Origin of the sequence: Thalassospira sp. MCCC 1A01428 (assembly GCF_002115825.1) — a bacterium.
Taxonomy (GTDB): domain Bacteria; phylum Pseudomonadota; class Alphaproteobacteria; order Rhodospirillales; family Thalassospiraceae; genus Thalassospira.
In genome coordinates this window covers 1-57,671 of sequence record NZ_JFJZ01000001.1, presented here as the reverse complement: position 1 = coordinate 57,671, position 57,671 = coordinate 1, and the positions used below count along the sequence as shown (strand labels likewise).

Annotated in this window: 51 protein-coding genes and 1 tRNA gene (1 of these 52 running past the window's edge); 24 read left to right on the top strand and 28 right to left on the bottom strand. The window is 53.2% G+C overall.

Going from position 1 to position 57,671, the window contains the following annotated elements; translation table 11 throughout:
* The 7 genes from THS27_RS00265 to THS27_RS00230 all read left to right on the top strand — a co-directional run.
* Window positions 1–25, top strand: partial view of a FadR/GntR family transcriptional regulator gene (locus THS27_RS00265; protein WP_085587011.1) — the final stretch only. 692 nt of this gene lie to the left of the window's left edge; 25 of the gene's 717 nt are visible here — the last part of the coding sequence; its start codon lies off the left edge, out of view; the stop codon is at window positions 23–25.
* A 71-nt stretch (window positions 26–96) separates the two neighbouring features.
* On the top strand, window positions 97–1,059 hold the full coding sequence (locus THS27_RS00260) for a tripartite tricarboxylate transporter substrate binding protein (protein WP_085587010.1): 963 nt from the start codon (window positions 97–99) through the stop codon (window positions 1,057–1,059).
* Between the two features lie 170 nt (window positions 1,060–1,229).
* Entirely contained in the window at window positions 1,230–1,703 is a 474-nt protein-coding gene (locus THS27_RS00250; RefSeq protein WP_085587008.1) for a tripartite tricarboxylate transporter TctB family protein, read from the top strand.
* Entirely contained in the window at window positions 1,703–3,208 is a 1,506-nt protein-coding gene (locus THS27_RS00245; protein ID WP_085587007.1) for a tripartite tricarboxylate transporter permease, read from the top strand. Before THS27_RS00250 ends, THS27_RS00245 begins: the two co-directional genes overlap by 1 nt.
* Window positions 3,209–3,284: 76 nt before the next feature.
* Entirely contained in the window at window positions 3,285–4,019 is a 735-nt protein-coding gene (locus tag THS27_RS00240; RefSeq protein WP_085587006.1) for an SDR family NAD(P)-dependent oxidoreductase, read from the top strand.
* A gap of 27 nt (window positions 4,020–4,046) precedes the next feature.
* The gene (locus THS27_RS00235) at window positions 4,047–4,739 is read left to right on the top strand and encodes an RraA family protein (protein WP_085587005.1); all 693 of its coding nucleotides are present in this window, start codon (window positions 4,047–4,049) and stop codon (window positions 4,737–4,739) included.
* Window positions 4,740–4,787: 48 nt separating this feature from the next.
* Complete coding sequence (locus tag THS27_RS00230; RefSeq protein WP_085587004.1) at window positions 4,788–5,312, top strand: 2,4'-dihydroxyacetophenone dioxygenase family protein; 525 nt, start codon at window positions 4,788–4,790, stop codon at window positions 5,310–5,312.
* A gap of 79 nt (window positions 5,313–5,391) precedes the next feature.
* On the opposite strand, the gene uvrC is transcribed toward THS27_RS00230, so the two are convergent.
* The 4 genes from uvrC to THS27_RS00210 all read right to left on the bottom strand — a co-directional run bounded on the left by uvrC (window position 5,392) and on the right by THS27_RS00210 (window position 9,983).
* The gene (gene uvrC / locus THS27_RS00225) at window positions 5,392–7,308 is read right to left on the bottom strand and encodes an excinuclease ABC subunit UvrC (protein ID WP_085587003.1); all 1,917 of its coding nucleotides are present in this window, start codon (window positions 7,306–7,308) and stop codon (window positions 5,392–5,394) included.
* Window positions 7,309–7,743: 435 nt separating this feature from the next.
* Entirely contained in the window at window positions 7,744–8,169 is a 426-nt protein-coding gene (gene folB, locus THS27_RS00220; RefSeq protein ID WP_085587002.1) for a dihydroneopterin aldolase, read from the bottom strand.
* A 72-nt stretch (window positions 8,170–8,241) separates the two neighbouring features.
* Window positions 8,242–9,012 (bottom strand): SDR family oxidoreductase, encoded by a 771-nt coding sequence (locus tag THS27_RS00215; RefSeq protein WP_085587001.1) that lies wholly within the window; start codon window positions 9,010–9,012, stop codon window positions 8,242–8,244.
* An 80-nt stretch (window positions 9,013–9,092) separates the two neighbouring features.
* Window positions 9,093–9,983, bottom strand: a complete 891-nt coding sequence (locus tag THS27_RS00210) for a calcium/sodium antiporter (protein ID WP_246832778.1) — start codon at window positions 9,981–9,983, stop codon at window positions 9,093–9,095.
* Between the two features lie 602 nt (window positions 9,984–10,585).
* On the opposite strand from THS27_RS00210, the gene THS27_RS00205 reads away from it, so the two are divergent.
* Entirely contained in the window at window positions 10,586–12,394 is a 1,809-nt protein-coding gene (locus THS27_RS00205) for a cation:proton antiporter (protein WP_085587000.1), read from the top strand.
* 117 nt (window positions 12,395–12,511) lie between these two features.
* Here the strand turns inward: THS27_RS00205 and phoB are convergent, their stop codons facing one another.
* From phoB to THS27_RS00170, 7 genes are all read right to left on the bottom strand, one after another.
* Window positions 12,512–13,210, bottom strand: a complete 699-nt coding sequence (gene phoB / locus THS27_RS00200) for a phosphate regulon transcriptional regulator PhoB (protein ID WP_073955491.1) — start codon at window positions 13,208–13,210, stop codon at window positions 12,512–12,514.
* 4 nt (window positions 13,211–13,214) lie between these two features.
* Window positions 13,215–13,946: a phosphate signaling complex protein PhoU gene (gene phoU / locus THS27_RS00195; RefSeq protein WP_085579331.1), complete on the bottom strand. Its 732-nt coding sequence runs from the start codon at window positions 13,944–13,946 to the stop codon at window positions 13,215–13,217.
* Between the two features lie 20 nt (window positions 13,947–13,966).
* Window positions 13,967–14,773 (bottom strand): phosphate ABC transporter ATP-binding protein PstB, encoded by an 807-nt coding sequence (gene pstB, locus THS27_RS00190; protein WP_085586999.1) that lies wholly within the window; start codon window positions 14,771–14,773, stop codon window positions 13,967–13,969.
* Window position 14,774: 1 nt separating this feature from the next.
* Complete coding sequence (pstA, locus tag THS27_RS00185) at window positions 14,775–16,121, bottom strand: phosphate ABC transporter permease PstA (protein ID WP_085586998.1); 1,347 nt, start codon at window positions 16,119–16,121, stop codon at window positions 14,775–14,777.
* The gene (gene pstC, locus THS27_RS00180; protein WP_085586997.1) at window positions 16,114–17,493 is read right to left on the bottom strand and encodes a phosphate ABC transporter permease subunit PstC; all 1,380 of its coding nucleotides are present in this window, start codon (window positions 17,491–17,493) and stop codon (window positions 16,114–16,116) included. The genes pstA and pstC overlap by 8 nt, the downstream gene beginning before the upstream one ends.
* Before the next feature lie 141 nt (window positions 17,494–17,634).
* On the bottom strand, window positions 17,635–18,666 hold the full coding sequence (locus THS27_RS00175) for a PstS family phosphate ABC transporter substrate-binding protein (RefSeq protein ID WP_085587244.1): 1,032 nt from the start codon (window positions 18,664–18,666) through the stop codon (window positions 17,635–17,637).
* 159 nt (window positions 18,667–18,825) lie between these two features.
* The gene (locus THS27_RS00170) at window positions 18,826–19,083 is read right to left on the bottom strand and encodes a hypothetical protein (RefSeq protein WP_085586996.1); all 258 of its coding nucleotides are present in this window, start codon (window positions 19,081–19,083) and stop codon (window positions 18,826–18,828) included.
* A gap of 115 nt (window positions 19,084–19,198) precedes the next feature.
* Here THS27_RS00170 and THS27_RS00165 point away from each other — a divergent pair, with 115 nt between their 5' ends.
* Window positions 19,199–19,501 (top strand): hypothetical protein, encoded by a 303-nt coding sequence (locus THS27_RS00165; RefSeq protein WP_085586995.1) that lies wholly within the window; start codon window positions 19,199–19,201, stop codon window positions 19,499–19,501.
* 124 nt (window positions 19,502–19,625) lie between these two features.
* On the opposite strand, the gene THS27_RS27290 is transcribed toward THS27_RS00165, so the two are convergent.
* The 4 genes from THS27_RS27290 to THS27_RS00145 form a co-directional block, all read right to left on the bottom strand.
* Complete coding sequence (locus tag THS27_RS27290) at window positions 19,626–21,104, bottom strand: heterodisulfide reductase-related iron-sulfur binding cluster (RefSeq protein ID WP_085586994.1); 1,479 nt, start codon at window positions 21,102–21,104, stop codon at window positions 19,626–19,628.
* Window positions 21,105–22,406, bottom strand: a complete 1,302-nt coding sequence (locus THS27_RS00155; protein WP_085586993.1) for an FAD-binding protein — start codon at window positions 22,404–22,406, stop codon at window positions 21,105–21,107.
* Window positions 22,407–22,499: 93 nt separating this feature from the next.
* Complete coding sequence (locus THS27_RS00150; RefSeq protein ID WP_085587243.1) at window positions 22,500–23,984, bottom strand: FAD-linked oxidase C-terminal domain-containing protein; 1,485 nt, start codon at window positions 23,982–23,984, stop codon at window positions 22,500–22,502.
* 12 nt (window positions 23,985–23,996) lie between these two features.
* Complete coding sequence (locus THS27_RS00145) at window positions 23,997–27,464, bottom strand: pyruvate carboxylase (RefSeq protein ID WP_085586992.1); 3,468 nt, start codon at window positions 27,462–27,464, stop codon at window positions 23,997–23,999.
* 457 nt (window positions 27,465–27,921) lie between these two features.
* Between THS27_RS00145 and THS27_RS00140 the strand changes: the two genes are divergently transcribed.
* The 3 genes from THS27_RS00140 to THS27_RS00130 all read left to right on the top strand — a co-directional run bounded on the left by THS27_RS00140 (window position 27,922) and on the right by THS27_RS00130 (window position 31,015).
* Window positions 27,922–29,325 carry a cache domain-containing protein gene (locus tag THS27_RS00140; protein ID WP_085586991.1) on the top strand — a complete coding sequence of 468 codons (1,404 nt, stop codon included), beginning with the start codon at window positions 27,922–27,924 and terminating at the stop codon, window positions 29,323–29,325.
* Between the two features lie 120 nt (window positions 29,326–29,445).
* The gene (locus THS27_RS00135; RefSeq protein WP_085586990.1) at window positions 29,446–30,120 is read left to right on the top strand and encodes a response regulator transcription factor; all 675 of its coding nucleotides are present in this window, start codon (window positions 29,446–29,448) and stop codon (window positions 30,118–30,120) included.
* Between the two features lie 172 nt (window positions 30,121–30,292).
* On the top strand, window positions 30,293–31,015 hold the full coding sequence (locus THS27_RS00130; RefSeq protein WP_246832777.1) for a Crp/Fnr family transcriptional regulator: 723 nt from the start codon (window positions 30,293–30,295) through the stop codon (window positions 31,013–31,015).
* Window positions 31,016–31,094: 79 nt separating this feature from the next.
* On the opposite strand, the gene THS27_RS00125 is transcribed toward THS27_RS00130, so the two are convergent.
* The 3 genes from THS27_RS00125 to THS27_RS00115 form a co-directional block, all read right to left on the bottom strand.
* Window positions 31,095–31,754, bottom strand: coding sequence for a hypothetical protein (locus THS27_RS00125; RefSeq protein ID WP_139835424.1), 660 nt, complete (start codon window positions 31,752–31,754; stop codon window positions 31,095–31,097).
* Window positions 31,755–32,046: 292 nt separating this feature from the next.
* Entirely contained in the window at window positions 32,047–32,232 is a 186-nt protein-coding gene (locus THS27_RS00120) for a hypothetical protein (protein WP_085586989.1), read from the bottom strand.
* A gap of 283 nt (window positions 32,233–32,515) precedes the next feature.
* The gene (locus THS27_RS00115) at window positions 32,516–33,619 is read right to left on the bottom strand and encodes a hypothetical protein (RefSeq protein WP_246832776.1); all 1,104 of its coding nucleotides are present in this window, start codon (window positions 33,617–33,619) and stop codon (window positions 32,516–32,518) included.
* A 363-nt stretch (window positions 33,620–33,982) separates the two neighbouring features.
* Here THS27_RS00115 and THS27_RS00110 point away from each other — a divergent pair, with 363 nt between their 5' ends.
* From THS27_RS00110 to THS27_RS00095, 4 genes are all read left to right on the top strand, one after another.
* A complete protein-coding gene (locus tag THS27_RS00110; protein ID WP_246832775.1) occupies window positions 33,983–35,896 on the top strand; it encodes an ABC transporter substrate-binding protein in 1,914 nt (637 codons plus the stop codon).
* Between the two features lie 45 nt (window positions 35,897–35,941).
* Window positions 35,942–38,296: an ATP-binding protein gene (locus THS27_RS00105; RefSeq protein WP_085586987.1), complete on the top strand. Its 2,355-nt coding sequence runs from the start codon at window positions 35,942–35,944 to the stop codon at window positions 38,294–38,296.
* 270 nt (window positions 38,297–38,566) lie between these two features.
* Window positions 38,567–38,782, top strand: coding sequence for a hypothetical protein (locus THS27_RS00100; RefSeq protein ID WP_085586986.1), 216 nt, complete (start codon window positions 38,567–38,569; stop codon window positions 38,780–38,782).
* A gap of 227 nt (window positions 38,783–39,009) precedes the next feature.
* Window positions 39,010–39,243 (top strand): hypothetical protein, encoded by a 234-nt coding sequence (locus THS27_RS00095; RefSeq protein WP_085586985.1) that lies wholly within the window; start codon window positions 39,010–39,012, stop codon window positions 39,241–39,243.
* A 324-nt stretch (window positions 39,244–39,567) separates the two neighbouring features.
* On the opposite strand, the gene gltB is transcribed toward THS27_RS00095, so the two are convergent.
* Both gltB and THS27_RS00085 read right to left on the bottom strand, forming a co-directional pair.
* Window positions 39,568–44,118 (bottom strand): glutamate synthase large subunit, encoded by a 4,551-nt coding sequence (gene gltB, locus THS27_RS00090; RefSeq protein ID WP_085586984.1) that lies wholly within the window; start codon window positions 44,116–44,118, stop codon window positions 39,568–39,570.
* A gap of 30 nt (window positions 44,119–44,148) precedes the next feature.
* A complete protein-coding gene (locus THS27_RS00085; RefSeq protein WP_085587239.1) occupies window positions 44,149–45,579 on the bottom strand; it encodes an NAD(P)-dependent oxidoreductase in 1,431 nt (476 codons plus the stop codon).
* Between the two features lie 265 nt (window positions 45,580–45,844).
* Between THS27_RS00085 and THS27_RS00080 the strand changes: the two genes are divergently transcribed.
* On the top strand, window positions 45,845–46,675 hold the full coding sequence (locus THS27_RS00080; RefSeq protein WP_085586983.1) for an undecaprenyl-diphosphate phosphatase: 831 nt from the start codon (window positions 45,845–45,847) through the stop codon (window positions 46,673–46,675).
* 135 nt (window positions 46,676–46,810) lie between these two features.
* On the opposite strand, the gene THS27_RS00075 is transcribed toward THS27_RS00080, so the two are convergent.
* Window positions 46,811–47,164, bottom strand: coding sequence for a VOC family protein (locus tag THS27_RS00075; protein ID WP_085586982.1), 354 nt, complete (start codon window positions 47,162–47,164; stop codon window positions 46,811–46,813).
* Between the two features lie 120 nt (window positions 47,165–47,284).
* Between THS27_RS00075 and THS27_RS00070 the strand changes: the two genes are divergently transcribed.
* Genes THS27_RS00070 through THS27_RS00060 form a run of 3 tightly spaced genes read left to right on the top strand, consistent with a single transcriptional unit; the run spans window position 47,285 to window position 48,620 of the window.
* The gene (locus THS27_RS00070) at window positions 47,285–47,602 is read left to right on the top strand and encodes a metalloregulator ArsR/SmtB family transcription factor (RefSeq protein WP_085586981.1); all 318 of its coding nucleotides are present in this window, start codon (window positions 47,285–47,287) and stop codon (window positions 47,600–47,602) included.
* Complete coding sequence (locus tag THS27_RS00065; RefSeq protein ID WP_085586980.1) at window positions 47,599–47,955, top strand: SRPBCC domain-containing protein; 357 nt, start codon at window positions 47,599–47,601, stop codon at window positions 47,953–47,955. The genes THS27_RS00070 and THS27_RS00065 overlap by 4 nt, the downstream gene beginning before the upstream one ends.
* Before the next feature lie 38 nt (window positions 47,956–47,993).
* Window positions 47,994–48,620 carry an ATP-dependent Clp protease proteolytic subunit gene (locus tag THS27_RS00060; protein WP_085586979.1) on the top strand — a complete coding sequence of 209 codons (627 nt, stop codon included), beginning with the start codon at window positions 47,994–47,996 and terminating at the stop codon, window positions 48,618–48,620.
* 122 nt (window positions 48,621–48,742) lie between these two features.
* Here the strand turns inward: THS27_RS00060 and THS27_RS00055 are convergent, their stop codons facing one another.
* The 3 genes from THS27_RS00055 to THS27_RS00045 form a co-directional block, all read right to left on the bottom strand.
* Window positions 48,743–49,018 carry a DUF3572 domain-containing protein gene (locus THS27_RS00055; protein WP_085586978.1) on the bottom strand — a complete coding sequence of 92 codons (276 nt, stop codon included), beginning with the start codon at window positions 49,016–49,018 and terminating at the stop codon, window positions 48,743–48,745.
* A gap of 9 nt (window positions 49,019–49,027) precedes the next feature.
* Window positions 49,028–49,420 carry a hypothetical protein gene (locus tag THS27_RS00050; protein ID WP_085586977.1) on the bottom strand — a complete coding sequence of 131 codons (393 nt, stop codon included), beginning with the start codon at window positions 49,418–49,420 and terminating at the stop codon, window positions 49,028–49,030.
* Between the two features lie 529 nt (window positions 49,421–49,949).
* Window positions 49,950–50,038: transfer RNA gene (locus THS27_RS00045), tRNA-Leu, on the bottom strand.
* Window positions 50,039–50,300: 262 nt separating this feature from the next.
* On the opposite strand from THS27_RS00045, the gene THS27_RS00040 reads away from it, so the two are divergent.
* The 3 genes from THS27_RS00040 to THS27_RS00030 all read left to right on the top strand — a co-directional run bounded on the left by THS27_RS00040 (window position 50,301) and on the right by THS27_RS00030 (window position 52,840).
* Window positions 50,301–51,692 (top strand): autotransporter domain-containing protein, encoded by a 1,392-nt coding sequence (locus THS27_RS00040; protein ID WP_085586976.1) that lies wholly within the window; start codon window positions 50,301–50,303, stop codon window positions 51,690–51,692.
* A gap of 150 nt (window positions 51,693–51,842) precedes the next feature.
* Window positions 51,843–52,553 carry a 5,6-dimethylbenzimidazole synthase gene (gene bluB, locus THS27_RS00035; RefSeq protein WP_085586975.1) on the top strand — a complete coding sequence of 237 codons (711 nt, stop codon included), beginning with the start codon at window positions 51,843–51,845 and terminating at the stop codon, window positions 52,551–52,553.
* Window positions 52,554–52,591: 38 nt separating this feature from the next.
* Window positions 52,592–52,840: a hypothetical protein gene (locus THS27_RS00030; RefSeq protein WP_085586974.1), complete on the top strand. Its 249-nt coding sequence runs from the start codon at window positions 52,592–52,594 to the stop codon at window positions 52,838–52,840.
* Window positions 52,841–52,895: 55 nt separating this feature from the next.
* Here THS27_RS00030 and THS27_RS26565 read toward each other — a convergent pair whose 3' ends face one another.
* The 3 genes from THS27_RS26565 to mutT all read right to left on the bottom strand — a co-directional run bounded on the left by THS27_RS26565 (window position 52,896) and on the right by mutT (window position 54,679).
* On the bottom strand, window positions 52,896–53,231 hold the full coding sequence (locus THS27_RS26565) for a hypothetical protein (RefSeq protein ID WP_139835423.1): 336 nt from the start codon (window positions 53,229–53,231) through the stop codon (window positions 52,896–52,898).
* 56 nt (window positions 53,232–53,287) lie between these two features.
* Entirely contained in the window at window positions 53,288–54,037 is a 750-nt protein-coding gene (locus THS27_RS00020; protein ID WP_085587238.1) for a molybdopterin-binding protein, read from the bottom strand.
* A 210-nt stretch (window positions 54,038–54,247) separates the two neighbouring features.
* Window positions 54,248–54,679: an 8-oxo-dGTP diphosphatase MutT gene (mutT, locus tag THS27_RS00015; protein ID WP_085587237.1), complete on the bottom strand. Its 432-nt coding sequence runs from the start codon at window positions 54,677–54,679 to the stop codon at window positions 54,248–54,250.
* Between the two features lie 134 nt (window positions 54,680–54,813).
* Between mutT and THS27_RS00010 the strand changes: the two genes are divergently transcribed.
* A complete protein-coding gene (locus tag THS27_RS00010; RefSeq protein WP_085586973.1) occupies window positions 54,814–55,680 on the top strand; it encodes an alpha/beta hydrolase in 867 nt (288 codons plus the stop codon).
* On the opposite strand, the gene THS27_RS00005 is transcribed toward THS27_RS00010, so the two are convergent.
* A partial coding sequence (locus THS27_RS00005) for an acyltransferase family protein (RefSeq protein ID WP_085586972.1) occupies window positions 55,677–57,671 on the bottom strand: 1,995 nt, incomplete at its 5' end. The genes THS27_RS00010 and THS27_RS00005 overlap by 4 nt on opposite strands.

The following is a 57,671-nucleotide window of genomic DNA, read 5'->3' as shown; positions in this document are numbered from 1 at the left end:
CGTCCAACGGAAAATGCTTCGATAACCAGCCTGCCCCGCAAACAGGCAACCACAAGAGTTGCCCTTGCAAAACAAACGATCCAGTGGAGGAAACACATGAAAAAGATAACAACCCTTGCCGTGCTTGCCGCATCTGTTTTTGCCGCCAGCCCGGCCTTTGCCGAATATCCCGAACGCCCGATTACCCTGATCGTGCCATGGTCTGCCGGGGGTGGCACCGATGCCGTAGGCCGAACCATTGCGCAAGGTTTGCAAGAACAGCTTGGCAAACCGGTTAATGTGGTAAACCGCACCGGGGCGGGCGGCGTTGTCGGCCATACCGCCATGGCCGATGCCGACCCCGATGGTTACACCATTGGTTTGGCCACCGCTGAAATCACCACTTATAAATCGATGGGTACATCGCAAATCACCTATCAGGATTTAACCCCGATCGGGCTGGTAAACTTTGATGCTTCGGCTTTTAACGTTTCCACCGACAGCGACTGGAACGATGTTAAATCCGCGCTGGATGACATCAAAGCCAACCCGGGCAAATACAAAATGTCAGGCTTCCCGGTGGGGGCGGCGTACCATCTGGCCTTTGCCGGTTTCCTTAATGACAATGGCATTGATCCACAATCGGTTCCGGTCGTGCCCAGCCAGGGGGCTGCACCGGGCTTTCAGGAACTCGCGGCGGGCGGCGTTGCCATTGTACCATCATCCCTGCCCGAAGCCGTGCCGATGCGTCAGGCAAAACGGGTAAAAACGCTGGCTGTTTTATCTGACAAACGTCTGGATGCCTTCCCCGATGTGCCAACCGTTGAAGAAGCTATTGGCAAAAAAGCCGTGGGGGGCACCTGGCGCGGCATTGTAACGCCCAAAGGCGTTTCTGATGACGTGGCACAAAAACTTGAAGCTGCCCTTAAAACCGTGGTGGCGTCATCCGAATATACCGATTTCATGAGCAAACGTGGCTTTGGTGTTAAATGGCTTCCGGCGGACGAGTTCGAGGAATTCATGAAAAACGCCGATGAAAGCAATGCTGCCGTGATCAAGAAACTTGGTCTTGGTCAGTAACGCCAGATCCCGTTGATCGAAACCGGTCAACGGCCCCTTCGTGGCGGGCGGGCAAAAACAAACCTTTGCCTGTTGCAGCATAAGCCGCACGGCACCGCCGCACATATCCCGGTTCCCATAAGCAGGCCTTAGAGGAACCGGGAACAACAATTGCGTTTTCGGATGCTGACATGAAAATCAACGATGCCCTTTTCGGGATTGTCTTTGTCCTTGTGGCAAGCGCGATTCTGATCACGGTGCAGTCGTTTCCGACCCTGCCGGACCAGCCCTATGGTCCGGCAACTTTCCCGACAATCATAGCCACCATCATGATGCTGGGCGGCATTGCATTGTGCATTTCGGGGTATCGGGAACGGGCACACCAACCCTTGATCCGGCTTGCCGCCGTGATGAAAACCCGCGACGGACTTGTGCGCATGGCCTGTGTGCCGGTTTTCATGATCCTTTATATTTTGCTCAGCAAACCCGTCGGCTTTCCCATTGTGGTGCCGATCCTGCTGGCAGCCTTTCTGGTCATCACCACCCGAAACTGGCTGAAATCGGTGATTATTGCCGCCGTGACAACCGCCCTTCTGTGGCTGTTCTTTGTCGATTTCCTAATGGTGTCCCTGCCTTTGGGCATCCTGACCAAGGTGATTTACTGATGGATGTATTTTATTCAGCGCTTGAGCAGGTCTTACGCCCGGATGTGTTGCTGATCATTTTAGGATCATCAATTTACGGCATTGTCATTGGTGCCATTCCCGGCCTGACCGCGACCATGGGCACCGCCCTTCTGGTTCCGTTAACCTTTTTCATGGACCCGGTCCCGGCCATTGGCGCCATTGTTTCGGCCACCACCATGGCGATTTTTGCCGGTGATATTCCCGGTGCGCTTTTGCGTATTCCCGGTACCCCGGCATCAGCGGCCTATACCGACGAAGCCTATAAAATGCGCGAAAAGGGGCTGGTGGAACTGGCCCTTGGCACCAACGTCATTTGTTCCATGATTGGCGGACTGGTCGGCGTGCTGGTGCTGGTGCTGGCCGCGCCGCAAATTGCCGAATTTTCGCTGATGTTTTCCAGCTATGAATATTTCTGGCTGGCCGTCCTGGGCCTTTCCTGCGCCATCATGGTGTCACGCGGATCGGCGATAAAAAGCACCCTGTCGCTGACCATCGGGCTGATGCTATCCATGATTGGCATTGATGTGGTGATGGGCATCAAACGTTTTACCTTTGGCGATACCGAACTGGTCGGGGGTATTTCGATTATCCCCACCCTGATCGGCATGTTTGCCATTACCGAAATTTTACGCAAAATTGGCGAATTGCGCGAATTACCCTCTGTGCCGCCGGTTCATATTTCGCGCATGATGTCGGGCGTTGGTTCGGCGATCTGGAAATATAAGGGGGGCGTGGCGCGGTCATCCATTCTGGGCACCATGATTGGCGCGCTGCCCGGTGCCGGGGCCGACATTGCGGCCTGGGTTTCCTATGCGGTGTCGAAAAAGTTTTCAAAAACACCGGAAAAATACGGCGAAGGCCATATCGAAGGCATTATTTCTGCCTCCAGCGCCAATAACGCCGCCCTTTCCGGGGCCTATGTGCCAACGCTGGTTTTTGGCATTCCCGGCGATACCATCACGGCCATTCTGATTGGCGTTTTGCTGATGAAGGGCATTACCCCCGGGCCGATGGTTTTTGTTATGGATGCCGGGTTGGTCAATGCCATTTTCATGGTCTTTGTGCTGGCCAATGTCATCATGGTGCCAATCGGAATTGGCGCGGTTCTGATGTCACGCCACGTGCTGGGCATTCCCCAGGCCATATTGTTTCCCATCATTTTGCTGTTTTGCGTCATCGGTGCCTATGCCGCCAACAACACCCTGTTTGATGTCTGGGTGATGCTGGTGGTGGGACTGGTCGCCTATGTGCTGGAGGAAAACGACTTCCCGCTGGCCCCGATGATATTGGCCCTGATCCTTGGCCCCTTGATTGAAGAAAACTTCATGAAATCCATGATCAAGGCCGACGGCCATTTGATAGAGTTTTTCTCGCGTCCGGTTAGCGGCACGCTGGGGGTTATCACGCTTGCCATCTGGGCCGTAATGACTGTCATGCATTTGCGCCATGCCAAACGCAAACACGCCGCAAGCCTGCCATCATGACCCATTCCTGCCCGCACCCTGCGCCCCATGTATCCATAGTGCCACCATCTGGCTATTTTGCTTATCAGAGGTTCCCATGACCAGAACGATTGTCGTTATCGGCGGCTCCAGCGGGATTGGCCATGCCATTGCCACCGGCTTTGCCCGGCAAGGGAATGACCAGCACGGCAATGGCAATGACAAGCCCCATGTTATTGCCACCGGCATCGAACCGGCCGCTCCACCTGCTTTTTCAGGTGATATTCTTGAATTTCAAACACTTGATGTTACCAATACAGAAGCGGTACAGGCCTTTTTTTCGACCCTGGACCGGCTTGATGTGCTGGTGAATTGTGCCGGGATCATTCGCCGCAACGGGGCCGAATTTACCGCCAGCGGCTTTGAACAGGTGATCGACGTTAACCTGACCGGCACGCTGCGCTGTTGCGAGGCGGCAAAACCGCTTTTGACGCAAAGCCGTGGTTGCATCATCAACACCGCATCAATGCTGACATTTTTTGGCAGTGCCTTTTCCCCTGCCTATTCGGCATCCAAGGGCGGCATTGGCCAACTGACCAAATCGCTGGCGAGTGCCTGGGCACCAGACGGCATTCGCGTAAATGCCCTGGCCCCGGGCTGGATTAAAACCGATTTAACAGCGGCACTGGAAAAAAACAGCGAACGCAACGCACAAATCATTGCCCGCACCCCCATGCAACGCTGGGGCACACCCGATGATCTGGTGGGACCAGCCCTGTTTTTGGCATCAGACCAGGCCGGATTTGTGACCGGATCAATCTTGCCGGTGGATGGCGGATTTTCGGCCAATTAACCCCGCCGGTGACGAAAGGATTTCACCATGACAAATTTTGACAGCGACGCCGCCCTTTTCAAAACCCTGAAAAGCAACCTGTTTACCGCCGTGATTGGCGATGTTCTGGACCAAATGGGCCTGACCCGTCAGTTTTTGCCGCCCGAAATTGCCCCGTTGCAACCGGGCACTAAAATTGCCGGGCGGGCAATGCCGGTATTAGAAGCCGATATTTTCGATTTGGGCCACCCGGCATCAAACGGGCCGCTGGCGAACAAGCCGTTTGGCCTGATGCTGGAGGCTTTGGATGACTTGCGCGAAAACGAGATTTACATCGCAACCGGCGCGTCGCTTCGTTATGCGCTGTGGGGCGAACTGATGTCGACCCGTGCGCTGCACCTCAAAGCAGCCGGGGCGATCCTTGATGGCTATGTCCGCGATGCTGCTGGTATTCGCAGCCTTGGCTTTCCTGCATTTTGCCGGGGCATTTATGCCCAGGATCAGGGACCGCGCGGCAAGGTGATCGATTATCGCTGCACCATCGAAATTGGCGGTGTCAAGATTGCTCCGGGAACACTGCTGTTTGGCGACGAAGAAGGGGTGCTTGCCATCCCCGCCGAGGCCGAACATGAAGCCATCGCCCGCGCGCTTGAAAAAGTCAAAAGCGAAAACATCGTTGCGGATGCCATCAAGGGCGGCATGAGTGCGACCGAAGCCTTTGCCACCTATGGCGTGATGTAAAATCACCTTTAATCCCCCAGACGGATCGTAAAGATCAAGGAGAGACAAATGACCAAGGACAGCCAGGATCAGGCCAAAATGCCCTATCAACTGGCGATGCCCGCCGAAGCCGGACGCGACATTGTGGTAGAACATGCCATCCCCAAGGATGACCGCATTTGGGTACCACAGGCCGAAAATGTGTGGTTTCGCCCGCTATGCCTGAATGCCAGCCAGGGGTACTGGGTGAATTTATTAAAAGTGCGAAAATCGGGCGTGCTTAGCCGCCACCGCCACCCCAACCCGGTGCATGGCATGGTCCTTAAGGGGCGCTGGCATTATCTGGAGCATGACTGGGTCGCCAATGAAGGCGGCTATGTTTACGAACCGCCCGGCGAAACCCATACCCTTGTTGTTCCCGATGATGTCGAGGAAATGATCACGATGTTTCAGGTTAACGGCGTGATGTATTATGTCGACCCATGGGGAAAACACATGGGCTATGAAGATGTTTTTACCAAAATCGACATGTGCCGCGCCCATTACACCAAAATCGGCCTTGGTGCCGATTATGTCGACCAGTTCATTCGCTAGGCGATTTGAAAAATGTATCAGGCAGACCGTTATTGACCCTGCCTGATACAAATTTATAGATACCAGGGCAAAGCTGCCCTTAATCGTCGCTATGGAAATGACCATAGATTTTGCGGGCAATGGCGGCACTAATGCCGTCCACCGCTTCAAGGTCCGCCAACCCGGCATCCGCCACACCGCGGGCAGACCCAAAATGATGCAGCAATGCCTTTTTGCGCGCCCCGCCAATGCCCGGCACATCATCAAGCACGCTTTTGCCAATCTGTTTGGACCGTTTGGCACGGTGCGTGCCAATCGCCCAACGGTGTGCTTCATCGCGCAAGCGCTGAATGAAATACAGGATCGGGTCTTTCTGGTCCAACCGCACCGGGGCCTTGCCGGGAATATGCAACACTTCCTTGCCCGCGTTACGGTCCACCCCCTTGGCAACGCCGACCAGCATCACATCTTCAATGCCCAGATCTTCCAGCACCTGTCGCGCCACACCTAGCTGGCCGAGGCCGCCGTCAATCAGACACAGGTCGGGCCAGGTACCATTTTCACGGTCCGGGTCTTCTTTTTGCGCACGGGCAAAGCGGCGGGTAAGCACTTCGCGCATCATCGCAAAGTCGTCGCCCGGTGCGATGTCGCCCTTGATGTTGAATTTGCGATAGGCATTTTTCATAAACCCTTCCGGCCCGGCAACAATCATGCCGCCAACCATGTTGGTTCCCTGAATATGGCTGTTATCGTAAACTTCAATACGTTCAGGCGGGCTATCAAGGTCCAGTTTGTCGGCCAGGCCATCGAGCAATTTGCGTTGCGACGCACTTTCCGCCATACGGCGCCCCAGGGCCTCGCGGGCATTGGTCAGGGCATGGTCCACCAGATTACGCTTGCCGCCACGCTTGGGCACATGCAGTTCAACCTTGTAGCCATTGTTAATGCACAGGGCTTCCTCGACCAGTTTCTGGCCTTCAATTTCATGGCTTAGCAGCACCTGGCGCGGGGCCGGTTTATTGGCATAAAACTGGCCAACAAAGGCCGAAAGAATTTCGGGAATTTCGGCGGACTGTTCATGGCGCGGAAAATAGGACCGGTTACCATAGTTGGAGCCGCTACGGAAAAAGAACACCTGCACACAGCTTTGCCCGCCTTCATGATGCAGGGCAATCACGTCGGCTTCTTCCAGCCCTTCCAGGTTGATATCCTGATGCGACTGAATTTGCGACAGCGCCCGAATGCGGTCGCGATACATGGCCGCCTTTTCAAATTCCATGTTTTCCGATGCCGCAAGCATGCTGGCCTCAAGCTGCTTGAGGATTACTTTGCTGCGCCCGGACAGAAAATCGCGGCAAATATCAACCAGCCCGTCATATTCAGGTTTTGAAATACGATCAACACAGGGGCCGGAACAGCGTTTGATTTGATAAAGCAAACACGGGCGCGAGCGGTTGGCAAAAACAGAATCGGTACAGGAGCGCAGCAAAAAGGCACGCTGCAAATGGTTAATGGTATTGTTCACCGCCCAGGCAGAGGCAAAAGGCCCAAAACAGCTGCCATCCTTGGCCCGTGCCCCGCGATGTTTAACAATACGCGGATAGCCGTGATCCTCGGTGATCAGGATATAGGGGAAACTTTTGTCGTCGCGCAGCAGAATGTTGTAACGCGGCTTGAGCTTTTTGATCAGGTTGGATTCAAGCAGCAGGGCTTCGGCTTCGGTATGGGTGGTAATAATTTCCATCCGCACCGTTTGCGCCACCATTCGCGCAATGCGCAGGGCCAGACGCGCAATATGGGTATAGCTGGTAACCCGTTTTTTCAGATTTTTAGCCTTACCGACATACAGGACCCGTTCCTTTTCGTCGATCATGCGATAAACGCCTGGTGACCCCGGCATTGTCTTTAACGCATGTTGAATTGCCGCCACCCCACGACCGGCTTTTCCGTCATGAAGATCATCCAGCGACAGTTCAATGTCACGCGGTGTGGAAGAAGAGGGTGCGGGGGAAGTCATCAGAAGGTCCTGGATTGTGCAATTAACGGGCTTTTGGTCGCCAATGGCCGGTTTTCTATACGATGGTCTAGCCGAATCAGCTTAGATAATTACGGATTGTTAAGGGAATCGTACCCCTGGAAAAGTTTCCACCAACCCTGTGGATAAGTATGTGGGTAATAGGGGGGCTGAACTCTACAGCCGTTGGGAGTCTTAACGTTCTATGAATTGCCCATATTTTAGGCATAAATACTAAGTATTTGATTTTATTAACTAAAAATACTGTCAACCTGAAAACATTCCGTAATCTTACCGTAAAATATCTTTTTACCCCTATGTTTTTGTCGCCAGGAATGCTTGTGCATAAACGACCAAAGCGATTCGCCCTTAGGGAATCACAGATTCGCCATGATAATGGCCCCGATATCGGCATTTATACATTTCAAAACGCTGATATCACCGCGCGAGATTGAACCGCTCAATTTCGACCCCGACCGCGGCGACATCGTCAAACACATCCAGTTTTTCGACCCGCACACAGACCTTGCGCACCCGGCGATCGGTCAAACACATCTCGGCAATTTTCTCGCTCAGGGTTTCCACAAGGTTCACATGGCCGGTTGCACAAATTGCGCGCACGCCGTTCACCAGTTCCTCGTAACACAGCACATTTTGCAATTCGTCATTCTTGGGGCCTTCACCCTCGACCACGGATAAATCCAGGTTGATGCGCACGCGCTGGGGGACATCCTTTTCAAAGTCGTAAACCCCGATCGAGGTATTGATCACCATGTCGCGCACAAAGACGCGCCGCAAGCTGCCTGCCTGATCGGCATAGGGCAAGGTGGTGATGTTATCGTCCTGTTTCAGACCTGCGGTCATGTTTGTTTTCCTTCGTGCTGCGCGGGTGGGGGCAACTGGCACAAACCGCCAGCATCGGCATGGCAGTGCGGGTTATTCGACAGGCTGTTCGTTACTGTCGCAAGGCGCCCAATTCATATGTTGCCCACCATCAAGGGCTAACATTTGCCCGGTGACAGCGGGTGCTGCAAGAAAAAATCGTATCGCGTCGCAAATCTGCTGCGGCGATGTCCCAATTCCCAACGGTGTTTTGCGGCACTGGGCATCGAAATCTTCCTGGCTTTGCCGCACGCTGGGCAATACCGGCCCCGGGCCAATACCATTTACCCGAATACGCGGTGCCAACCCCAGCGACAGGGTTTGGGTCAAGGTCCATAACCCGGCCTTGGACAGGCTATAGGTGGTAAAATGCGGCGTCAGATTCCACACCCGCTGGTCAATAATATTGACAATCAACCCGCCTGCGTCTTCGGGCAACTGGCGCGCGAAGGTCTGTGACAACACAAAAGGTGCACGCAAATTGACTTCCATGTGAAAGTCCCAGCTTTCACGGGTTGCCGTTTTCACATCATCATAATCAAAGGTCGATGCGTTATTAACCAATAGCCCGACCGGGCCAAGGGCATCATGCGCTGCCGCCATGATACCGGTGGTTTCTTCCTCGCGCGACAAATCGGCGCACACGACATGGCATTTGCGGCCCATATCGCGAATATCCGTTGCCAGTTCATTGGCGGCATCCCGCGAGCGGTTACAATGAAGAACAATATCATAGCCCTGCCCGGCCAGATCCAGCGCAATCACACGCCCGATCCGTTTGGCAGCCCCTGTGACAAGGGCGGTTTTTGGCAAATTGTCCGTCATCGCTTTTATCCGTTTCCTGCCATTTAATTATCGTCATCCGGGAGGATTGCCATGATCGGCATCCTGCCCCTTTTATTTGTTCAGGCAAACAACATGCCGATATAACCGGCATAGGCTGCCATAAAAACAGCCCCGGCAATACGCCCGATCCGTTTGGCGCAAAATGCCACCACCAGCACCGCCACCGTAACCGCCAGCATAATCCAGATATCGGACTGGGCGATTTGCGCGGGAACCGAAATGGGGGAAATTACCGAAACACCGCCAATAATCACCAGCAGGTTAAGCAGGTTCGAGCCAAAAACATTTCCCAGCGCCACATCCGAATGCCCACGAAATGCCGCAACCATTGAAGCGGCCAGTTCGGGCAAGGACGTACCAAACGCCACCAGCGTCAAGCCAATCACGGCTTCCGACACACCAAAATCGCGCGCGACGGTTACACCACCATCCACCAGCAAATCGGCACCAAATGTCAGGCCCACCACGCCAACGACTGTGGCAACAACCGGTTTAGTCCAGCCCGACGGGGCTTCGCCGACTTCGTCGGCCTCATCTTCGTGCAGCGAACTGGCATCACCGGGATTTTGCTTGTCATGTTTATAGGTGAAATACCACATGCCGATCAGCACTGCGAGCATCAGCAACCCCGCCCAGCGGTCGATCACACCAAACATGCAAAACCCGATAAACAGCAAAGTGCCTATTAACATGGCCCCGCCATCCCGAACGGTGGTGGTCCGGCTGGCAGCAATCGGTTTTAAAACAGCGACAGCCCCCAAAATCAGCAAAATATTGGCAATATTCGAGCCAACCACATTCCCCATCGCAATATCGCCCGACCCGGCAAGGGCCGCGTTCAGCGACACCACAAATTCAGGTGCCGATGTGCCCGCAGCAACAATGGTAAGCCCGACAATGACCTTGGAAATCCCCATCAACAGCGCCAGACCAACGGCCCCGCGAACCATAAATTCGCCTCCGACCGTCAAAAGCACCAATCCGGCTAATATCTGTAAATAGGGTATAAGCTGTTCCAAAACCGGTCCGCCGTTTTTTATTAAAAAAAATGTGCCCTGTTTCATCCGGGCACTGCCGCGCAAGATGGCACTGCCACCCTGCAAACGCAAGCTGTGTCCCCAAATAGCGGATCGCAGGCATAACTGACCAGCCCTGTATTATCGTGTTGTTACCTAAAACACAGCCGATCGCCGCCTGAATGTGACATTACATATGGCACATCTTTAAAAACACAATGCGTCAAACGGGATGTGACCTTTTTCTCCTGCCAGAAACCGGTTTTCCAGCCCCGCTCATTGAAATTGAAACATCGCCAAACAACACTTGAAAATGTCAAACCAGAACCTGGACAATATCGGGCACAATGCCCCGCCGACATCGTAAAATCATCTTGAAAACCTTTATAAACCGATGCCTAAAAGCAACTTTCCCGCGCAAACACACACCGTAAAAACCAGATTTACATCGTTTTTTCACCCCGTTTTGCTATGCTGCACGCAACCGGGACCGTTTGTTGACTGGCCGCGAATTTAACGACCCTGGAAGATCATTCATGCCTCATAGCAATGTGCTGTTCGAGCTGTTCCTGATTTTAAGCGCTGCCGTGATTGCAGTGCCCCTTGCCCAGCGTTTGCGGGCCAACTCGATTATCGGGTTTCTGGTGGGCGGGTTGGTGATCGGCCCTTTCGGGTTGGGGCTTATTCCCAGCAACAGGGATATTTCCACCGTTGCCGAACTGGGCGTGGTGTTCTTGTTGTTCATGATCGGGCTGGAGCTGTCGCGCGAACGGTTGCGCGTGATTGGCGGCAAATTTGCCGCCCTTGGCGTATTGCAAATTCTGGTGACGCTGGGCATCGGCTTTATCGCCCTGGTGGCAATTGATTTACCCCTGCCCGCTGCATTGGTCATTGCTGGCGCGCTGGCCCTGTCATCAACGGCAATCATTCTTAAGCAATTATCCGATGAACGTCAGTTACATACCCGTTTTGGCCGGGCTGCATTGGCGGTTTTGCTGTTGCAAGACGTGTCGGTCGGGCCGTTTTTGATCATGGTGCAGGCGGCGGGCAACACCACCAGCACCACCAGCCCGTGGGTCAGTATTCTGGCCGGGTTTGGTGCGGTTGCCCTTTTGTTGCTGGCCGGGCGGTATTTATTACGTCCGATGTTTCGCGCCATTGCCGCCCTGCACAACCCCGAACTGTTTGCCATTGGCACCCTGTTTGCGGTGCTGGCCGCCAGCACCCTGACCGAAATGGCAGGTCTTTCCATGGCGCTGGGCGCGTTTATTGCCGGCGTCATGTTGGCCGAAACCGAATTTCGCCATCAGATCGAAGCCGACATTGCCCCGTTTCGCGGGGTGTTTCTATCGCTGTTTTTCATGTCGGTTGGCATGTCGGTCGATATCGGGGTGGTTTACAATCACGCGATCACGGTGATTTTGGGCGTGGTGGCCCTGCTGTTGATCAAGGCCGCAATCCTGTTTGTACTGTCGCTGGCAACACGGTTTGACCGTGCCGTTTCGATCCGCATTGCAATGGGGCTTGCGGGCGGCGGCGAATTTGCCTTTGTGATGTTTACACTGGCCGCCCAAAACGGTGCCATCACCCCCGATCTTGCCGCCATTCTTGTGCCGATTGTTGCCATTTCCATGGCCGTAACACCCAGCCTGATCAGCCTGGGCAAAAAGCTGGAAGATATCCTGCACCCGCGCGAAACCGACCAGCTTGGTGAAATTGAAAGCCACACCGAAGGGGTTGAACATCATGTGCTGATTATTGGCTGTGGCCGCGTTGGCCGCGTTTTGGCGCGTTTGTTAAAAACCCGGAATATTCCCTTTATCGTGCTGGAATCCGACGCCCAGCAAGTGGCACGGGGCCGTGCCGAAGGATTACCGGTTTATTTTGCCGATGGCTCGCGCCCGGAAAGTTTTCGGGCGGCCCATACCGATCAGGCCCATGTGGCCGCCGTTGCCATGGGCACCCCGCATGAAACCGAAAAAACCGTGGCCTTGCTGCGCCAGCATTACCCGCATTTGAAAATTTTTGCCCGCGCCCAGGACATTTCCCATATCGGCGCATTGGCCCGCAGCGGAGCCAATGCCGCCATCCCCGAAGTGCTGGAAACCGGCCTGCGCCTGTCAGACCATGTATTATCAGCCTGCGATGTCCCCCAGGATGAAATTGATACCGAAATTGCCAAATTCCGCCGTGCCGACATGCTGCTGATGAACGAACTGGCCCCGCGCGCACCATCACATTCACCCGGCAGCGCCACAAAACCGGCCAGTGCGCCATCTACGGCACCCGCAACGGCGACGGCCAAAACCACCGCTTCCGCCCCCCCGTCCGGCGAAAAGCCATAACGAAGGGCGACAATATTTCAATATTGTATAAAACAAGGCCCTGTCATGTGACAGGGCCTTGTAATTTCAGTGTAAATTGCGAAATTCTGTCACAATTTACTTAAATAAAAATGCCGGTTACGCAGCGGCATCATCGTCAAGGGCATAGCCCGCCGCACGAACAGTCCGAATAACGTCCTTGGTGCCTTTAACATCGTTCAATGCTTTGCGCAGACGGCGAATATGCACATCTACCGTGCGGGTTTCGACATAGATATTCGGCCCCCAAACGGCGTTAAGTAACTGTTCGCGCGAGAAAACCCGCCCCGGATGTTCCAGAAAATACCGCAACAGGCGAAATTCTGTCGGCCCCAGATGGATCGGTTTGCCACTGCGGTTAACCCGGTGCGCGGCCAAATCCATTTCGATATCGGAATAGATCAACTGCCCCTGTGGTTGCGCCGGACCCGACCGGCGCAAAAGCGCACGGATACGGGCCAGCAATTCGCCAATGGCGAACGGCTTGGTCACGTAGTCATCGGCACCGGTATCAAGGCCCCGAATACGGTCGCCTTCTTCGCCGCGTGCGGTCACCATAATCACCGGCAAATCCCGGCTTTCCGGTTTCCTGCGGATCTGGCGGCACACCTCAATCCCCGACATGACCGGCAACATCCAGTCGAGCAAAACCAGATCAACATGGGTTTCAGCCATGATTTTCAAGGCTTCGTCGCCGTCACCGGCTTCGACAACATTCATGCCTTCGCGTTCAAGGTTATAGCGCAGCATCGTAACGATGGCGGCTTCATCCTCGACAATAAGAACCGTAGGATCCATCCTGTTATTCCCCTGCCTCGTTGGGTTCAATCACAGCAAAATTGGCAGCGTCATTTTTCGGACGGCCATCAACGGGCAAATCTTCACCCTTGATCCGGTAATAGATCGTTTCAGCGATGTTGGTGGCATGATCGCCAATACGTTCAATGTTTTTGGCAATGAACAACAAATGGGTCGATGCGGTAATGTTGCGCGGATCTTCCATCATATAGGTCAGCAATTCGCGGAACAGCGAATTGTACATATCGTCCACTTCCTGGTCCCGCGCCCAAACGCGCTGGGCCTTTTCGGCATCGTTTTCGATATAGGCGTCCAGAACGTCCTTGATGATTTCCTGGGCCAGGCGCGCCATGTTGGGAATAACCTGAACCGGGCGGATCGGCGCCATCTGGTTAAGAACCTGTGCGCGCTTGGCAATGTTCTTGGCCAGATCGCCAATGCGTTCGAGATCGTTCGACAGTTTCAATGCCGTAACGACCTGTCGCAAATCATCGGCCATCGGCTGACGCAGGGCCAGAACACGTACAGCAAAATCCTGCACTTCCTGTTCCAGCTTATCAATCCGCAGGTCCGAAACAATGACCTGTTCGGCCAGTTCGGAATCGCGTTTTGAAATGGCGCGAATGGCCGAAATCAGCTGGCTTTCGGCCAGACCGCCCATTTGCGAAATGATATTGTTCAACCGTGTCAGTTCATCGTCAAATGAACTGACGATATGGCTTTCTTCTTTTCTCATCGTATTACCTCCTGCCCGGCTTAGCCGAAGCGCCCAGTGATATAGCCTTTGGTGCGTTCGTCTCGCGGGTTGGTAAAAATTTGGTCCGTTTCGCCGACTTCCACCAGTTTACCCAGGTGGAAAAAAGCCGTGCGCTGCGACACACGCGCGGCCTGCTGCATGGAGTGAGTGACGATGACAATTGTGTAGTTCGAACGCAGCTCGTCGATCAGTTCCTCGACCTTGGCGGTCGCGATCGGGTCAAGCGCGGAACAGGGTTCATCCATCAAAATAACTTCGGGGCTGACCGCAACGGCACGGGCAATGCACAGGCGTTGCTGCTGCCCCCCGGAAAGACCGGTGGCAGGCGATGCCAAACGGTCTTTGACTTCTTTAAGCAAACCGGCCTTTTCCAGCGAAGTCATGACGATTTCGTCAAGTTCATCGCGGGAATTGACCAGACCATGAATACGCGGGCCATAGGCCACGTTATCGAAAATGGATTTTGGAAACGGGTTCGGTTTTTGAAACACCATGCCGATGCGGGCACGCAACTGCACCACATCAATAACCTTGTCGTAGATATCGCGGTCATCAAGAGTAACCTTGCCGTTGATGGACACGCCATCAATGGTGTCGTTCATACGGTTCAGGCACCGCAAAAACGTCGATTTACCACAGCCCGACGGGCCGATCAGCGCGGTGACTTCGCGTTCAACAACATCAAGGTCAACATTATAAAGTGCCTGCGCGTCGCCATAAAACAGGTTCAGGTCGCGGGCCGCCATTTTCGAATTACCCCGCGTTTGCGGTGCGTTCGTCATTGCATCAGTCGTTACAACAGCCATTTTACCACTTCCGTTCAAATTTCTTGCGCAATAACACAGCCAACCCGTTCATCAGGATCAGGAAGGCCAGCAACACCATAATCGCCGCCGAGGTTTTTTCGACAAAGGCGCGTTCCGGGCTGTCCGCCCACAGGTAAATCTGCACAGGCAACACCGTTGCCGCATCCATTGCACTACCGGGAATATCAACAATAAAGGCCACCATCCCGATCATCAAAAGCGGGGCGGTTTCGCCCAGTGCCTGGGCCATCCCGATGATGGTACCGGTCAGAATGCCCGGCATGGCAAGCGGCAAAACATGGTGGCTAACCGTTTGCACGGGTGACGCCCCAAGGCCAAGGGCCGCCTGGCGAATAGAGGGCGGCACAGCCTTGATCGCGGCACGCGCGGCAATGATGATGGTTGGCAATGTCATCAATGCCAGGGTCAAACCACCAACAACCGGGGCCGAACGCGGCAAATGCATCACGTTAAGATAAAGTTCCAGCCCCAGCAGACCAAACACGATGGAAGGAACAGCCGCGAGATTGTTGATATTGACTTCAATAATCTGGGTCAGGCGGTTTTTCGGGGCAAATTCTTCAAGGTAAATTGCCGCCGCCACCCCGATCGGGAAAGATAAAAGCAAGGTTACGATCAGCGTATAGAACGAGCCAACAGCAGCGCCCCAGATCCCGGCCAATTCAGGTTCACGGGAATCGCCATTGGTGAAAAACCGGGTGTGAAACCGCTTTTCAATGGCGTCGCCGTTTTGAAGGGCCTGGAACCAGCCGATCTGGTCATCATCAAGGCGTCGGCTGGCTTCGTTGGTGTCGGCACTGATATAGCCCTTGTTGAGCATATCAAAATCATCACCGGAAATAAGCCAGACCTTGCGCGTTTGCCCAATCAGCGACGGGGTATCAAGAACCCGCTCGCGCAGATCATAAGACGCACCACTTGAAACGATATCGTAAAGTTTGCGTTTTTCCGAGCGCGACGTGACCTCGGGGAAACGGGCGCGAAGGGCTTCCTTGATCAGACCATCATAATTGGCACGTCCGATCACAGCCGGGTCACGGTTGCCTTCGGGGTCAATCACCGCCGGATCAAAGGTAACCTCGATCTGGACATAGGTTTGAACAAAGGCGCTGTAGCCCTTTGATATGATCGAATATCCCAGCATCACCAACGCGGCCAGTGCCAGCATGATCGCGGTCAGACCATAGGTCTTGAACCGGCGCTCGGCGGCATAGCGTTTTTTGATACTGCGCGAAATGTCGGCACTGTCCCAGTCAACCGGCTTGCGCAGGTTGGCGGCGTCCGTAGTGGCAGCGCGATCTTCCATCAATGATGCCATATCAGTCATATTTCTCGCGATACTTCTGCACAACCTTCAGGGCGAACACGTTCAACCCCAGGGTCACAAGGAAAAGAACCAGACCAAGTGCGAAGGCTGACAGGGTTTTTGCACTGTCAAATTCCTGGTCACCCACGAGCAAGGTAACAATTTGCACCGTTACCGTCGTTACTGCCTGCAAGGGATTGGCGGTAAGGTTGGCCGCAAGGCCCGCCGCCATCACCACAATCATGGTTTCGCCAATCGCCCGGGATACAGCCAGCAGGATGGCCCCGACAATACCGGGCAAGGCCGCCGGGAAAATAACGTGGCGAATGGTTTCGGATTTGGTTGCCCCCAGCCCATAGGAACCATCACGCAAGGATTGCGGCACCTGGGACATCACGTCGTCAGACAGCGAGGAAACAAACGGAATGATCATGACCCCCATGACCAGACCGGCGGCCAGCGCACTTTCTGAACTGACACTTAAACCAAGCACCGAACCAGTATCGCGCAGAAATGGTGCCACGGTAAGGGCGGCAAAAAAGCCGTAAACCACCGTGGGCACGCCTGCCAGAATTTCCAGCGCCGGTTTTGCCCAGGCACGGAAAGTTGGCGATGCGTATTCGCCCATATAAATCGCCGAAAACAAGCCGACCGGCACGGCCACCAGCATGGCGATAAACGTGATCAGCAAGGTTCCGGCAAAAAGCGGGATCATGCCAAACGAGCCATCGGATGCGACCTGATCGGCGCGGATTGCGGTTTGCGGGCTCCATTCCAGACCAAACAGGAATTCAAGCGGATTGACCTTGCTAAAGAAATGCAAGGCTTCAAACATCAGCGAAAACACAATGCCAACGGTCGAAAGAATGGCAATGGCCGAACAGCCGATCATCAGGTAACGCACGATCCGTTCGACATTGTTGCGTGCCCGCATGTCGGCAACAATCCGGCGATAGGACAAACCCAGCCCGACCAGTGCTACGCACAACAGAACAACAATCAACGCAGTATTGGAAATGGTATGCAAAAGGGCCAGACGATTACCGGCTTCAACCACTTCGGGGGCGACATTAAGATGTTGGCCGTTGTCGGCTGCAATCAGTGAAATTGCATTTAATGCCAATGACAGCTTGCCGGTATCGGATGTAATTTCGACCGGCAGGTCATTGATGATCAGGGCCTCGGTCACCGGGCCTTGCAGGGCATACCAGACAATCAGCAACGCCAGCGCCGGCAGACCACACCACAAAGCAGTGTAGGTGCCATAGTGGATTGGCAGGGAATGCAGGTTGCTAAAACGGCCGCCTGAAAGTGCAATCGCTCTCTGCCGTCCAAAGACGAAAGAGAGCGCACAAAGCAACGCAACCGCCAGCAACAAAAAGGTCAGGGACATTGTGTTATTCCATTTGCCTGAAAAAACCGGAAACCCGGTCGATGCACTCAGAGCGGGTGGGCAAAGTAATAATAAAAAAACAATTTTAAAACAAAGAAACCGGCGGCAACCCCGGATGGGCTGCCACCGGTCTTAATGCGATTACATGCTCAGCGGGGTCAGGTTTTTCGCAGCTTCGCGAACCTGTTCACGCTCGGCGTCATCCATCGGGATCAAACCACGGTCAGCAAGGTAACCTTCCGGGCCCCAGGCTTTGTCGGCAGTGAACTGCGCAACATATTCTTCCATGCCCGGAATGGTGCCAACGTGGGCATTCTTGACATAGAAGTAAAGCGAACGGGAAACCGGGTAGGAACCATCCGAAATGGCTTCGAAGGTCGGCTCAACGCCACCAATTTTCGAACCGTGCAGCTTGTCGCCATTCTGATCGAGGAACGAGAAACCGAAGATACCCAGAGCAAGCGGGTTGGCTTCGAGTTTCTGAACGATCAGATTGTCGTTTTCGCCAGCTTCGATATAGGCACCGTCTTCACGAACACCGGCGCAAGCTGCTTTGTGCATGGCTTTGTCGCTGCTTTTCAGGGCAGCAATTGCCGGGAATTCATCACAGGCTTCTTCAAGTACCAGCTCGGTGAAGGCATCGCGCGTACCGGAGGTCGGCGGCGGCCCGAGAACTTCGATCTTTTCGTCAGGAAGGGTCGGATCGATTTCTTTCCAGTTGGTGTACGGATTATCGATCAGATCCTTGCCGTCTTTGGACGGAACGATTTTGGCCAGCGCGAGGAAGATCTGTTCCTTGGTCAGTTCGAACAGCGGTGCTTCCTTGGAGTTGGCAAGAACGATGCCGTCATAACCGATTTTGACTTCGGTAATGGCTTCAACGCCGTTTTTGGCGCAGGTTTCAACTTCGGATTTTTTAATGCGGCGCGAAGCATTGGTGATGTCGGGGTTCTGTTCCCCAACGCCAGCACAAAACAGCTTCAAGCCACCGCCGGAACCGGTTGATTCGATAACCGGTGTTTTGAAAGAAGTGGTCTTACCGAATTCTTCCGCAACTGCGGTTGCGAACGGAAACACGGTGGACGAACCAACGATACGAATCTGATCGCGCGCATGTGCGGCGCCGGTCAAGGCAACGCTCGCGAGTGCTGCAATAGCGAGTGTCTTCTTCATGTAAATCCCCATTTGTGTGTTCCCTTAAGGAACTGTGCAACGATCTGCGAGGCGGACTTTACAGCTATGCTTTTACCGTATTGCGTCAGATTTGTTAAGGTTATGTTACAGTCGATTATAGATCGTCATATTTAAAAATTATTGTTTGAATTCAGAGCATTAATAAAAAAATATCTTTCCCGTTATTTGCCGGTTTCCTGACTTTTCCGGTTCTGCCATCATGCTTGTGACGCCAAATGTTACAATAAAGACATTCAACCTCAGGATCATCACGGCGGATGATTCGCCGTCCTTATGGTTTGGCACAGCCATCAGCGCTACCATTTTCCCCAGTCTGCTTCGGTTTACAGCCTTGCGACACCCCCTCCCGGTTTTTACCGCCGCAGGAAAACAATAAAACGAATCATCGATAGTCATCGCAGTGGCGCTTTACAAACCCTTAAGAAGAGGCGACGCTATCCGAAATGGCGGAATAATCGCCATATGGGGATGACACCCGCAAAAGGGGACGTGCGATATTTTGGGGAGAGAAATGGTGAATGAACAAATCAACGGCTTAAAAGCGACAATTGATAAATTGTCGGGCGAACTTGGCGAAGTATCGCAAATGGCTACCCGGCATTTTGATGAATTGCATGATGCGGTAAACAATGTTGCCAGCCATACCCTGGCAATGGAGGCAATTATATCGGCCATTCTGGTCAATATCGACATTGACCAGAAAACTGTTACCAGCTGGATCAGGGCGAAAACGGCGGAATATTCATCGCCTGAACATGGCGAATCTGCTGCCGAAGCCATTGCCCGTGATTTTCTTGGCAACAAAGGGGCATAATCGGGCAAGCCGGTATCAACCGTGATAAAGGCATGATGATAAATCAGATAAAGCGCCCTTTCACCAAAACCGGACCAGCAAACCGGTTCGCAATTCATGCCCGCCTGCCATCATAATTTGCGGGTTATGATATATGCTTCAGTTTTTCCGGGCAGGGACCACCTGTGGCCCAGTCCAGCAATTGTACAGTATGCACCACTTTAAGATCATCGGTTTCAAGCTGGATCATGCAGCCAATATTACCGGTCGCGACCAGATCGGGCCGGGTATTGCGAATATTCGCCTGTTTGCGGACTTTTAACTGCCCGGCAATTTCAGGCTGCAACAGGTTATAAACCCCGGCAGAGCCACAACATAAATGACCCTCGGCAATTTCCAGCACCTCGAACCCGGCTTTGCGCAACAAATCGCGCGGGGGACTGGTAATTTTTTGTCCATGCTGCATCGAACAGGCCGAATGATAGGCAACCCGAATTGCCCCTGTGCCATCGATCGATGCGGTTTCACATGTGGCCGCGGCCTTGCGTGTTGATGCCGCCGCACGATCAGAAACCGATGCCGGTGCCGACGAGGGCGTAACAGACCCTGCAAAGGTGCCGTTCCGGGCCGATACCGCCTGCGTTGGCCGGTCCGGTTTGGCAGGTAACGGGGCAATGGGCTGCACAAGCTCCGCCGGTACGTCTATTTTTGCCAGATATTCGGTAATGTCACAGGCCAGGCTGGCAATCCGGGTCGCTTTTTGCGCCCAGGTGGTGTTATGGGCCAGCATATTTCCGTAATCCTTGACCGTGGTGCCACAGCCCGATGCCGTAATCACAATCGCGTCCAACCCCTCGCCGCCAGCCTCGGCCAACTCGCTATGCCAGGCGGCAATATTATTAATGGCCTGGGCATGGGATGCATCTTCCTTGCCCATATGATGCACCAGCGAACCGCAACACCCCGCCCCCTGTGCCACCACAATTTCAATACCCAGACGGGTTAGCAACCGAACTGTGGCCTCGTTAATTTCGGTTTCCAGAACCTGCTGCGCACACCCGGTAAGGATGGCAACCCGGCCCTTGCGCGCCCCTTGCGCCGGAATAACCTGTGGCCGATCCACCCAGCTGGGCGGGGGCAATGGCCGCGCCCCCATTTTAACCATGCCACGCAACCGCCCCGGCATCAGCCCGGCCAGCGGCGATGCCAGTCTTGCCCCGATAAGGGCCGCCCGAAACAGGGTTGGGCGTGGCACCACCCATGCCAGCAATTTGCGCAACCATCTATCCGCCATCGGGCGTTGATATGTTTTTTCAATATGGGCGCGCGCATGGTCGATCAAATGCATGTAATCCACCCCCGACGGGCAGGTGGTAGTACAGGACAGGCACGACAAACACCGGTCAAGGTGGCGAACCACCCGTTCATTGGCCGGTTTGTCGTTTTCCAGCATATCCTTAATCAGGTAGATCCGGCCACGCGGGCTATCAAGTTCGTCGCCCAGGGTGACAAATGTTGGGCAAGTGGCCGTACAAAACCCGCAATGCACGCATTTACGCAAAATCTGCTCAGACTGCGCCATTGCCGGGTCGGCAAGCTGACGGGTGCTAAAACCTGTTTGCATTTATGCCCCCACCGCCTGATTGCCGCTGACACCGCCCTGTGCCAAACCGGGCGTCATCCGCCCCGGGTTTAAAATATTGTGCGGATCAAAATTTTCCGAAATTTTGCGATTTATCCGGTTAATTTCCGATGATAATGGCTGAAACACCGGAATTTCACGGCGCAAATCGTCTGCGGCCCGAACCAGACAAGCCTGCCCGCCTGCGTCAACCGCAATCTGGCGAATTTTACCGGCCTGCTCAACACTTCCGGCTGCGAATTGCGCCCAAACCAGCCCGCCGGCCCAATCAAGCATGGCATCGACATTTGGCTCAATCCGGCCTAATGCCTGTACCACGGCACCACCCGATGATGACGGCACCGACAAGCGCCATAAAATACAGTCATGCCGGGACTGCATTGGTTTTACATCGGCAATGGCCTGCCACACCGACAGGCTTTTTTCCGTCCGCAATACCATCGCGCTCCCAATATCGTCGAGCAACCGGCACAGGGCCGCTGCCCGCCAGTCTACCGACTGTTCCGGCCCTTCGATCCGTAACATCACCATTGAAGTTGCAGAACCGACATCGCCCGTTTCTGCCGCATCTGGCGAAATCATTGCCAGCATGGATGCAGGCACCCATGCCGCCCCGGACACCTCGTTTTCACTGCCCATTGCGGCGGTCATTGCCTGTCCGGCTAAAACGACATCCTCGCAAGGCACCAGCACGGTTCGGGTTTTTTCCGGCACCGGCATGGCTTTTAAGGTCAGCGTGTGCATCACGCCCAGCGTACCAAAAGACCCAGCCATTAATTTCGATAAATCAAACCCGGTAACGTTTTTCATGACACGCCCGCCAGATTTAAAATCCTCGCCCCTGCCGCTAACCGCGCCGAACCCCAAAACATGGTCTCGTGCCGCACCGGATTTTAACCGGCGGGGGCCTGAAATATTGGTGGCCACCATTCCCCCCAGGGTTCCTGCCGGTGCCTGCCCGGCCACGGCACCATCCCGCTGCCCGCCTAACAGACGCGGAAAATCGCCCGGTTCAAACTGAAATTGCTGGTGCTTTTGCGCCAAAAGTGCAGTGATTTCGGCAAGCGGGGTGCCTGCATAGGCCGAAATTACCAGTTCTTCGGGCTGGTAAAATAAAATGCCGGTCAGTTTTGATAAATCGAGCACGTAGTCGGCACGCACTGCATGACCATAGGCACGTTTGCTGCCATGCCCGATAATTTCCAGTGCCACCTTGTCACCCAAAGCCCATAAAATGGCATCACGCAATTGCGCGGGACTGGTCGGGATTATTGTTTCCGCCATGGCGGGTTCCTCTCCTGATCCGGCGGCCGGTCTTTGCGGGGTCACGGCACACCGTTTTGCATTCTTTTGGTCAAGTCTCCGGCTTTTTGCCGGTTAAAAACGCGGAATATCGGGAAATTTTTCAGCAACAGAGCGTGCATGAAGGGTTTTTAACTCTCCACAGCCATGCAACACCGGAAAAACCTTACCCGGATTTAACAACTGGTCTTCATCAAAGGCCAGTTTCAGGCGCTCCTGATGTTTCATGTCGTCTTCGGTAAACATTTCCGGCATCAGATCGCGTTTTTCAATGCCAATGCCATGTTCACCCGACAGGCAACCGCCCACCTCAACGCAGAGTTTTAAAATATCGGCGCCAAAGGCTTCGGCCCGTTCAAGTTCGCCAGGCTGGTTGGCATCAAACATGATCAGCGGATGCAAATTACCGTCGCCAGCATGAAAGACATTGGCGACCCGAAGGCCGTGACGTTGCGAAAACACCTGCATCCCGGCTAGCACATCGGACAAACGCCCGCGCGGAATTGTGCCATCCATACAAATATAATCGGGTGAAATACGGCCAATCGCCGGAAAGGCATTTTTCCGACCAGACCAAAACAGCGCACGTTCTTCTTCGTTTTCAGAAATACGCGAATATACTGCGCCACATTGTTGGGCAATATCGCTAACCCGGTCAATCAGGTGATTAACCTCGATTTCCGGTCCATCAAGTTCAACCAGCAAAAGCGATTCCACATCCAGCGGATAACCGGCATGGACAAAATCCTCGGTCGCGCGGATGGCCGGGGCATCCATCATTTCCAGCCCGCCGGGGATAATGCCATTGGCAATGATTTTGGCAACACAATCCCCGCCAGACTGATTGTCGGGAAAGCCCAGCAACATGGCGCGCGCGGTTTCAGGTTTGCGCAAAATACGCACGGTTATTTCGGTAACAATGCCCAGCAACCCTTCGGACCCGGTAATCACCCCCATCAAATCATAACCGGTACTATCAAGGGCCTTGCCGCCCAGGCGCAAAACATCGCCCTCGATGGTGACCATTTCCAGGCCCAGCACATTATTGGTGGTCAGCCCGTATTTAAGGCAGTGCACCCCGCCGGAATTTTCCGCAATGTTGCCGCCAATCGAACAGGCGATCTGACTGGACGGGTCCGGGGCGTAATAAAACCCGCGATGCTCAACAGCACGGGTAATGCCCAGATTGGTCACCCCGGGCTGCACCACACAGGCGCGATTATCCCAGTCGATATCTAGCACACGGTTGAATTTCATCATGCTAATTGTAATGGCATCAGCCATTGGCAAGGCACCGCCCGAAAGGCCGGTGCCCGCCCCGCGTGGCACCACACGGATTTTGTTTTGATGGCAATATTTTAAAATCGCGGCAATTTGCGCCGTATTTTCGGGCAACACCACAATCATCGGCAATTGGCGATAGGCCATAAGCCCGTCGCATTCATAAGGCCTGAGCGCATCTTCCTCGGCAATCACGGCACCGGATGCGGGCACTATGGCCCGCATCGCTGCGATGATGTCCGTGCGCCGGGCAAGAACGGATTGGTCCGGCTCAGGCATTTTCAGCATTTTTTACTCCGTCAGTTCCACCAGCAAGTCCTTGCTGTCCACCTGGGTGCCTGCCGGGGCATGGATTTTCGCCACCGTCCCGTCTTTTTCGGCATGCACCGCTGTTTCCATTTTCATCGCTTCCAGCGCGCAAATCACATCGCCCGCCTTCACCTTCTGGCCTTCGGTAACCGACACCTCGACAACAAGGCCCGGCATCGGGGCCGCCACATGCAGACCATTGCCATCTTCCGCTTTGGGCCGCGATTTGCCCGAAACCGCCAGCTTGTTATCGGCAACTTTTACGGTCCGTGGTTGGCCGTTCAACTCGAAAAACACGGTGCGCTGGCCTTCGTCATCGCCAAATTCCGATGTTGCCAGATAGCGAATGACAAGGGTTTTGCCCTTTTCGATATCCACCGAAATTTCCTCGCCCTGCCCCATGCCATAGAAGAATACCGGGGTTGGCAAAATCGACACATCGGCGTTGTGGCTGCGATGTTCGGCATATTCCAGAAACACCTTGGGATACATCACATAGGATGCGACCTCGGCATCGCTGGTATTACGATGGGTTTTCTTTTCGATTTCAGCTTTGGTCGCGGCAAAATCAATCGGCTTCATATGCTTGCCCGGGCGATCGGCCAGGGCTTCGCCGCCCTTAAGAACCTTCCGCTGCAAAGCAGGCGGAAAACCGCCAACCGGCTGGCCGATTTCACCCCGGAAGAATGAAATCACACTGTCGGGAAAGGCGATGTCCTTTTTCGGGTCCAGTACGTCCTGTTCGCTTAAGCCCGATGTCACCATCATCAGGGCCATATCACCAACCACCTTCGAGCTTGGCGTGACCTTGACAATATCGCCAAACATCTTGTTAACCTTGGCATAGGCCTTCGAGACCTCGGGCCAGCGTTCTTCCAGGCCAACGGCACGGGCCTGATGGCGCAGGTTGGTATACTGACCACCCGGCATTTCATGCACATAAACATCCGACGTACCGCTGCGAATGTCGCTTTCAAAACCGGTATAATAACGACGCACCTGTTCCCAATAGGTGGAAACTTCACGCAGGGCTTCCGGGTCCAGCCCCGGGTCTCGTTCCATGCCGCGATAGGCCTGGGCAATAGAACCAAGGTTGGGCTGGGATGTTAACCCTGACATTGAATCAAGCGCACCATCCACCGCATCCACCCCGGCATCAATCGCCGCCATCACGGTAGCGGCTGAAATACCGCTGGTATCATGGGTGTGGAAATGGATCGGAATATTAACCGTGTCTTTTAACGCCTTAAACAAGGTGGTTGCAGCCGCAGGGCGCAGTAAACCCGCCATGTCTTTCAGGCCCAGAATATGCGCGCCGGATTTTTCCAGCTCGCGGGCCATTTCAACATAATAATCGAGGTTATATTTCGACCGGTCCTTATCGAAAATATCACCGGTATAACAAATAGCGCCTTCGCACAGCTTGCCGGTACGAAGGACGGATTCCATCGCCACCTTCATGTTTTCAACCCAGTTAAGGGAATCAAACACCCGAAACAGGTCCATGCCATGTTCCGCCGACTGCTTCACAAAGTAATCCACCGCGTTATCAGGGTAATTGGTGTACCCCACCGCATTCGAGGCACGCAGCAACATCTGGGTTAAGATATTGGGCACGGCTTCGCGCAGTTTCACCAGCCGATCCCACGGGTCTTCTTTCAAAAACCGCATCGCCACGTCAAAGGTCGCCCCGCCCCAGCATTCAATCGAAAACAGGTCCGACAGGCCATGGGCATAATAAGGGGCGATTTTCAACATATCGAAGGTGCGCATCCGCGTTGCGATCAATGACTGATGGGCATCGCGCATGGTGGTATCGGTCATCAAAACGCGCTTCTGGTCTTTCATCCAGCGCGAAAAGCCTTCCGGCCCCAACTGGTCCAGCTTTTGTTTGGTGCCGGGGCGGATTTCCTTCAGGTCAATTGATTTTGGCATCACCGGCGGGTTGAAATTGGCCGGTTCGGCCCGGCCTGCCACCTCGGGATTGCCATTGACGCTGACTTCGCCAATGAAACGCAAAAGGCGGGTTGCCCGGTCGCGGCGACGGGCGAATTTAAACAGTTCCGGCGTTTCATCAATAAAGCGGGTGGTATATTCCCCTGCCCGGAATTTCGGATGATTGATCAGATTTTCAAGGAAGGCCAGATTGGTGGTCACCCCGCGAATACGGAATTCGCGCAGCGCCCGGTCCATACGGTCCACCGCTTCACGCGGGGAACTGCCCCAGGCGGTAACCTTTTCCAGCATCGAGTCATAAAACGGGGTAATCACTGCACCGGAATAGGCCGTGCCACCATCGAGACGAATGCCAAAGCCATTGGCCCCGCGATACACCTTGATCCGGCCATAGTCGGGGACAAAGTTGTTTTCGGGGTTTTCAGTTGTAATACGGCATTGCAGGGCATGGTCACGCAGCTTGATTTTATCCTGCCACGGAATGCCGGTTTCCGACGGAAACCCGATGCGCCCGCCCTGCGCAATCAGAATTTGCGCCTTAACCAGATCCAGCCCGGTGACACATTCGGTTACCGTATGTTCCACCTGAATGCGAGGGTTTACCTCGATAAAGTAAAATTTTGATGTATCAACATCCATCAAGAATTCAACTGTACCGGCATTCACGTAATTTGCCGCCTTGCCCAGACGCATGGCTGCATCGCAAAGCTCGGTGCGTTGTTCTTCACTTAGATAAGGGGCCGGGGCGCGCTCGACCACTTTCTGGTTGCGGCGCTGCACCGAACAATCGCGCTCAAACAAATGCACCAAGGTGCCGTGGGTATCGCCCAGCATCTGGACTTCAACATGGCGGGCACGACGGATCAGTTTTTCAAAATAAATTTCACCGTTGCCAAAGGCGGCTTCGGCTTCGCGTTTCGCAGCCAGCACCTGTTTTGCCAGGTCCTTGCCGTTTTCGATCACGCGCATGCCACGGCCGCCACCGCCCCAGCTTGCCTTCAACATAATCGGAAAACCGACCTGCTTGGCGATTTTGGCAACTTCGTCCATGTCATCGGGCAAGGCGGCGGATGCAGGCATCACCGGCACGCCTGCGGCCTCGGCCAGATTACGGGCCGAAACCTTGTTGCCAAGCGATCGCATCACATCGGAATCGGGGCCGATAAAGGTAATACCGGCATCGGCACAGGCATCGGCAAAATCGGGATTTTCGGACAAAAAGCCATAACCGGGATGAATGGCGTCAACCCCGGCATCGCGGGCAACGCGCAAAATATCCTCGATATCAAGATAGGCACGAATGGGTTTGTTGCCCTTGCCGACCCCATAGGATTCGTCGGCTTTAAACCGATGCAGGGCAAAACGGTCTTCATCGGAAAAAATCGCAACTGTGCGAATGCCAAGCTCGTTGGCTGCGCGCAAAACACGAATCGCAATTTCACCGCGATTCGCAACCAGAAGTTTACGGATTTTCTTGGGTGCTGGACGTGACATCTAGGACCGGACTCCTACCAGATATGAATGGCAAAAGCGGCCCTGAACGCCCCTGCCGAAAGCCAAGAGAAACGCCACAATACGGTCCTGTAGCGTGTTGCGGCGCGGAAAACCGGCAACACCGTATCCTGTGTGGCGAATGCAGGCACGAATACGCATTAAACGCGCATAAGCTACCCGAAGTTCCTGGCGCCTGGTGGGCAGGCGACGCTTTTGATATATGCCCAATGCCCGGCCTCTGTCAAAACAGTAATTTCAACTGGTAATACCAATTTTAAATTTACGCCGCCACAACCTTTCCACGATGTGAAAACAACTTTCTTGCGAAAAAGACAAAATTGCGACTGTTCCGTTACGTTTTTTCACGATCAAACGCAGACATACGCTGCTTTTATGTTATTGTCGGGCCGCTTTTGGGGAGCCAATCCTTTATCCGTTAGTTGAAGTCCGCCCGACCATGCCTAAACTGAATTTGCGCCTGAAATTTCTGTTGCTGTCGATATTGCCGCTATTGCTGGCTGCAAGCGCGATTTCCGGGCTGGTTTTTGCCCAGGCGGAACGGCTGGCGAAGGCAGAAACACGCACCTTTGAGCGCAATATCGTCGAAGCCCGCAAGGAAGAATTAAAAAGCTATCTTCAACTGGCGATGGCCTCGATCAATCACATCTATTCGGTGGCAAGCCCGCTTGATGCGGTATCAAAGGAACGGGTCAAGGCGATCATTAATGACCTGTCCTATGGCAAGGATGGTTATTTCTTTATTTATGATCGCGATGGCACGGCCCTGGTGGACCCGCCAGAACCCTGGCGCGTGGGTAAAACATACTGGAACCTGCGCGACCTGAATGGAAATTCCGTTATTCAGGCCCTGATCAAAAATGCCGAAGATGGTGGCGATTTTTTACGCTTCATCTGGGATAAACCCTCCACCGGATTGCCGGCCGAAAAAATCGGCTATTCGCTGATGCTTGATAAATGGGGCTGGATGATCGGCACCGGGATTTATATTGACGATATTTCCCAGCAGGTCACCGAAATTGAAACCGAGGTTGCCGCCCATATTCGCGAAACCACGATTTCGATCATTGGCATTACGGTTCTGGCGGTGTTGCTGGTGGGCATTTCGGGCACGGTTGTCACCCTGTCGGAACGCAAACTGGCCGACGCCAAGCTAAAGGAACTGGCCCATCGGGTGGTCGATGTGCAGGAAGAAGAACGCTTGCGGGTTTCGCGCGAACTGCATGACGGCATCAGCCAGATACTGGTATCGGTGAAATATTCAATCGAACTTGCCAGCGACCGAATGCGCCAGAATATGTCTGATGCCGCCATTCCGATTGAAAAAGCCGCCAAACGGTTACAGGATGCAATACAGGAAGTGCGACGTATTTCGCGTGACCTGCGCCCGGCGGTGCTGGACGATCTGGGGTTAAAACCGGCCATCGAAAGCATGTGTAATGAATTGCAGGACCGGTCGGGTATTCAAATTGGCGTAAAATGCGACCCGGTTGAAAATGCCCTGACATCGGCAAAAAAGACAACGCTTTACCGGGTATTGCAGGAAAGCCTGACCAATATTGAACGCCACGCCGATGCCACCCATGTTAGCGTGCGCATTCGCCGCGACGGTGCCAGTGTCGTGATGACCGTTGCGGATAATGGTGTGGGGTTTGAAACAAAAAGCTATATTCGCAATCGCGACCCGCGTGCCGGGATCGGATTGCGTAACATGCGCGAACGCATGGAATTTCACGGCGGCGGGTTAAGTGTTACCTCGGAACGCGATGACGGCACCACCATTACCGCCTATGTGCCAGTGACCCCCGGCACACCACCCCTGCCCCCGGCATTAAAAGCATGATGCCGGTAAAACAATATCTTCTGGCTGCGCCCCCAGCCTTTTCGTGCCCATTTCGCCTTTTCCCGGCTGCTTTTGCTCCACAAGGCGGCCAGATCATACCGACAGGGACCGACGACAACGATGACCAGTCATGCTATTGTTTTTTCTTCGGATCGCCCGATCCGTATTTTGCTGTGTGACGACCATGCCCTTGTGATGGATGGCATTCGTTCGCGCCTGGAATGTTATGCCCATATCGCCATTGTTGGCGAAGCCTGCAACGGGCAACAGGCCCTTGATTTGGCCGGAGAATTAAAACCCGACATCGCATTGATGGATATCTCGATGCCGGTGATGAACGGCCTTGAAGCGGCTGAAAAATTCCGCGAAACGCTGCCCGATATCAAGGTCATCATGCTCAGCATGCATGAAAACCCGGAATATTTGCGCACGGCCAAACAGGCCGGTGTGCGCGGTTTTATCCTGAAGGACGTATCATCAAATGATATGGTTCGCGCCCTGGAAGCGATCGCCAGTGGTGGCGAAGCATATAGCCCGTCTTTCGACAAAATCGACACCACCGAAGATTCCAGTGATGACGGCATGCCGTTAACCACGCGCGAACGCACGGTTTTACGATTATTGGCGCGTGGGGCCAGCAACAAGCATGTCGCACGCGAACTTGATATCAGCGTCCGCACGGTTGAAACCCATCGCCGCAATATCAAACGCAAACTTGGCATTGACAGTTCGGCCGGCCTGGTGCGTTACGCCATCGAAAAAGGCCTGGTCACGCTTGACAGCGCCGCCGGATAATTACCTTTTTGACAGGCATTACCCGTGGCAAAGGAAACAGTTTTTAAAAAACGGGCGATTGAATTTACATTCTCTAATGCTAAATTACACAGCAGGTTGTAGTAGTTAAAATTCAAACCTGACGACACCGCCGACCACGCCTGTCGCCCGGTCGTTATAAAAGGGGGTCTTCGTGTCACAAACCGGTTGTGCCAAACCCAAACCTGACATGGTACGCTGCAAAAGCTGTGGCGTGCGTCAGCTTGCGCTGTTTACCGATATGACAGACGAAGATTTTAAACTGGTGCACCAACCGGTTGACGAAATCAAACTGGCTCAAGGCGAGGTTTTATACCATACGGACGACACCGCAGACTGCCTTTACACCCTGCGATCGGGCCTGGTTAAAATGACGCATTATCTGATCGACGGGTCGCAACGGGTGGTGCGGCTGGTGCGGCCCGGCGGCACCATGGGGTTAGAGGCGCTGGTGGCCGGTCGCTTTGCCCATAATGCCGAAGCCCTGCAAGATAGTGTTTTATGCCGCATTCCGGTTTCGGTGGTTGAAAAGCTGGACCGTGAAAGCCCAAGGCTGCACAAACAGATATTAACCCGCTGGCACCAGACTGTCATGGATGCCGATTACTGGCTAACCCAGATGAGTACAGGCTCGGCCAGGGAACGGGTTGCTCGCCTGTGCCTGTTTTTGGCCAATGATGATGGCGATCTGGCTGCCTGCCATTTACCAGGACGCGAAGATATTGGCGCGATGCTGGGCATTACCACCGAAACGGCTAGCCGCGTGATTGCCGATTTCCGGCGCCAGGGCTTGTTAACAACCCATTCACGCCGGGAATTTTCCATGAATATCAATGGCATGCGCGCATTGGCCGGAACCGAGGACTACGCAGCATAACAGCTGTAGCACTGCCAGCAGCATGGAGGCCCTTTTACCGTGCCCCCAAGCCGCACATGGCACGCCCGCCTGTACATTGTTAACGGCGCATCGCCGCAGGCAAAGTTGTTTGAAAAGCCGAATTTGGCCCACAGGCGTGGGACAGACGGGTATATTCCGCTGGCGTGTCGATCTTCGCGTGGTCCCGTTGACGGGCGTTATCGATTTTGGCCAACAGGGATTTAAAATCACGCCCGTATCTGGATAATAAATTTTGAATCCGCGATGCCGCCAACCTGGCGGAAATGGGCTGCATTCGGGAAAAATCGCGCGTTACGTCGTCCAGAAACGTTGGCAAAGCGTTGCGAATATCCAGTTCCATATGCTGGTTAATCGCCACATGTTGCCCTTCATGGGCATAAACCACGTCATACTCGCAACTTCCCCGGTCCAGTTCGCTGGCGATATAGACCAGATGTTCGCTAACCGTTACCGTAGGGTGAATCAGGGCTGGCAACAAACAATATCGACCATCGCCAAGCGCGACCGGTTCTATCCGCATTTCAAACTTTGCCTGCATTGCATAACTGGTAAGCCCGGTAACAAACCAGCCCGGGTTATGGGATGCCGCCTTGCGGTTTAACCATTTAACCGACCGGTTGCGATCAAGCTGTGGCGATTTTGGAACAAAATCAAACGCAATTTCAGGCGGGCTAACCACCGGGCATGCCGCAGCCTGCGCCGGATGTAAGGGGAACACCGTGCAGATTCCCACCAAACACAGCATTCCAGCCCCAAACCTGACCTGCCCCCCCGTTTGGCAAAGCAAAACAGCGATCAAATTACGCAAGAATGGCAAAAAAACTGGAAAAAACGCAATCCGTGGCAAACCCGGCACTGAAAACCCCGTTAAATTAAGCGTGCCCCGCCTTTATGCATCGGCATCGGGTTTAATATGGCACCTGAATGGCAATATTGAAGAGATCACGGCCCGTTACACGAATATTAAGACGACCCTCGCCACACCCACCACTGAAAAGGCGATAGGACCATCACGATGTTTCGTGCAACCAGCGACGTAAAACGGCCACAGCACGGTCCGGTTCCGTATCGACAAGCGCGCTGGCACGATGGACAAGGTTTTGGGCAATTCGCCCTTCGATGCCATCCAATGCCAGGGTAACATCGTTTTGCACGTCAGCAGAAACCGGTGCAACACCCCCTCTGTTGGCGGCCAATTGCGGGGCTGGCCCCGGCAATTGGCGCGGCAACGGGGGTGTTGGTTTGCTTGCATTGGCATGGCAGGTGTATCGCTATCTTTTAACTGCATACCAAAGTGTTAATCTGAAACCCGCACTTAACAAGTGAAATATTGATCGTTGCAGCATGGCGGCCAAATAACCCAGGCTGCCCGGAAACGTCGGCAGGAAAACAAATCTTCCCGCCGACGCAATCTCGTGCTTACGGTATCACACAACAGCCATTGACCAGTTGTGACCCGACACCCGCCCAGGCAACGGCTTAATGAACGGTGCGGCGTTTGTTGCTTTTGCTACAATCACCACAGGCATCAACCAGTTTTTCCATCGCGGCGTCGGCTTCGTCATCATCAAGGTGATGCGATTTCATGTTTTTCTGAATTTTGCAGCATAGAACCGCCCCTTCGGGGAAGGTCTCATCTGTCCAGAAACACTTGGCCGGATCGAAATAGCCGATCTCGTCAAGGAACGATACGCCGTAATAATAGGCAGCACCGACAGAATTATAAAAACTGTCATCGTCAATAAAGCCGCCATCCTGCGTCATCGACACATTCAGGCACCAGTCAAGAAGACTGGATAAATCATCGCTGGCTTGCTGATGCGCGGCGTCATCAACACTTGACCAGCCTTCCGCAAAAATTTTGGCAACGTCGTAATTGTTGTGGTTATTAAAGTCGCCGTTGTGCTTCCAGCCATAGGGATATGTGCCATCGCGCAACGACAATGTGGTGGCAAATATTTCCGGCCAGTAAGCAACCTTGCCATGCTGATAGGAAATATTGTGAAAGCTCAAGCTCAGATCAGCGCTTTTAACCAGTGTTCCGTCTTCCTGCTCAAACCACGCGCCCCAATACCCTGTCTGCGGGTCCTGCCAGTCATCAAGCCAGGCTTTATAGGCGGCAATATAGTCATCCGTCAGATCAAAGCCTTTGACGTATTGACGGAAATAATCGCGAAGTTCGCTTTTGAAGCACATTTCCGACAGCACAGCTGTCACGGCCCCCAATGCATCGCGACGATCTATCCCATCGGCGAAAATCTTTGAGGTACGCTGGTCATTCAACCAGTTTTGCATGCCCTCGATGGTGGCAATCGGGGTCATAAAATCAAACGGGTATTGCGGTGCCTCGCCCTGATCGGCCAGTTCGTTAACCGCATCAATCATAGCATCTACTTTTAAAAACCACTGATGATAACAAGGCCCCCATGACCCATCGACCGAAGATTGTTCCTCGGCCCACTCCTGATCCTTGTTTTTAAGCGACTCGGCAAGCAAAGCGATTGCTTCCTGAAGGCTTTTCCAGTCTGCCGTGTATTGCAGCAGCCATTTGCATTCAATCATCCTTTGATCTGAAGCTGCCATGCTGTTTCCCTGCTCTTGCAAGGTCGACAGACGGTCTTCCAACGGTGAAAGCTGACTGGCAAATTTTTTCTGTTGTGAAATATAATTTGGATCAAAGACGCAAAACTGCTTATTTATCATACTATTGTAATCTATCATTTATACATATCCTGAATGATCGTGCCGGTTGTGGCACCGAAGAAAAAACCAACGAAAACCTGTTCTGCCTGACGCTGTTTTAATGACTTTTTCGCGAGGATAATCAATTAAATGCCATCAAAACTTTACCTTAATGTTTTTTTTCTTTATTCACCACCTAAGGATAGCGGATACGATACCTACCGCTTGTTATAATACAAAAGCATAAAATCAGTGGAGCCACGCGTGCCCGGAAAATTTTTCCAAACCTGCACCGTCCTGTTCGCGGCTATGTTTGTTTTCGCAATTTCTGCGACAAGCAGCTATGCCGTTGAATTTGGGCAGGCTCCATTGCTTGATGACCAGGTAAAGAACGGCCAGCTCCCCCCGATCGAGGACAGGTTGCCCCGTACCCCCATGATCGTATCGCCCGTCGACAGCCTGGGCAATTACGGCGGGACGTGGCATATGGCTCAACTGGCCGAACGTGACTATGCCCTGCTTATTCGCACCATCGGCTATGAACCTTTGTTACGCTGGACACCTCAATGGACAGGCACCGTGCCCAATGTGGCATTGTCATTCCAGACAAATACAAACGCCACCGATTTTATATTCCGGTTGCGCCCTGGCATGCGTTGGTCCGATGGCAAACCTTTCACTGCCGAAGATATTTTATTCTGGTACGAAGATATTCTCAAAAACCCCGAATTAACCAGAAACGTCCCCGACTGGCTTACTTGTGGCGGCGAGGCTGTTCGTGTCACAAAATCCGACGATTATACTGTAACATTTCACTTCGCCGCCCCCTATGGCCTGTTTTCAACGTTTCTGGCCCAGCCCGACGGGGTTGAACCGGTTTCCTATCCGGCGCATTACCTTAAAAAATATTTGCCCAAATATAACCCAAATGCCCAAAGCGATGCCCAAAAGCAGGGATATGCCAGTTGGCAGGAACGCTTTATTGATATTTTTGGCCAACCCGGCACCATTGATGACCCGTCGCGCTGGCGCAACCCCGATGTACCAACCCTGAATGCCTGGACGCTGAGCGGTGTTTACGGCAAACAGGACCCTTTGATTGCAAAGCGCAATCCATATTACTGGAAAATCGATCCAACCGGTCGGCAGCTGCCCTATATCGATACAGTGTCATTCAAACTTGTCGATAGCAAACCCGACGCCATCAAACTGGCGATGGATGGTGGCATCGATATGCAGGAACGCCATATCAGCAGTGGCACCGACGAAATTATTGCCCGCCGCAAAGACATGTCGTCTTTTACCCTGATCGAAAGCGACATGAACAAACTGACATTATCGCTGAATCTGAACCATCGCGACAAAACACTGCGCAGTCTGTTTCAGGACAAAAACTTCCGCGTTGGCCTGTCTCACGCATTTGACCGCGATGCCATTATTGACCAGTTCATGCCAACTGCCCTGCCCCATCAGGCCGCCCCGCGCCCGGAAAGCCCGCTGTTTCATTCGGTGCTGGCACGTCAATTTATAACTTATGACCCGGACCTGGCACTGGACTTTTTTGCCAAGGCAGGTTTAGTCAACCGCGACAGCCAGGGGTTTTTGCTAATGCCAAATGGCAAGCGGGTCAGCTTCAATATCGACACTGTTGGTAGCAGCCGTTTTGAAATGCTTGAGGCGGTCACCGGATACTGGCGCAAACTGGGAATTAATGTCACCCCCCGCGATATGGCGCGCGATGCATTTTACGAACAACGCAAGGCCAACCATTTTGATGCGACCGCCTGGGGCGGGGATGGCGGGCTGGATGCCATGTTGATTCCAATCAACTATTTGCCAATTTCGAAAGATTCATGGTTCGCACCGGCATGGGCGGCATGGTATCTTGATAAAACAAGTGAGACGGCAAAAATCCCGCCGCGAACCGTGCAAAAACAGCTGTCGCTTTATGACCAGCTAAAATCGACCGCAGACACCACGGAACAAAACGATCTGATGCGGGCGATCCTCGACATCAGTGCTGATCAGTTTTATGTTATGGGAGTTGCACTTCCGCCAAATCGCAAGGGAATTGTCGCAAATAACTTTAAAAACGTACCCAAGGTAATACCCGCGGCCTGGAGCTTTGCCACACCGGCACCAACCAACCCGGCCCAGTATTATATTGAGGACAAGTAACAGAAAAAAGCCGGGGGACGACCGGATCAGGGCGTAGAGGGTAGCTTGAAAAAACTGTTCGACCGGCTGTTTGGTAGTCTGGCGTTCAAGATCGGTTTTGCAATTGTTATTGTGGAAACCATTTTTCTAGGTCTGTTTGGTGGATATTATATCCAGTATTTCGGCGCAGAAATTGATCGTCGCACAGCCGAACAAATTAGTGCTCCTGGCCGCTTGATCCAGGAAGAACAGCTTAAAATATCGATTATCAGTGACAAGGCGCAACTGCGCCGTTTGCTTGGCCCGCATGTTATTGATGCCCTGGCCGTTGGCTTTGACGACACCATTTACCATTCGATGAACCAGGCCCTGATCGGCAGCAACATTGCCGAGCTCGACAAATATCCGGCCCGCTGGTTTGCTGCCGATATTGTCGAACCGCGACTTTTTACAGTTCATGATGCCAATGGCCGACAAATGGTCAGCGTTACCCCGCTTTTCAGTCTGAACGCCACCCAGCCCTTTATGTTCGTTTATTTCAAGGTTTCCACCGTCGGCCTTGAAGAAAGCCAGAACCGCATGCAGTCGGTTTTACTGATCGGCTCGGTGATGTGTCTGTTTTTAACATCAGGGCTGATCTTTTTGCTGATGCAGCAAACTGTTTTGCGCCGCCTGACCGGCATGGCGCAATTTGTCAGCGATATTCAGTTTGGTAAAATTGGTGCCCGGCTACACCCCGCCAGCCGCGACGAAATTGGCGCGCTTGAACGCGGGTTGAATGCCATGGCCGAAAGCCTGGAACGCCGCACCGGTCAGCATCAGACCGCCCAGGATGCCCTGCGTGACAGCGAGGAACGTTTTCGTGATTTCACCCTGTCCTCGGCCGACTGGTACTGGGAAATGGGCCCTGACCTGCGCATTACATTTGCGTCCTATAAATTCTATCAACTGATCGAGGAACTGCATGGCTCCCCGCAAGGGCAGCGGTTTGACACGCTGGGGTTAACCGCACGCGACCACGAAAGCTGGGGCGTGTTGATGAGTCGCCTTGAAAGCCACCTTGCCTTTCAGAACTTCGAGTTTTCGTGGCAGGGTAAAGATCGCGATATTCATTTTGGCCGCATAAACGGGGTGCCGGTTTTTGATCTCGACGGGGTTTTCAAAGGCTATCGCGGTACAGGCAGCGATGTTACGGCCCAGCACCGCGCGACCGAAGAACAACATGCCCTGCAACGCCAGCTTGCGACGTCGCAAAAACTTGAGGCCGTGGGCCAGATGGCGGGAGGAGTTGCCCATGAATTTAACAATTGCCTGGCGGGCATCCTGAGTTTTGCCGAAGTTGCCCGGGCCCGCATTGATGACCATGACCGGGTGGAAGAATATATCGGCCATATTATTTCGCTGGGCGAACGCGCCACCAGCGTTGCCGACCAGCTTTTGATGTTTTCGCGTCGCAAGGTTGAACAACCCACCATTGTTCAGGTCAATGATGCTGTTCTGGATATGGAAAAGCTGCTGATCACGTTGCTGGAGCATCGGATCGAACTTGAAATCTGGACCTGTGAAACAGCCCTGTATACCCGGGTTGATCCGACCCAGCTTTCGGCGTGTATTCTTAACCTGGCGATCAATGCCCGCGATGCAATGCCAGATGGCGGAAATCTTCAAATCAGCTGTTCTTCTGAAATCATCCCGCCGGAAGACCAGCGCGATCCGCTTGATGAAATAACCTATCCCGATTGTGCGCCCGGCGGTTACGCGGTTATCACGGTGCAGGATACCGGCACCGGCATACCCGACGAAATTCTGGACCATATATTCGAGCCATTTTATTCCACCAAGGAACCTGGCAAGGGAACAGGACTTGGCCTGTCGATCGTCCATAGCTGGGTGGAAGAATCCAACGGGTGCATTGATGTCCAGACAATAGAGGGAGAAGGCACAACCTTTTCCATCTATTTACCCCTGTGCGAAGCTGGCACAGCAACGGTTCAGCCAATTGATACCATCAGCTATCACCCCGGCAATGGTGAACGGGTATTGGTCGTTGATGATGAACCATCATTACGCACCACAGCAAAAATCATTCTTGAAGATGCCGGGTTTAGCGCCATTTGCGCCCAGAATGCCGACGAGGCCTTGAAAATCCTGGCATCCCAGGAAGGCGACGACAAGATTGATGTTATTCTAAGCGATGTCGTCATGAGCGGCCTTAGCGGGCCACAACTGGCCATCGAGGCATTACGGCAATACCCGCATCTTAGCATTGTCTTTATGTCGGGCTATCCGGCCCGCACGCGTCAGGAAATGGAAAAGATGCTGGGCGAATATATTTTCGTCAAAAAACCCTTCCGCCCCGCTCAGTTGCAAAAAGCCATCCATGAAGCCCTGGTGCAAAAGGCTGAACGCCGCCGCCTTTAACGCAAGTATCCTTTAACACACCCATGCCAAAAAATACCGGATTTGGCAAACGCGCCTAAAACTGCGGCAAATTCCAGAAATCATGTTTTAAAACGCCCCGTCATACAGGGGCGTTTTTTTATGGTCCGATATTTTTGTGCCTGCTTGTGACGGCCATCACTTAAAATTTGGCTAAACGGCCCTATATCTTAGTAATACGATGAAAATGCTTTCTGGCGCAGGCGCGATATCGACGGCCTGCAGTTGCCAGACAACACAGGCGAGGACATCATGGTCGGCTCGATTGGTTCAGGTTTAAGCGCAGCGCAACAGGCGCTATCAGACAGGGTCACACCGCAACGCGCGGATGGGGCACCGCTTAGTGCCGCCGGATCATCGATGAAAAAGGCCGAAGGCCTGATGGAAAGCATTGCTTCAATCGTGACAGATTATCAACCCCTGGAAACCAGTGGTTCCCGTGGCACGCGGGTTAATATCGTGACCTGATTTTTATTGCCTCCCTCCTCGTTGGCTTCTACTGGGGCAGCGTTCGCGCTGCCCCTTTTCTTTGCCCGTTATTACGGGGATCAAAGCCCGTTTCGGAAGGATTGACGAAGAACCGGACCAACCCCAAATGACGACGATACAAGACGAAATCTGATCCCCCCAAACTGAATGGTTCAGATTTTAATCAAAATCCCCTAGAATAAGCATTCGACAACAAGGGAAAAATAATGGCGCTCCTACCGCTTGGCAGTTCACGTACCAGCACAGGCGATATTACCGAAGCCCCGACCCGCAATGGTCCGGGACGCCCCAACACGCCAGGAGCCCGCCGCAGTTCCGCAGACCGCCCGTCAACCGAACTTGATATCCTTAGCCAGCTTGCCCGCCTGCGCAACCTGATTGCGGCCGACCAGATCGACCATTCGGCCCGACGGGGTACTTACCTGGATTTGCTGCTTTAACGCATGTTTCCGCATATGCCAGACATGACAAATCCTGACAGCCTTGGCCGGGTTTTTGCCCATATCAAGGCATGATGCGCCTGTTGCATTTTACCCGCCGCTTTAATTAGCAGTTAATACGTGGCAAAAACTGCAGGAAAGCTGCCTGTTCACCATCGCCCTGGTCTTCGGTTATGATTAACAGGCTTTGGCGTTATTGTGTTTTTGCCCTGTGTATTCCCATATCAATAGCCCCAAAAAAAGATACCCCGCACCGAGATGCGGGGTAAGTTGGTTTGTCCGGGTGTTTGGACAAGGGAGCTTACGCAAGCTGCGTGATCGTAATCACGCAGTTGCCTGGTCTTCGCTCTGGGAGCGAATGGGGTTTTCCAGCTTGTCGACGATTTCCTTTGGCACAACCTGCCAGAAGTGCCCACGCTCGCGGTCCCAGTTATCAAGGAGGTTGCGGGCGAAACCACTATCGGTTTCGGCAACATGCTCCTCGATCAGGCTGCGGCACAGATCGTCCCAATGCGGGGTTTCAATACGTTGATACAAAACCGAACTGTCATTGACGACATCGCCAAAATTATTGTTACGGTCATAGATAAAGGCCATGCCACCGGTCATGCCGGCGCCAAAGTTTTCGCCAACTTCGCCAAGGATAACAGCCGTTCCACCGGTCATATATTCACAACCGTTTGAACCACACCCTTCAACCACCACCGTGGCACCGGAGTTACGAACACAGAAGCGTTCGCCAGCCTGACCCGCTGCAAACAGCTTGCCCGCCGTTGCACCGTAAAGGACGGTATTGCCAATGATGGTGTTTTCGTTGGTCTTAAGCGAGCTTGACGGACGCGGACGCAGAACAATGGTGCCGCCCGAAAGGCCCTTGGCAACATAGTCGTTGGCATCGCCGTGAACTTCGATTTTAAGCCCCTGAACCGAAAACGCGCCCAATGACTGACCAGCCGAACCGCGCAAACGCACATGCAAATGGCCGGGTTTCAGGCCAAACATGCCGTATTTCTGCGTGATCAGGCTGGAAATGCGGGTGCCGATGGCACGCTGCGTATTCTGAATATTATACTGCAACTGCATTTTTTCGCCGTCATCCAGCAACGGACGGGCATCCTTGATCATTTGCGCATCAAGGGTGTCAGGCACTTCGTTCCGCCCCTCGGTGGTGCAATAACGCGGGTGCCCTGCCGCATCGGCCTGGGCCAAAAGCGGGTTCAGGTCAAGGTCAACAAGGTCCTTGGCACCACGGTGAACCTGCTGAAGCAGATCCGAACGGCCAATCACATCCTGCAGGTTGTCATAACCCAGTTCTGCCAGCACATCCTTGACCTCTTCGGCCATGAAAGTGAACAGGTTGACCAGTTTGTCGGCCGTACCATTAAATTTGGCACGCAGGGCCGGGTCCTGGGTACACACACCCACCGGGCAGGTGTTGGAATGGCACTGACGCACCATGATACAACCAAGAGCGATCAGCGATGCCGTACCGATACCAAATTCTTCGGCGCCCAGCATGGCACCAATCACAACGTCGCGGCCGGTTTTAAAACCACCATCAACACGCAGCTTCACACGGTGACGCAGGTTATTGAGTGTGAGAACCTGGTTAACTTCCGACAGGCCCATTTCCCACGGAATACCGGCATATTTGATCGAGGTTTGCGGGCTTGCCCCCGTACCACCGTCATAACCGGAAATCAGGATCACGTCGGCCTTTGCCTTGGCAACACCCGCGGCAATCGTGCCCACGCCCGAACGCGACACCAGCTTCACGCACACGCGGCAGCGCGGATTGATCTGCTTAAGGTCGTAAATCAACTGGGCAAGGTCTTCGATTGAATAGATGTCATGGTGCGGCGGCGGTGAAATAAGGGTCACACCCGGCGTCGCATGGCGCAACTGGGCGATTTCGACCGTCACCTTAAAGCCAGGCAACTGCCCACCTTCGCCCGGTTTTGCCCCCTGGGCGACCTTGATCTGAATTTCTTCGCAGTTATTCAGATATTCCGCCGTCACACCAAAGCGACCAGAAGCCACCTGCTTGATCGATGAACGGGCATTGTCGCCGTTGGAACGCGGACGGAAACGCTCGCGCGATTCCCCGCCTTCACCAGAGTTGGACTTTGCCCCAATCCGGTTCATGGCAATTGCCAGGGCTTCGTGGGTTTCAGTTGAAAGGGCACCGTGCGACATACCAGGCGTTACAAAACGCTTGCGAATCTGCGTGATGCTTTCAACTTCTTCCTGATGCACCGGCTTGCGGTCCCGGCGGAAATCGAGCAAATCGCGCAGATGCAGCGGTTCGCGCTGACGCAGGCCTTCGCTAAACTTGCGGAACGTATTGTAGCTGCCTGTTGTAACAGCAGACTGCAAGGTATGGATCAGCGGGCCGGTCCAGACATGGCGTTCACCGCTGCGACGGTATTTATACAAACCACCAACCGGCAGGCTGACAACATTACCGGCAAAGGCGTCCTTGTGCTGGGCAATCGTGCGGCGCTGAATACCCTGAAGGCCAATGCCCGAAATGCGCGACGGCATACCCGGGAAAAATTCAGCCACCAGCGAGCGCGAAAGGCCGATGCTTTCAAAGTTATAGCCGCCACGATAGGAACTGATGATCGAAATGCCCATTTTGGACATGATCTTAAGCAGGCCCTGATCAATTGCGGTTTTAAAGCGCTGCATGATTTCGGCTGTGCTGTGGATGTTCGGGAACAGGCCACGGGCATAACGGTCCAGCAAGCCTTCCTGGGCCAGATAAGCGTTAACCGTGGTCGCACCCACACCAATCAACACGGCGAAGTAATGCACATCCATGCATTCTGCCGACCGTACGTTCAGCGAAATATAGGTCCGAAGCGAGTTTTTGACCAAAAAGCTGTGAACGCCCCCAACGGCAAGCACCATCGGAATGGCAGCATGGTTTGCATCAATGCGTTCGTCGGTCAAAATCACGTGCAGGGCACCGCCGCGCACGGCTTCTTCGGCTTCTTTCTGGATGCGGGTAATCGCATCGCGCAGCGCAGACGGACCAGCGCCAATGTCGAACGTGGTGTCGATTTCAACAGCACTGTCGCCCATATAGTCGCGCATGGCGTCATATTCGCCAGTCGTCAGAACCGGGCTGTCAAGCTGCAACAGGTCGCACTGGCTTTCGTCTTCTTCGAGAATATTACCAAGGTTGCCAAGGCGCGTTTTCAGGCTCATGACGCGGGCTTCGCGCAAGCTGTCGATCGGCGGGTTGGTGACCTGTGCGAAATTCTGACGGAAGAAATGATGCATGCCACGATAACGATCCGACAGGATCGCAAGCGGGGTATCATCGCCCATCGATCCAATCGCTTCCTTGGCGTCTTCGGCCATCGGATGCAGGATCAGTTCAAGGTCTTCATGCGACAGGCCCATTGCCTTTTGCATCCGCAAAAGGTGTTCCTTGTTAAAATTCGCCGGTTCGGATTTTTCCGGCGATACCAGGTCATCAAGAACCTTGGTCCGGCCAACCCATTTCGACCAGTCACGGCGATGCGCCAGTTTATCTTTCAGTTCGGTATCGTGGTACAGCTTGCCTTCTTCAAGGTTAACCGCAATCATCTGGCCCGGCCCAAGGCGGCCTTTTTCAACGCAGCTTTCCTCGTCGATATGCACCATGCCGGTTTCCGAACCGGCAATCAGCAAACCGTTGCCGGTCACGGCATAACGCAGCGGACGCAGGCCGTTACGGTCCGTGCCACCCAAAAGCCATTTGCCGCCATAAGCCGCAAGCGCTGCCGGGCCATCCCACGGTTCCATCACCGCGTTGCAATAGGCATACAGGTTTTTATAGCTGTCCGGCGTGGTCGCTTTTTTTGACCATGCTTCGGGCACCATCATGGTTTTCACCATCGGCAGGTCCCGACCGGCACGCACCATCAATTCAAACACGGCGTCAAGGGCGGCGGAGTCTGATGATCCGGGCTGAATAACCGGTTTAACGTCTTCGATCGTATCAGAAAAGGCTTCGTTACCCATGCGGGCTTCGTGGCTTTTCATCCAGTTGACGTTACCGCGCAGCGTGTTGATTTCGCCGTTATGGGCCAAAACACGGAACGGCTGCGCCAGCGGCCAGCTGGGGAACGTATTGGTCGAATACCGCTGGTGATAGACGCAGAAATTTGACGTAAAGCGTTCGTCACGCAGATCAGGGTAAAAAATGTCGATCTGTTCGGCCAGGAACATGCCCTTGTAAATAATCGAACGGCACGACAGCGAGCAGATATAAAAATCCTTGATCGATTCCGTCATCACCGCTTTTTCAATGCGGCGGCGAATAACGTAAAGATCAACTTCGAACTGTTCTTCGTCGATGGTGGCAAGGCCCCCGACCAGAACCTGTTCGATTTCCGGGCGGGTTGCGTTGGCTTTTTCACCAATCACCGACACATTAACCGGCACCTGGCGCCAGCCAAGAATCGAATAGCCCATTTTCAGGATTTCGGTTTCCACAATCGCGCGGCAACGTTCCTGTGCCGCCATGTCGATACGCGGCAGAAAAACCTGACCCACGGCAATCATGGAATCCGGGGCTTCCTGATTGATCAGCTTGAGATGGGCTTTAAAAAAGTCCTGCGGCACCTGAAGGTGAATACCAGCGCCATCGCCGGTTTTACCATCAGCATCGACAGCCCCGCGATGCCAGATCGATTTCAAGGCTTCGATACCGGCTTCCACGACTTCACGGCGCGGTTTGCCATCAATGGCGCCAATCAGGCCAACGCCACAACTGCTGTGTTCGTCATCGACGTCATACAGGCCGTTTGCCGACAAATGTTCGGCGTTACGCTCGAACCGGGCGATTTCTTCGGCACCGTGACCTTTGATAATTTCATTCATGGCTTTGTTCTCCAAAATGCGGCGGCGGGCTTAGGCGGCTGCTTCTTTCCGCGCCAGCAAATATTCGTCAATGCGATCAGCGGCATCGCGACCATCACGGATCGCCCACACCACCAGTGACGCACCCCGTGCGATGTCACCGGCGGCAAAAACACCATCCAGATTGGTCATCATCGAACGGAAATCGATCTTCACGGTACCCCAGCGCGAAACACCCAGTTCCGGGGCTTCAAACAGGGTCGGCAGGTCTTCGGGTTCAAAGCCAAGGGCCAGGATCGCCATATCGGCTTCCATCGTATAGCTGGAATCCTCGATCACTTCCGGGCTTTGGCGGCCACCGGCATCGGGTGCGCCCAGGCGCATTTTAACGGCCCGTACACCATTTATCTTGTCATCACCAACAAAGGCTTCCGGGTTGGTCAACCAGACGAATTCAACACCTTCTTCCTCGGCATTGGCCACTTCGCGCTGGGAGCCGGGCATATTGGCACGGTCACGACGATACAGACATTTGACCGACTTGGCACCCTGGCGAACAGCCGTACGCACGCAGTCCATCGCGGTGTCACCGCCACCAACAACCACAACATGCTTGTCTTTGGCATTCAGCGTACCATCGTCATAGGCTGGCACGGCATCGCCCAAACCCTGACGGTTCGATGTGGTCAGATATTCCAGTGCCGGATAGATATTTTTCAAGCCAACGCCCGGCACCTTAAGGTCACGTGCCTTGTAAACACCGGTCGCAATCAGAACGCTGTCGTGCTTGCGGCGCAATTCTTCAAGCGAGGCATCGCGCCCGACTTCAAAATTGGTGTGCATGACGATGCCAGCTTCTTCAAGCAACTTGATCCGGCGTGCGACAATGTGTTTTTCCAGTTTGAAACCGGGAATACCATATACCAGCAAACCGCCCATACGGTCGTAACGATCATAGATATGAACGTCATAGCCTTTAAGGCGCAACTGTTCAGCTGCCGCCATACCAGCAGGACCACCACCGATAATGCCAACCGACAGGCCGTTTTCCTGCCCGGGCACCGGTGCCTTGACCCAGCCGTTTTCAAAGGCGGTGTCGGTAATGTATTTTTCAACTGACCCGATCGTCACCGCCCCGTGGGTGGATTGTTCGATCACGCAATTACCTTCGCACAGGCGATCCTGCGGGCAAATACGGCCCGTGATTTCGGGCAGGTTATTGGTCGCCGAGGAAATGGCATAGGCTTCTTCCATCCGCCCTTCCGTGGTCAGGCGCAACCAGTCGGGAATATTATTATAAAGCGGGCAATGGGCCTGACAGAACGGCACGCCGCACTGCGAACAACGCGCGGCCTGATCGGCCGCAGCATCAGGTTCGAAGTCGGCATAAATCTCATCGAAGTCTGTCCGACGCTCAGCGGCTTCACGCTTCTGCGGATATTTTTGTTCAAGATGAACAAACTTGAGCATCTTTTCTGTCATTGAGGCCCCCAAAAAGGCTGTTTTGTTGCGGGAGTGGCCCTTTATATACCTGCGCCAGAAAAGAGAATCCAGCACAAAATGCATCATAGGTCAATAATGCTGACCAATTTAACAAAAAGTCCTGACAGCGCCTAGGGTTTTATGGCGATTTTTCGGCGTCTTAAAAGTTTAATTAGTACCGAAATGGTACTAATTCAGTTATTCGCCTAGAGAAAACAAGCTGCTATAAGCAAATTTCCCTTCAAAAATCAGCACCGAGGCAGGTGTGACTCTTCAGCACATAATTCTTCTTGCAGTCGTTCAGGGTATCACTGAATTCCTGCCCATCAGTTCTTCCGGCCATCTTGTTCTGACACCCGCAATCACCGGCGCCGCCGACCAAGGCTTGCTGCTGGATGTTTCGGTGCATGTTGGAACCCTTCTGGCTGTTTTGATCTATTTCTGGCGCGACGTCCTTGCGATGATTATCGGCTTTTTCCGCCTGTTTACCGGGCGGATGACACCGGGTGCGCGCATGGCCCTGCATATTGTGGTGGCGACCATTCCGGTGGTTGCTGTCGGCTTTTATCTTAAACAGTCTGGCATCGAGGAACAGATGCGGTCGGTCGAAATCATCGCCTGGACCACGCTTGTTTTCGGCATCCTCCTGTGGTTTGCCGACAAGGTCGGCATGACGATCAACCGGATCGAACATATGGGATGGGCCGGATCCATTTTTATTGGTCTGGCCCAGGTCATCGCCCTTGTTCCAGGTGTCAGCCGGTCGGGCATCACCATGACAGCCGCCCGTTTGATGAGCTACGAACGCTCGGATGCGGCGCAATTTTCGATGCTAATGTCGATTCCTGTCATCATGGGGGCCGGGCTTCTGGCCGGGCTGGATTTGCATAAAGCCGGCAATATGGAACTTAACCGCGAAGTTCTTATGGCGATTGGCTTTTCCTTCATTACCGCACTGATCACCATTGCGGTTCTGATGTCGTGGCTTAAACGTGCCAGCTTCACGCCATTTGCCATTTACCGGATCATTCTGGGGATTGCGCTGCTGGTGTGGGTCTATGGTTATGACACCGCCCCGCTGGGAACGCTGTTTTAACCCCCCTTGCGGTCGTTGATTTTGGAACGTTGATCGTAAAGGTGCGACTCCGAATGGGTCGCGCCTTTTTCTTATGCCCGTGCTGATGCGCCCATCACAGGCCACCATACTTTTCGGCCCGGCCTGCAACATGGGTCAGGCTTTGTGTGCCAGAATATTCACCAGCCTGCCAAATGGATCACGCACGAAAAAGCGCCGCACCCCCCATTCCTCGTCGACCGGCCCGTATTCCAGATCGATACCAGCGGCGCGCATCCGCGTTTCGGCGGCGGCAATATCATCCACCTCAATAGACAGATCAGGCACCGGCGTATCGGCACCGCCCTGGCTGGCAATACTAAGTTGCACCGACATTTTAACATCGTTGCCAAATGTCACGATCCAGCCATGATCCATCATAATATCAAGCCCCAGCACATCGCGATAAAACGCCGCGGCCTTTGCTGTGTCAGGGCTGGCGATGTTGGCAACGATACGCTTTACCTGCATGCCCGATACTCCTTTCCTTACCCAAACCGTTAAAGACAGCTTACATGCAAACCATGTAGCCGCGGCAACAATACACAAAATCGCTTGATCAAACACATAAGCACGTGCTTATGTGTTTGCATGATAGAAAATCACATCTTCAAAGCCCTTGCCGACCCCACCCGGCGCACAATTTTTGAAAAACTGGCAACAGCCCCGCGCATGAATGCCAGCACCTTGCGCACGGGCATGGAAATTAGCCAACCCGCCATGTCACAGCACCTTGCTGTTTTGCGGCAGGCCAAACTGATCCGCGAAGATCGACAGGGGCGCTTTGTCTATTACGAAGTTGACCCGGAAGGATTTGGGGTCATCGCGCAGTGGGTGACAAAATATCGCACCTATTGGCCCGAACGTATTGATGCCCTGAAGGCGACCCTAAAGGACATGGACCAATGACAAACGAAAAGAACCATGCGCCCATTAAAACGCTGGTGCAGAAATACACACTTGATGCCCCGCGTGAAAAAGTCTGGCGGGCAATCACCATTCCCGCTTTTCGCGAAAACTGGCTACCGCAGGAAACCCTTCGCGACGCGGCGCCATCGGCGGTTATTCCCGGGCAGGAGGTAACCTATAAAATGCAGGATACCGAACCGCCCTTTTTTGAAAGCACGGTGATATTTCGCCTTTCAGACACTGAGAAAGGCGAAACCAACCTTCTGATTATCCATAAACTAACCGATCCGAAGGTTCGTGGTATCACAAAGGCGGCAAACACCAACACCCCGCCCTTGATGCGCGCTGCCTGAAATCCGTTCTGCCAGTTCGAACAAACAGGAGTTCGCCAATGCGCGACATGATGCAACTCGTCCCGATGGTTGTTGAACAATCAAGCCGTGGGGAACGTTCATTTGATATCTATTCACGGCTGTTGCGCGAAAGAATCATCTTTCTGAATGGCGAGGTCAACGACACCATATCGTCACTGGTTTGCGCGCAATTACTGTTTCTGGAATCCGAAAACTCGAAAAAACCGATCCATCTTTATATCAATTCGCCCGGGGGCGTGGTTACCAGCGGCCTCGCCATGTATGACACCATGCGCTACATCCAGTCTCCGGTTCATACCCTTTGCATGGGAACGGCCCGTTCAATGGGGTCTTTCCTGCTGATGGCAGGCGAACCGGGCCATCGGGCTGCCTTGCCCAATGCCAGCTTGCATGTGCATCAACCCCTGGGCGGGTTTCAGGGCCAGGCATCGGACATTCTGATCCATGCCGAAGAAATGCGTAAAACCAAACATCGCATGATCACACTTTACGCCCGACACTGCGGACGCAGCTATGAAGAGGTCGAACAAACCCTTGATCGCGACCGTTTCATGACGGCAGAACAGGCACTGGAATGGGGGTTGATCGACCAGATTCTGGCCCATCGCGGCGCCAACGACCAGGACGACACATCACACACTTAAAACTGATCCCAAACATCACAGAACTTAAAACGCGCGGCGGCCCATCAAACACAGGCCGCACGCCCTACACCCATCCTGTATAAACACCCAAAACAAGCAGGAATGCCGCCCCACGCGGGGCATTAATCCTGCCAGATCGGCCCGCCGGAAAGAATGATATGGGCTTTGGCTGGCATATCGGGCGGGCAATCAATGGCATCGACCAGACGCATTAAAAACGGTTCATGCGACAGCAAAAATTCCAGCACGCCGCGCTGCACATCGACATTGCCAAGCCCTGCACGTAAATCGTTTAAGTCCATACCGGTTTGCATCAGCAGGCCTTGCAACAATTCCTCGTCACCCGCAACAAAGGCAATCGCCTGAATAGCCAGGGTTTCAGCCGCGTCGTTATTCATTATTTTCGCCTATTTCAACCAGTTGGCCTTCGACAAGGCCCGCCACATTACCAAACCTGCCACCAGTATAATCCCGGCAGCAACAAAGCCCAAGCGGCTTCCCGCCAGTAAAACCAGCCCCCAGAACCCGATGGTGCCAAACCCGATTGCCAAACTTAAAAAAGCAGCTTTCGCCAGACTATCATGGCTTTTCTGGGCGGCCTCGGCCCGTTTGATTTCGTCGACCACCTCATACCAGGCCAGTTGTTGCCAGCGGTTATATTTCAAACCGCTTTTGGGGCCTTTGCGCAAAAACTCGTCAAGCTGTCGCACCACGTTATTGGCACGCTCCTCGGGGGCAACATATTTACCGAATCGTTCTTTTTTGCGTGGCTGGTCGTCGTCACTATCACTCGTACTCACGTCACTAACCCTGTCGTCGTCCCCAAACAATGCCGCACAGTGACCGGCAACGCATTTACATCCGGTAAATCTGCCTCATTTACCAAACCGGCAATTGCAACTTTCGGCCTGCATTCCTATCTGATAAATTCAGTTATGCAGGCTGATGTATCGTCGCTCTGCCCCATGAAAACCCCTGGTGATCATGGGATGTGGTTCGGGAAACAATTGATCGCCCCGACACGACCACCTGCCAACCGGATGATGCTGGTTTTACCAGCCCGGTCAAACTGCCAAGTTGCTTGGCAAACAATAATGTACGGCAGGTATTTTAGGGAAGAAACAGCCACATTGGCAGGGTTAAGTCACCCGCCGACGGGCTGGTTTTGTGTGTCTGACTGGCACAGAAACCGTAATTTCGCCCCGCACGAGACAATGACTTTGGGATGACAAAAAAGGATTTCTGGCAAATTTTCGTTGCGAATCGACTTTGCAATGCAACACGAACTGCAAAACGAGGCTGAAAACTGTAATCCGGAAGGAGGGAAGATGGTGCGGGCGGCCGGACTTGAACCGGCAAGGTCTGTTAGGACCGGCGGATTTTAAGTCCGCTGCGTATACCAATTTCGCCACGCCCGCAAGAACTTGGCAGAAACGTCCGGGGCCAATCACCCCAAAGACAGGACAGGTTTCTAGCGCGGCTTTGACGATGACGCAACATTCTATTGCAGGGATTTATAATTCGGTAACTCCCCTGCGCTATCACCAAATGGGGACACGAAGGTTTTTCAAGGCCTGACAGCCCCATAAAATACGCAATTTTCGCCGTTAGCTGTTGGGCAACGGCGAATGAAAAGGGCGGCAAAACGCCGCGAAACCGCGACAAGAGAAACAAAAAACAATGAAACTGCGCTGGAGCATCATAGCCATCGGCACAGCCTGCATTGGCGTTTCCACCCTGCCGCCAGACAGGGTTATTCCGCCGTGGATCACGCACGCCCATGCCGCACAGGACAAATATCTACGCACCAGCGAATCGCCTATTCTGCGCACCGAAACCATGACCCGGTCCAAAAACCGGCTTGGTCACCTTGACCGGCTTTCTGACCGGCTCGATGGCAACTTTGTTACCAACACGTTGCAACCCCTGTTTCTTGACGGCAGCATCGCCCCCCAGGACCAACCCGCCGATGCCCTGGCGATGGGAACCGACGTTGCATCGCAAATAGAAAGCTATAGCGGGCGCGATGCCCTGGGGTCGCTTGCCGAACGCATTGATTTTGACAGTGCTAACGGGTCTTTTCCAACCCAGGACCGCGCCACCGAGCGCGCCATAAGCATATGGGTCCATGGCACCCGGCAAAGCATTGATAACCGCGTTACCCGTGACGGCTTCAACCCGGGCCTTAATGGCGACGTCATTGCGGTGGATACCGGCGTTGATTACCGCATCGATACATCTACCATTGTTGGCATTGCCCTTGGCTGGGGCAGCACGGCAAGTGATATTGCCGCCCGGCAAACCCTGTATCGGGAAAACAACGTTACCTTTTCCCCCTATTTTCTAACGCGCATGACCGACTGGTTAAAACTGAATGGCAGCCTGGGCATTGGCAGCAGCGACATCACGCGCACCGGCCTTTCAAGCAGCTATGAAAATACCAGTTCCAGCATGACCTATTCCGGGTCGGTCGGGTTTGACGCTGAACAAAATCTGGGCCAAACCCCGCTTAGCCTGCGATTAAGCGGCAACCTGATCAGCGCACGCGAATCCTATGGCAAACATTTTACCCCCAACGGGGAAATTGTATCGGGCCACGTCGCGACATCGACCCTGTTTGATTCCGAAGCCGAGGCGCGCTATCGCATCGAAATGGGCGACCATACCCTGACCCCGTTCATGGGTGAAAACCAAACCATGTCGGTATTGAATGAAGGGTTTGGCCAGGACCAGACCCGACGTTATTTCTCCGGCACGGATTATAATTATTCACCGCTAAGCCTGAATGCGTCGCTGGAGGCCTTTCGTGAATTCAGCCCCGATGATGAACCCTATGAAGGGGTGAAGGGCGAATTGCGCTTTTCAACAGTCTTGCCGCGCGATTACGGCACCTTGCAGCCATTCGTTAATACCGAACGCGACAGCGATGCGGTTAAGGTTGGCGGCGGGATTGACCATTACTGGACCGAGTTTTCCGGCCATGTCGGCCTTGAAATCAATCAGACTGTCACCTTTGATCAGACCGACAAGGACCCGTTATCGGGGTTGCTAACGCTTAGTTTCAACATGTAGTCGGTTTTGCCTGTCCTGTCGGGCATTATAATATTTGCCTTTATGTAAAATGCAGCAAAACCGGCAACAAATGTGAACTGATTGCTTCTATTTGGGCGCAAAAGCCCCTAGGGTGCGCATAGATTTATTTCAGCGTGCCAGGCCACAAACATGACCCAGACCGACGACACCCAGCCCCCGGCAAGCAACAGCATTTCGCAAACACCAAAAGGCAGTGATAATTTGACACCGCCGGTGTTTGACCATGCCTTTCAACAGCAATTCATTGATTTGCTGTTATGGCGCCGCGATGTGCGGCGGTTTCGCACCGACCCGTTGCCCAAAGACGATATTGACGGCTTAATTGCCGAGGCCTGCCTGGCACCGTCTGTGGGAAATTGCCAGCCGTGGCGGTTTGTAAAGGTCAATGCCCCCGAACGACGCAAGGCAATACGCGACAGTTTTGAACGCGCCAACCAGCAGGCCTTAAACGATTATCACGGTGAACGTGCCCGGCTTTACGCGTCGTTAAAATTGCAGGGGATGGATCAGGCCCCGGTGCAGCTTGCCGTTTTCGCCGACGAGGAAACCGAAGCCGGCATGGGACTGGGCCGCAAAACCATGCCTGAAATGCTTGATTATTCCGCCGTTGCCGCTGTTCAGCTGTTATGGCTGGCGGCACGGGTAAAAGGCATTGGTGTTGGCTGGGTCAGCATTTTGGAACCCAAAACAGTACAACAGGTGCTTGAGGTGCCCGAACATTGGCGTCTTATCGCCTATTTATGCATTGGCTATCCCGAGGAAGACCATGTGGTGCCCGAACTGGTTCGTCATGGTTGGCAGGACCGGATAGATCCGCAGGATCTAACCCTGGAACGCTAGAACATGTTTCGTAAAATAAAATATCAGGGAATACCAGTATGACAGCCGACCCGGCGGGGCAAAAACAGCCTGAAGCACAAGAGAAAAAACTGTCAAACGGCCATTATTTCAAGATCATGGGCTATTTGCTCACCGCATGCTGGGTGGGCTATATCGTGGTCATCACCAATGGCAATACCAGCGATCCGATGTTTGATTACATCTTTTCCGTACCATTGGTGTGCTGGATTATCGGCATGGTGATTGCGCATTTCGTGCGAAAAAAAAACAAGACCGATCGCCCCTAACACCTGCAGCCTTTAGGCGCAGAACACAAGGTGCAACCATGTTTTTGATGGCGCGTTAATTCGCGCCATCGTCATTTCTATGATGGCGGCGTTCGTCATCGTAATCATCATTGTCGGAAAAACCACCCAGCAGCATCACCCCTGCCCCCATGCTGATGCCGCCAAACGTGATGAACAGACCAAAAAACAGCAAAAAGATAAAAACCAGCGTATCGCGCGAGGCATTGGCCAGCGTCCAGATGCCGCCGATATCGAAATACAGTGCCAAAACACTAAATACGACCGACCCCACCCCGCCATACATCAAATGCGTCAGCATGAATTTGATGATTTTCCATTCATCGCCGGGTTTTTGCGGCGGGGTCGTACCGGAATTTACCTGTTCGCGCATTACCAAGGGCCTTTCTGGTCACTGGGCGGGTAACACGGGCAAAAATTACGACGCGATTAATCAGCAACAACCTCGCGTCCAAAACCGATAATCGCATCGGTAATCCGCTGGATCGCCGCATCCACATCGGCCTGTTCTTCGCCGCGCACCACCAATGTGGTCCCAAGTTTTCCTTCGCGCAAGAACGGATAGGACCCTATATCAGTATTTTTGAATTCATCCTGGATTTTACCCAGAACCTCGGCAATCATCCCTTCGGGAATATACCCGCCGACCGAGCCTGACAGCATGGGTTTGCCGCCGACCAATTGATGTTTGATCCCCTGAAACATCGCCTGCATGATCATGGGGACGCCCGCCATGACATAAACATTTTCCATGCGATATCCCGGTGCCTTGCTAACCGGGTTTTCCACCAGTTCGGCCCCACGCGGGATACGCGCCATGCGCAGGCGGGCTTCGTTCAAATCAACATCAGGATTGGCGTAATTGCTACGCAGCATTTTAACGGCTTCATCGTTTAAATCCAGCGGCACACCAAACGCTGCGGCCATGCAATCGGATGTAATATCGTCATGGGTCGGCCCGATGCCACCGGTGGTAAACACATAATCAAATTTTGCCCGGCATTCATTAACGGTATCGATAATGGTTTGAGCAATATCCGGAATCACGCGGGTTTCAGCCAGGCGCACGCCCAGTTCGTTAAGTTGCTCGGCCAGATAAGGCAGGTTTTTATCGTGGGTGCGGCCCGAAAGAATTTCGTTGCCAATAATCAACAGGCAGGCGCGAACAGTTTTGGACATTACACCCTCGTATTTTAAAATAAATCGCCCACCGGGACCGGCACGCGCTGAAATGCACATAGACACCAGCCAGCGTTTTCGCCAGCGGCATCAATGCCATAATAACCACGACCACGCCTTAAAGCACAGCCGGTTATCCACAACCGTTTTCCAAAGCCCCATTCATTTCAGATGGCCACATCACCGGGCCACAGGACCAATGGAAAAAGTTTATAAAAAGTCGCGCAGCATCGCCACCAGCGGCACATCGGCCGGTGGCATAGGATAATCGCCCAAACGCATGGGCCGCACCCATTTCACCGACTGCCCTTCCATCGGGCGAATTTCACCTTTCCAGACCCGGCACAAATAAAGCGGCATCATCAGATGGAAATCGTCATAGGTGAAAGAGGCAAAGGTAAACGGTGCCAGACAGCTTTCAGTAATATCGATATCCAGCTCTTCCTTAAGCTCGCGCACAAGGGCCATTTCCGGGGTTTCCCCGGCTTCGACCTTGCCGCCGGGAAATTCCCATAACCCGGCCATCGATTTACCTTCGGGGCGCTGCGCAATTAACACCCGATGATCAACATCAACCAGTGCCACAGCACTGACAAACACGGTACGCTCGGGCACGCGACCCTGACGCAAATCGACCGACATGCAGCCGCTATCTGGTTTTTGAACTGTCATGGGGCATTTTTATCGCGCTAACGATTTTCCGCCAAGAGGGGATGCAATCCTTTTGATGTTTTTTTGCGTATATACAAACAGATCCATAACAATGTCCCGGTGTCATGCCCCGCCCAAAATTATTTATCGTCGCCGCCAACGCCCTGCTTGCTACCTTTCTTTTGGCCGGGTGCGACAAACTGGGGGCCTTTAACAGCCTGCAAGCCGGGGACTTAACCCCGGATCTGGCTGATATACCCTATGGGCCCGATCCCCGCCAAAAAATGGATATTTACCTGCCACCGGCCCACCTGCGCCCGGCCCCTTTGATTGTGTGGTTTTACGGGGGGTCGTGGGATTCGGGGGACAAACGCAAATACGCCTTTGTCGCCAAGCGGTTTATTGAAATGGGCTATGGCGTTGCCATTCCCGATTATCGCCTGGTACCTGCGGTGCATTACCCTGCCTTTGTCGCCGATGGCGCACGGGCCGTTGCATTTGCCCAACAATATGCCGTCAGTCACCCCAATGAAATTGATGACAAAAAGCTGGTATTGGCCGGACACAGCGCCGGGGCCTATAACGCCGTGCAACTGGTTGCCAATCCGGCTTTTTTACACAATGTCGGTATGGCGCGTGAAGATATAGCCGGGATTATCGGCCTTTCCGGCCCGTATGATTTTTATCCCTACGATGTCACTGCCACCCAAATTGCCTTTGGCGATACCGCCGCAAAGGATAGCCAGCCGGTTAACCAGGACCTGCATGACATGCCGCCACTATTGTTAATTACCGGCGAAGATGACCACACGGTTTTCCCACGCAATTCCATTCGCCTTGCGGCCCTGGCCCCGGATGCAAAGCTGGTAACAATTCCCGGTACCGGGCATGTCGGAACCGTGGTGGGGCTGGGCACGTTTTTAACTGGTGATACGCGGATTACCGTACCCATCGGGCAGTTTTTGGCCCGGGCCACCCGAAAGTCTTATTAAGGCTGCCATCGAAAAGGATAGAAAGTCAAAACACTGTCTACTACTATAGGTGCAATTAGACGAGCACCTGCATTCGAAAGATGATCATCATCAATATAATATACATCGTCATCTTTGGAATTTAAACATCTTCCCGTGCTGACGCTACACAGAGCCTCATATACGCGCGACAATACTATATTAGTATTTTCTTTTTCATCCTTTTCAAAAACACTTAATACCTCCCCCGCCCTACTCTTGTATCGAGAAAAAGATGTCGACAATTCATCAATTTTTTCATTATAAAAAAGAATCTGCTTTGCTAAAATATCTGGCACATTCCAGCCTGCCTCAGGTATAGGCGCAACCAAAACAACATTAAACGACTTGGAAAGATCCAACACACTCGCTTCGTAAATCGATAAAACTCGTTTTTTTCGCTTAACTTTATCCAAATTTCTTTTAGTAATTTCGTCTTGATCAACAGTTACTGGAAACCCGCTTTCCACACCTCCTTCACCGTTATCATAGCGGTTACCATTCAAATATAACGGAAATCGTCCCGTTAACACGATGGTATCCACTCCAGACGAGCGAGCATAATGCAAGGCATCACGGACAAAATCATGACAACCACCTCCTACATTTGGATCGAATCTTCGAAGACCATTAAGTGGCGGACAGCCGCCATATGAGGCATTATAAACATTAAACCCCCTTGAGCTTAACTGTCCCGTTAGCTCCTCAGAGATGGCCCAAGAATGGCTATCACCAAGCAACATAATCAAAGGACCATCAAAAGAAACAGTATGCAAACAGTCATTGTCTGGAAATTTTGGTTTTTTATTCGCATCGTAATAGCAAACGCTACTCGCCGCATCTTTAGAAGCACTTGCTATTTTGAGTACATCATCGCTCAAACGTGATGGAATACCGCCGTCAATGTGCCCCCAAAAACCAAGCGAAGCAAAAAAAACTAACCCCAGAGCACTTGTTGAGAAGACAAAACCACGCCCAATTAATTTTTTACCACCTTTTCGAAATGGCTGCTCAACAAATTTCCAACTGAAAAATGCTAAAATAAATGACAAACCACAAAGAAATAACATCAGCATATCGCTAGGTTGGTAAAGAGTCCGGATACGAGCAAACGCAAACAACGGCTGATGCCACAAATAAGCGCTGTAGCTAACCAATCCGATACCGACAAAAAGCTTTTGACCAAGTAATTTAGCCACAAGACTTCTTCGTCCAGAAAACAATATAATTAGAACAGAACCTAACACGGGAACCAAAGCAAACACACTGGGGAATGGCGTACTTTCATCATAATAGAAAATGGAAAAAAATATGCATCCCAATCCTGCTATGCTGAGAAAATTGTTATTCTTCACCCCTTCACTTCGAATAATAAAAGCGGAAATTGATCCAGCTAATATCTCCCAAGCCCTTGTAGGCGCAAGGTAGAAATTTGCGGTTGGCTTATTCCGCCACCCCCACTCGCTTAGTGTCAGACTAACAACGGAAAAAACCACTATCGCCCAGAAAACGCGGTTCTGCCTGAACCGCCAAGCAAAAAATAAAAATATTGGGAAAACAATATAATACTGCTCTTCGACAGCCAAACTCCAAGTATGCAGCATCGGTTTATCTTCGCTACCACCAGCAAAATAACCGCTTTCGCGCCAGAACAAAATATTGGATGCGAACAGGCTCACTGCCACAAGGCTTTGTGAAAAATCCTTCATTTGATTCGGCAACATCCATTCCCAAGCGAATGGAATTGAACAAAGCATTACTAGAAACAAGGCAGGAAGAACGCGCCTAGCTCGCCGTTCGTAGAATCCAACGATGCTAAATCTACTTCCTTCTATTTCTTCGATAAGAATAGTTGTGATCAAATAACCGCTGATTACAAAAAAAACATCGACTCCGACGAAGCCGCCGCCAAACAATTGAAACCCAGCATGAAATAAAATAACTGGTACAACGGCTAGTGTTCCGAGTCTGAC

Excerpts from the sequence above, each read along its gene's own strand:
- THS27_RS00260 (WP_085587010.1), top strand. The coding sequence starts at position 97 with ATGAAAAAGATAACAACCCTTGCCGTGCTTGCCGCATCTGTTTTTGCC.
- THS27_RS00250 (WP_085587008.1), top strand. The coding sequence starts at position 1,230 with ATGAAAATCAACGATGCCCTTTTCGGGATTGTCTTTGTCCTTGTGGCA.
- THS27_RS00245 (WP_085587007.1), top strand. The coding sequence starts at position 1,703 with ATGGATGTATTTTATTCAGCGCTTGAGCAGGTCTTACGCCCGGATGTG.
- THS27_RS00240 (WP_085587006.1), top strand. The coding sequence starts at position 3,285 with ATGACCAGAACGATTGTCGTTATCGGCGGCTCCAGCGGGATTGGCCAT.
- THS27_RS00235 (WP_085587005.1), top strand. The coding sequence starts at position 4,047 with ATGACAAATTTTGACAGCGACGCCGCCCTTTTCAAAACCCTGAAAAGC.
- THS27_RS00230 (WP_085587004.1), top strand. The coding sequence starts at position 4,788 with ATGACCAAGGACAGCCAGGATCAGGCCAAAATGCCCTATCAACTGGCG.
- uvrC (WP_085587003.1), bottom strand. The coding sequence starts at position 7,308 with ATGACTTCCCCCGCACCCTCTTCTTCCACACCGCGTGACATTGAACTG.
- folB (WP_085587002.1), bottom strand. The coding sequence starts at position 8,169 with ATGACCGCAGGTCTGAAACAGGACGATAACATCACCACCTTGCCCTAT.
- THS27_RS00215 (WP_085587001.1), bottom strand. The coding sequence starts at position 9,012 with ATGACGGACAATTTGCCAAAAACCGCCCTTGTCACAGGGGCTGCCAAA.
- THS27_RS00210 (WP_246832778.1), bottom strand. The coding sequence starts at position 9,983 with ATGGTTCGCGGGGCCGTTGGTCTGGCGCTGTTGATGGGGATTTCCAAG.
- THS27_RS00205 (WP_085587000.1), top strand. The coding sequence starts at position 10,586 with ATGCCTCATAGCAATGTGCTGTTCGAGCTGTTCCTGATTTTAAGCGCT.
- phoB (WP_073955491.1), bottom strand. The coding sequence starts at position 13,210 with ATGGATCCTACGGTTCTTATTGTCGAGGATGAAGCCGCCATCGTTACG.
- phoU (WP_085579331.1), bottom strand. The coding sequence starts at position 13,946 with ATGAGAAAAGAAGAAAGCCATATCGTCAGTTCATTTGACGATGAACTG.
- pstB (WP_085586999.1), bottom strand. The coding sequence starts at position 14,773 with ATGGCTGTTGTAACGACTGATGCAATGACGAACGCACCGCAAACGCGG.
- pstA (WP_085586998.1), bottom strand. The coding sequence starts at position 16,121 with ATGACTGATATGGCATCATTGATGGAAGATCGCGCTGCCACTACGGAC.
- pstC (WP_085586997.1), bottom strand. The coding sequence starts at position 17,493 with ATGTCCCTGACCTTTTTGTTGCTGGCGGTTGCGTTGCTTTGTGCGCTC.
- THS27_RS00175 (WP_085587244.1), bottom strand. The coding sequence starts at position 18,666 with ATGAAGAAGACACTCGCTATTGCAGCACTCGCGAGCGTTGCCTTGACC.
- THS27_RS00170 (WP_085586996.1), bottom strand. The coding sequence starts at position 19,083 with ATGACTATCGATGATTCGTTTTATTGTTTTCCTGCGGCGGTAAAAACC.
- THS27_RS00165 (WP_085586995.1), top strand. The coding sequence starts at position 19,199 with ATGGTGAATGAACAAATCAACGGCTTAAAAGCGACAATTGATAAATTG.
- THS27_RS27290 (WP_085586994.1), bottom strand. The coding sequence starts at position 21,104 with ATGCAAACAGGTTTTAGCACCCGTCAGCTTGCCGACCCGGCAATGGCG.
- THS27_RS00155 (WP_085586993.1), bottom strand. The coding sequence starts at position 22,406 with ATGGCGGAAACAATAATCCCGACCAGTCCCGCGCAATTGCGTGATGCC.
- THS27_RS00150 (WP_085587243.1), bottom strand. The coding sequence starts at position 23,984 with ATGCCTGAGCCGGACCAATCCGTTCTTGCCCGGCGCACGGACATCATC.
- THS27_RS00145 (WP_085586992.1), bottom strand. The coding sequence starts at position 27,464 with ATGTCACGTCCAGCACCCAAGAAAATCCGTAAACTTCTGGTTGCGAAT.
- THS27_RS00140 (WP_085586991.1), top strand. The coding sequence starts at position 27,922 with ATGCCTAAACTGAATTTGCGCCTGAAATTTCTGTTGCTGTCGATATTG.
- THS27_RS00135 (WP_085586990.1), top strand. The coding sequence starts at position 29,446 with ATGACCAGTCATGCTATTGTTTTTTCTTCGGATCGCCCGATCCGTATT.
- THS27_RS00115 (WP_246832776.1), bottom strand. The coding sequence starts at position 33,619 with ATGGCAGCTTCAGATCAAAGGATGATTGAATGCAAATGGCTGCTGCAA.
- THS27_RS00100 (WP_085586986.1), top strand. The coding sequence starts at position 38,567 with ATGGTCGGCTCGATTGGTTCAGGTTTAAGCGCAGCGCAACAGGCGCTA.
- THS27_RS00095 (WP_085586985.1), top strand. The coding sequence starts at position 39,010 with ATGGCGCTCCTACCGCTTGGCAGTTCACGTACCAGCACAGGCGATATT.
- gltB (WP_085586984.1), bottom strand. The coding sequence starts at position 44,118 with ATGAATGAAATTATCAAAGGTCACGGTGCCGAAGAAATCGCCCGGTTC.
- THS27_RS00085 (WP_085587239.1), bottom strand. The coding sequence starts at position 45,579 with ATGACAGAAAAGATGCTCAAGTTTGTTCATCTTGAACAAAAATATCCG.
- THS27_RS00075 (WP_085586982.1), bottom strand. The coding sequence starts at position 47,164 with ATGCAGGTAAAGCGTATCGTTGCCAACATCGCCAGCCCTGACACAGCA.
- THS27_RS00070 (WP_085586981.1), top strand. The coding sequence starts at position 47,285 with ATGATAGAAAATCACATCTTCAAAGCCCTTGCCGACCCCACCCGGCGC.
- THS27_RS00065 (WP_085586980.1), top strand. The coding sequence starts at position 47,599 with ATGACAAACGAAAAGAACCATGCGCCCATTAAAACGCTGGTGCAGAAA.
- THS27_RS00060 (WP_085586979.1), top strand. The coding sequence starts at position 47,994 with ATGCGCGACATGATGCAACTCGTCCCGATGGTTGTTGAACAATCAAGC.
- THS27_RS00055 (WP_085586978.1), bottom strand. The coding sequence starts at position 49,018 with ATGAATAACGACGCGGCTGAAACCCTGGCTATTCAGGCGATTGCCTTT.
- THS27_RS00040 (WP_085586976.1), top strand. The coding sequence starts at position 50,301 with ATGAAACTGCGCTGGAGCATCATAGCCATCGGCACAGCCTGCATTGGC.
- bluB (WP_085586975.1), top strand. The coding sequence starts at position 51,843 with ATGACCCAGACCGACGACACCCAGCCCCCGGCAAGCAACAGCATTTCG.
- THS27_RS00030 (WP_085586974.1), top strand. The coding sequence starts at position 52,592 with ATGACAGCCGACCCGGCGGGGCAAAAACAGCCTGAAGCACAAGAGAAA.
- THS27_RS26565 (WP_139835423.1), bottom strand. The coding sequence starts at position 53,231 with ATGCGCGAACAGGTAAATTCCGGTACGACCCCGCCGCAAAAACCCGGC.
- THS27_RS00020 (WP_085587238.1), bottom strand. The coding sequence starts at position 54,037 with ATGTCCAAAACTGTTCGCGCCTGCCTGTTGATTATTGGCAACGAAATT.
- mutT (WP_085587237.1), bottom strand. The coding sequence starts at position 54,679 with ATGTCGGTCGATTTGCGTCAGGGTCGCGTGCCCGAGCGTACCGTGTTT.
- THS27_RS00010 (WP_085586973.1), top strand. The coding sequence starts at position 54,814 with ATGCCCCGCCCAAAATTATTTATCGTCGCCGCCAACGCCCTGCTTGCT.